Source organism: Pseudarthrobacter sp. NamE5 (assembly GCF_005796225.1).
GTDB lineage: Bacteria > Actinomycetota > Actinomycetes > Actinomycetales > Micrococcaceae > Arthrobacter.
Genome location: NZ_VAHO01000008.1, coordinates 56,618 through 114,288 on the forward strand (window position 1 = coordinate 56,618; position 57,671 = coordinate 114,288).

Genomic DNA, 57,671 nt, shown 5'->3' on the forward strand with positions numbered 1-57,671 from the left:
AGGGCTTCACGTACGCGGGCTGTTTTTCCATGTAGGCCGTCAGCCACTGATGCGATTGCTCACCGTCGGCCAACTCGACCCCGAAGTGGCCCAGGGCAGCCCGGCCGCGCAGCAGGCGCTGTTCGTTGAACGTCAGCTCACCCGCCAAATAACGGTCGTAGTAGTGTGTGGTTTCGTGCGTGAAAATGCGCCCGAACCGCTCCCACCCGGCCTGGTCAAGGCCGGGCAGGAGGTGCTCGCTGACTTCCCGCAGGGCGGTGGTCATCGAAAATTCGAGATCCACCAGCGTGTCATCGATGTCGAACAGGATCCCCCGCACCATCCCGAAGCGGGTGGAAAGAGCAGCGGAGGTGGCGGTGCCGGGCGCAGTCATCAGCCGCGGAAGGTCCGGAGCCTGCGGAGGGAGGAGTCCCTGCCCAGGATCACCATGGACTCGAACAGCGGCGGGGAAATGCGCCGGCCGGAAACAGCCGTCCGCACCGGACCGAAGGCGAGGCGGGGCTTCAGGCCCAGGTCCTCCACGAGCGCCTGCTTGAGGGCAGCCTGGATGTCTTCGGCCGTCCAGTCCTGGACACCGTCCAGGACGGTGATCGCCGCGTCCAGCACCTCCTCGAGGTTGGCCGGCAGGCCCTTCCGGGCGTCGTCCGCGATGTCGATTGCGTCGTCGTCCTTGAACAAAAAGCCGAGCATCTCCGGCGCCTCGCCCAGCAGAGTGATGCGTTCCTGGATCAGCGGAGCTGCCTCGGTGAGAATCTTCTCCTGCCGTGCCGTGAGCTGCTCCCCCACGTAGCCGGCAGTGCGCAGGTAGGGCACAAGCCGGTCCCGGAAGTCTTCTGAAGCGAGCATCCGGATGTGGGTGCCGTTGATGGCCTCGGCCTTCTTGATGTCGAAGCGCGCCGGGTTGGCCAGCACGTCGTGGACGTCGAAGTTTTCGATGAGCTGGTCCACGGTGAAGATGTCCTCGTCAGCGGAGAGGCTCCAGCCCAGCAGCGACAGATAGTTGAGGAGGCCCTCGGGGATGAAGCCCCGGTCCCGCAGGAGGAACAGGTTGGACTGCGGATCCCGCTTGGACAGCTTCTTGTTGCCCTCCCCCATCACGTAGGGAAGGTGGCCGAATTCAGGCATGTACTGTGCCACGCCCAGTTCCATGAGCGCCCGGATGAGGACAACCTGGCGCGGCGTGGAGGAAAGCAGGTCCTCCCCGCGCAGCACATGGGTGATGCCCATGAGGGCGTCGTCAACGGGGTTCACCAGCGTGTAGAGCGGGGAACCATCGGCGCGCACAATGACATAGTCCGGGATGCTGCCGGCCTTGAAGGTGATCTCGCCGCGGACGAGGTCGGTGAAGGTGACGTCCTCATCGGGCATCCGGACGCGGAGCACCGGTTCCCGGCCCTCGGACTTGAAGGCCGCCACCTGCTCTTCGCTGAGGTCGCGATCAAAGTTGTCGTAGCCGAGCTTCGGGTCGCGGCCGGCGGCCCGGTGGCGCGCCTCCACTTCCTCCGGCGACGAGTAGCACTCGTAGGCGTAGCCGCCTTCGATCAGCTTGGCCACCACGTCCTTGTAGAGGTCCAGGCGCTGCGACTGCCGGTACGGCTCGTGGGGACCGCCAACCTCCACGCCCTCATCCCAGGTGATGCCCAGCCACTTCAAGGCTTCCAGCAGCTGCTCGTAGCTCTCCTCCGAGTCGCGTGCCGCGTCCGTGTCCTCGATCCGGAAGACGAACGTGCCCTTGGTGTGCCTGGCATGGGCCCAGTTGAACAGCGCCGTGCGGACCAGCCCGACGTGCGGGGTCCCGGTAGGCGAAGGGCAGAACCGGACCCGCACGGGTGTGTCGGCGGAAATGGAGGGCAGGGAGGCAGCATTCGACGCAGAAGCAGTAGTCATAGTGGCTTCAACTTTACCGTCTGCCGCCAGTGGTTCAGGTGGCGCGGGGTCAGCGGCGCACGATGGGGTTGGACAGGCGGCCGATGCCTTCGATGTCCACCTCGATGCGGTCCCCCGGGCTCACCAGGCCAACTCCAGCCGGTGTCCCGGTCATGATGACATCACCCGGCAGGAGTGTGAACGCCTGCGAGACGATGGACACCAGTTCGCGGACTCCCCTGATCATCTGGCTGGTATTTCCATCCTGCCGCAGCTCCCCGTTGAGCCGGGCCTGGATCCGCACGTCCTCGGTGTCCAGCTCGGTCTCAATCCACGGCCCCAGCGGCGCAGACGTATCGAAGCCCTTGGCGCGGGTCCACTGCAGGTCGGTTTTCTGGACGTCCCGGGCGGTGAGGTCGTTGCCGCAGGTGTAGCCGAAGATGACGTCGTCCACGCGGTCCTCGGGCACGTCCTTGCAGATCCGGCCGATCACTACGCACAGCTCCGCCTCGAAAGAGACTTCCTCGGAGAAGTCCGGCAGCACAACAGGATCGTTGGGGCCGACGACGGCGGTGTTGGGCTTCAGGAACAGGAGCGGCTGGGCGGGGACTTCGTTGCCGAGTTCACGCGCGTGCTCCACGAAGTTGCGCCCCACGCCGATCACCTTGCTCCGGGGAATGATGGGGGCCAGCAGCCGGATGTCCTCCAGCTTGTGCCGTACGGAGGTGCGCTCCACGCCGCTGAAGAAGGGATCTCCGTGGATGACAGTGATCTCCTCACTGCCCGTCTCACCTTCGACAACACCGTAGAGGGGATCAGAATCGACGACAAACCTGGCAATACGCATGGCTCCTACCCTACCGTCTTGCCCCCAGCCTCCCGGCCGCGGCTAGTGCCGTGCTGACCCGCCGCGCAGGTAGTGGAGCTGCGCGGCAACGGAAGTTTCAGCGGCGCGCCGGACGGAGGGGTCGACGTCGGAATAGACGGCGTCGGTGACGTCACGGACGGCTGCGTCCTGGCCCAGCCGGTCCAAGGCGTCGCGGATCTGCCCCAGCCGGTCGAGACGGTGGCTGCGGTAACTGCCGACGATGTCCGTCAGCGAAGTGAGTGCGGGACCGTGCGCGGGCAGGACGGTCGCCTCGCCCAGGGCTTCAAGCGTGTCCAGCGAGGCCAGGTAGTCGCCCAGGCTGCCGTCCGGATAGTCGAGCATCGTGGTGCCGCGGCCCAGGATGGTGTCCCCGGTCAGGACCGAACCGTGCGGGCCGTCGCCGGGTAGCTGGAAGCAGACTGAGTCGGAGGTGTGGCCGGGAGTTGCCATCACCCGGATCTCCAGTCCTGCCGCGAGGATGGTTTCCCCTTCCACAAGAGGGTGCCCTCCGCCATGGCAGTGGTTGGGATCGGCGGCGCGGACAGGAGCTCCCGTCAGTTCACGCAGCCGGCTGGAGCCCGCGGTGTGGTCTGCGTGCCGGTGCGTAACAAGGATCAGCTTTACCGGGCCGGCGGCCGCCAGCGCCTTGAGATGGGCCTCGTCGAGTGGACCTGGGTCAACCACCACGGCGCCTTGATGACCCGGGGCCCGCAGCACGTACGAGTTGGTTCCGTCCAGGCTCATCGGCCCGGGATTGGGAGCCAGGATCGATTGCGTCAGGGCGGAGCTGCGGTGAAGGGCGGGACCGGAAGCTGAAGTCACCACCCCATCTTTGCATCGACGGCTGGATCGCGGGTGTCCCGGCAACCGGAACGTCCGCCGCAACCGGGCGATTGCCGAAGAAGCGGCACGGAGGCACTGAAGCCAGTGTCCCGCAAGGCCCTCAAGATCGCCGCCCGGACGGCCGCCCGCCGCTGACGGACGGCGGCCGCCGGGACCTGGCCCGGCAGCCGCCGTCGTACGTCAGGATTGCGCTGGACTACGCCAGGCGCGTCAGCCAGCCGTGCGTGTCGGGGAGCCTTCCGGTCTGGATGCCGAGCAGCTGCTCGCGGATGGCCATGGTGGTCTCCCCCGCCTTGGCGTCCTCGGAACCAATGAACTCCGTCGCGTCCTTAAGGACACCGATCGGAGTGATGACGGCGGCCGTACCGCAGGCGAAGACCTCGGTGATGTCGCCGGAGGCAACGCCGTCGCGCCATTCGTCCAGGGTGATCTTCCGCTCGGTGACCTCCCGGCCCATGTCCTTGGCCACCTGGATGACGGACATCCTGGTGATGCCTTCCAGGATGGTGCCGGTGAGCGCCGGAGTAACCAGCGAGCCGTCCTTCAGCACGAAGAAGACGTTCATGCCGCCCAGCTCCTCAACGGCGTTGTCGTTGAACTGATCAAGGAAGAGGACCTGCTTGCAGCCGTTGGCTTCAGCTTCCTGCTGGGCGATCAGCGAGGCAGCGTAGTTGCCGCCGCACTTCGCATCGCCGGTGCCGCCTCGGCCTGCCCGTGCGTACTGGCGTGAGATCCAAATGGAGACAGGCTTCAGTTCGCCGCCGAAGTAGTTGCCGGCCGGCGAGGCGATCACCCGGAAGGACACCTCACGTGCAGCCCGCACACCCAGGAAGGCTTCGGTGGCGATCATGAACGGCCGCAGGTAGAGGGCTTCGCCGTCACCGCTGGGGACCCATTCCTTGTCAGCAGTGACAAGCTCACGGATTGCGCCGAGGAAGTATTCGGCCGGCAGTTCAGGAAGGGCGAGCCTGCGCGCGGACTTGTTCAGCCGTGCCGCGTTTGCTTCGGGGCGGAAGGACCAGATGGAACCGTCCGCGTGCCGATAAGCCTTGAGTCCCTCGAAAATCTCCTGCCCGTAGTGCAGCACCGCGGCGGACGGGTCCAGGACAATCGGTCCGTACGCTTCAATCCGGGCATTGTGCCAGCCGCCGTTGCCGTGCTCGTCCACGCTGTAGTCAACAACCGCTGTGTGGTCGGTGAAGTGGTTGCCGAATCCCGGGTTGGCCAGGATGGCTGCACGTTCTTCAGCAGACTTCGGGTTGGCCGATAGCTGCTGGCTGAATTCGACGCCGGGGGCGGTCTGAGTCATGGTTCCTCCACGATCGGCCGCCCCGGGTTCAGCGCTGAACTACCAGGGCGGCATTTGGTGATTCGAGACAAGCTTACGCCCCTAGCCTGAGGCCCTGGCGCGGGGTCAGAGCCCGGCGGCGATGGCGTCGCCGATGGCACTGGTGCTGCGTGCACCGCCGTCGCGCCTTTCGACGTCGGCAACCACTGCCGCTTCAATCCTGCGGGCCGCTGCAGCGTAACCGAGGTGGTCCAGCAGGAGGGCGGCGGAGAGGATGGCGGCCGTGGGGTCCGCTTTGCCCTGCCCGGCAATGTCCGGGGCTGAACCGTGGACCGGCTCAAACATGGACGGCGCCGTACGGTCCATGTTGATATTGCCGGATGCCGCAAGGCCGATGCCGCCGGTGATGGCCGCGGCAAGGTCGGTGAGGATGTCACCAAAGAGGTTATCGGTGACGATCACATCGAAACGGGACGGGTCCGTGACCATGAAGATGGTGGCGGCGTCCACGTGCAGGTAGTCGTGGGTAACCTCGGGGAATTCCTGTGCCACTGCCTCGACGGTGCGCTTCCACAGATGGCCGGCATACACCAGGACGTTGTGCTTGTGTACCAGGGTGACGTGCTTGCGTTCCCTGGCGCTGGCTCGGCGGAAGGCGTCCCGGACCACGCGCTCCACGCCGTGGGCCGTGTTGAGTGAGACTTCGGTCGCCACCTCCTGCGGGGTGCCGACGCGCAGGGTGCCGCCGTTGCCCACGTAGGGCCCCTCAGTGCCTTCTCGGACCACTATGAAGTCGATGGTGCCGGGGTTGGCCAGCGGGGAGCCGACGGTTCCGTAGAGCCGGGAGGGCCGCAGGTTGACGTAGTGGTCAAGGCTGAAGCGGAGCTTGAGCAGCATCTCGCGCTCAATGATGCCGGAGGGAATGCGGGTATCGCCGGGGGCAGCGCCCACCGCGCCAAACAGGATCGCGTCCCGCCTCCGGAGATCCGCCAGGACCTCGTCCGGCAGGGTCTCCCCCGTGGCCAGCCAGTGCTCGGCGCCGAGCTTGTAGTGGGTCTGCTTGAGTTCTGCACCCTCAGCCGCCACCGCCTTTTCAAGGACTTTGAGTGCCTCAGCAATCACCTCGGGGCCAATGCCGTCGCCGGGGATAACTGCAAGATCAATGGAGGATGCGCTCATGGATTCAGGGTAGCCAAGCGATCCATATGCTGGTCAAGCCGTCTCAGGTTGTGGACGCGCGGTAACCCTCCTGCAGTTGATGCGCGAAAACGGCGAACGCTCTCTCACTTCCCGTTCAGGGGTGAAAGAGCGTTCGCGGAAAAGCCGCGTTAAGTAAGAGAGCGTCCGGACTAAGCCTCCGCAGGCTCCTCGTACTTGGGAAAGACAGGCGCAGGAGCCGGCAGTTCGATACCGGAAGCGATGCGCGTGGCGATGGCGCTGAACTGGCGGGCGTCGCCTTCGGGCTGGCCCAGTGCGTCCAGGAGCTTGGCCGTGGCGTTCGGCATGACCGGCTGCGACAGGATGGCTACGGTCCGCAGAACTTCCAGCGTCACGTACAGGACGGTATTCATGCGCTCGACGTCGGTCTTCCGCAGCACCCAGGGCGCCTGCTCAGCGAAGTAGGCGTTGGTGTCACCCAGCACATGCCAGATGGCTTCCAGGGCGCGGCTGAACTCCTGCTTGTCGAAGGCGGCACGGGCAGTGTCAAGGAGGGCATCGGCCTGGGCAAGGATGGCAGTGTCAGCGGCCGTGAATTGTCCTGGAACGGGAACGCGTCCGTCGCAGTTCTTGGCCACCATGGACAGGGAACGCTGGGCCAGGTTGCCAAAGTTGTTGGCAAGGTCCGCGTTCATCCGGCCCACGATCGCCTCGTGGTTGTAGCTGCCGTCCGCGCCGAAGGGAACTTCCCGGAGGAAGAAAAAACGCACCTGGTCCAGGCCGTACTGGGCCACGAAGTCGGCCGGAGCCACCACGTTGCCCAGCGACTTGGACATCTTTACGCCGTTGTTGTGCAGGAAGCCGTGGATCATGACCCGCTTGGGCAGTTCCAGGCCCGCGCTCATGAGGAAGGCGGGCCAGTAGATGGCGTGGAAGCGTGAGATGTCCTTGCCGATGATGTGGACATCCGCGGGCCAGTACTTGCGGAACTTCCCGGACTCCACGTCCGGGTACCCCACGCCTGTCAGGTAGTTGGTCAGGGCGTCCACCCAGACATACATCACGTGCTTGTCATTGCCGGGAACCGGTACTCCCCAGTCGAACGTGGTGCGGCTGATGGAAAGGTCTTCCAGGCCACGTTTGACGAAGCTGATGACTTCGTTGAAGCGGTACTGCGGCGCACCGAATTCAGGTTGGGCCTCGTAGAGGGCAAGGAGTTTTTCCTGGTACGCGGAGAGCCGGAAGAAGTAGCTTTCCTCAGCGGTCCAGGTCACCTCGGTATCGGTTTCCCTGGAGTACCGCACGCCGTCGTCCTTCACCACAGTGTCATCTTCGCCGTAGAAGGCCTCGTCACGGACGGAATACCAGCCTTCGTACTTGGAGAGGTAGATATCGCCGTTGGCCTCCATCTTCTTCCAGATCGCCTGCGAGGCGGCATAGTGGTCGGCATCGGTGGTGCGGATAAAGCGGTCGTACGTAATGCCAAGGGCTGCGTGGGCAGCTTTGTAGATCTCGGCGTTACGGTCCACGAGCTCCTTGGGCGTTACACCTTCCTTCTCGGCCGTCTGGGCAATCTTCATTCCGTGCTCGTCGGTGCCGGTCAGGAACATCACGTCATAGCCGTCAAGGCGCTTGAAGCGCGCCATGGCGTCCGTGGCTATGTACTCGTAGGCGTGGCCGATGTGCGGCACACCGTTGGGGTAGGTGATGGCCGTGGTGATGTAAAACGGCGTTTTCTCTGAAGCAGTCACGTGGAGGACGTTACCTTCGGTGCGGAGGGACGGGCTAGATGAGTTCAGTCAGGCTGTCGCTGAGCCGGACCAGTTCGTGGTCGTGCGAGGCCACCAACACGGCGATACCGTCCGACGTGGTGTCCTTCAGGATGCTGATGATGCGGTTGGCGGAGGCACGGTCCAGGCTCGCCGTCGGCTCGTCCACCACCAGCACCCGGGTGCCCAGGATCAGGGCGCGGGCAATGGCAACGCGCTGGCGTTCGCCGCCGGAGAGCTGGGCCGGGCGGTGCCGCATCCTGCGGCCCAGGCCAACCAGGTCCAGGAGGTCCTTGGCCATGTCCCGCCGCTGGTCCACTTCGCCGTCCGGGACGGCGGGGAGGAGAACATTCTCCAGCGCGCTCATCCCGTCGATCAGGGCGCCGCCCTGGTCAACGTAGCCGATAAGCGCACGACGGCGGTCGGCAATTTCGTCATCGCCCATGCTTTCAAGGGAATCACCTTCCCAAAAGACGCGGCCCGACGTCGGCAGCGTGAGTCCCGCTCCGACGGTGAGGATGCTGGTCTTGCCGGAGCCGCTTCGGCCGGCGACGCAGTGCATCTCGCCGGCGTGCAGGGTCAGGTCGAAGCCCTCCACCACGCTGACGGCCTCCGCCCCGCCCTTGCCGCCGCCGTAGCGGATGGTGATGTCGCTCAGCTCCAGCGGGGTGGCGTGGTCAGCCGCCTTGACGATGGTGTTGGCGCGGGTCTGCAGGGGAACCTCGCCGGAGCCGCCCCTGCGGCTCCGCTGGACGTTCGTCGGGTTTGTCATTGGACTACTTTCGTTGCAATCGGTATCCAGCAAAGTACAGCCACAAGGCCGGCGACGCCTGCCCACAGCGCGGCATAGGGGGCCAGCAGCAGACCGATGCCCAGGGCGCCCAGCACGCCCAGCGGCAGGGCCACGGTTCCCACCAGGGCATTCTCGAACAGCCGGACCTGGCGGAGCATGTCCGGGTTCCAGCCCATCGCCTGGAGGATGCCAAGGTACTGGCGCTTGGCATTAAGTTCGAAGCGTCCGGTCACCAGGGTCAGCACCAGGCCCACCACCACTCCGGCAAGGGCCAACAGGATGCTCGGCATTGCCACGGCGGCGGCTGCCAATCCACTCAGTGCACTGGCTCCGGCAGCGCGCGGGATGTCGATGAGCAGGGCAATGAGACCGCCGACTGCTGCTCCGAACACACCAACCGCTACGGCGAGCGACAGGGTGTTGAACTTGTTGGTGCTCAGCTGGCGGTTGGCGAAGGTCAGCGGTGAATCCACCTGGATCAGCCGTTCGTCATGCTGCGGTTCCTGGTCGATGACGTCCCTGTGGCGCAGCTGCTGCGCCGCGAAGAGGGCGGCTGCCGCGTAGAGCACCAGGACGGCGACGCATACCAGCGCTGTGGCAAGGCTCCAGCTGACCAGGCTCAGCACGACCCCCGCTACGGCAAGCAGGACGGCGCCGACGCCGAACTCTTCCAGCACCCAGCTGCGGATCCGCCGCTGGGTCCAGCCCATGGCCCTCAGGGTTCCCGCCTCGCTCCGCCGCTTGCGGATGTAGCTCACGGTGGATGCACCGGTGAGGAGGGCAGCGCCGCAGAGCGTCAGGAAGAGCAGCGTGACGTTGGTGCCGGACAGTGAGCCGGTGACGGCGTCAGCGGCGTTCTGCCGGACCCACGACTGCTGGACGGTGCCCAGGGCGGACTCCTTGCCGGCGTCGTCCTTGGTATAGCCGGGGACGAAGATGCTGGCGTCCTCGCGGGCCGAGCCGGCAACGATGGTGGCCTCGAGGCCCATCCCGCGGATGTCGGTGGCCAGCTGCTCGACGTCGGGCTGCGCCTCCTTCCAGCTGCCTGGCGCCTTCGCACGGACGCGGACGGCGTCGATGACGGCCGCGTTTTCGGTGTAGCCGCGGGCGGCGGCGAGGCCGTAGTAGTCCGTGATGGCGCCTGCCGACTGGCTGGCGAGTCCGGTGGCACTCAGGGACGGTTCCAGCTCGGTGGCGGGAACGTCATTCCCGGCGGCATCCTTGACCAGCGTCATGGGGGTGGGATCATAGCCGCCCAAGGGCAGCTTATTGACGTCCCCGGCGGCAGCAGCAACTGCAGAGGGGTCGAACGTGCCGTACACCATGGCCAGCGGAGCTGCCGTTTTTTTGCCTGTTTCCAGGTCCTCCCGGTAGGCACGCTCGTCTACGGGCTCGCGCTGTGTCTGGTCAACGGGGGCGCCGTTGGCGCTCTTCTCGGGCAGCCGGTTGACGGTCACCCATTCACCGGGCACCGCTGCCTTGTCCACTGCGCCGTTCGCGGCAGTGTCCCCGTCGGTGTAGCGGGGTGCGGCAGCGAAGTCAGTGCTCCATTCGGCCGGGGTGTACAGGCCCTGGTTGAAGTTGCCTGTTGCGCCGAGCAGGGAGGAATGGTCTGTGGAACCGGGCCAGGACAGGACGAACGGATCCTTCGAAACGAACGGAAGGTAGTCCTTGTCCAGTGAGCGGGACACGGTGCCCACCTCCTGGACCAACTTGCCGGCGTCGTCAATCTCCTCGATCTTGACGTTGTACTTCAGGTCCAGGGAGGTGCCTGAGCGCACGATCAGCGGAATGGCCTGCGAGTCGGCGGTCAGCTGCCCGGTCCGCTTGGCCTGCTGGTACTGGGTCATCAGGGGCGCCCAGTACTTGAGCTTGACGCCCAGGAAGTCCGGCCCCTCCTCCAGCTCATCGAGGCGGATGCCGTTGGTGAAGAGACCCTCAAAGTAGCGACCGATGGCTCCGGCGTCACGGGCGTCGGCCGGCGGCGCCTTTTCCAGTGGGGCAAGGAAATCGCCGGCTGAACCCAGCAGTGCACGTTCCGCGGCCGGATCGACGGCCACCACGGATTCCGTGACTTCCGGGGCGAGGGGCAGCGACACGGAGACATTGAACAGGTTGTGTTCGGAGCCACCGGCAGGAGACGGAAACTTGATGCCGGTTTCGTCCCCGGGGGCGGCTATACGGATGCTCGTTCCGCCCGCCGCCTTCTCCTCCACGAGGCGGGCTTTGCCAAGGGTGCCTTCAGCCGTGGACTTGAAAAGGGTCTGCTCGGACACACCGTCCGAACTGACTGCACTGGCGGTCAGCCGGTACTTTTTGGTGTCATCGCCCAGCACCGATTCTGCGGCGGGCCACTGGTCCGGCGCCGTGGCGCCGGCAGCCTGGTCCGCGGTCGCAGTACCGGCGAGCCCGGCGTTGTAGCCCAGGTAGTCCATGGCGTCGAGGCGGGGCGCCTCGAGGTTCTGGGTCACCCGCGAGACCAGGCTGATGGGTGCTGCCACGGAGGTTCCCGACAACTTCCTGATGGCCTCCAGCTGTTCGAAGCTGATCCCCCCGGTCCCGTTGGCGATCTCCGGCTGCAAAAGCGCCCCGGTGGGGGCTTTCGCCTGCACCAGGACGTCGTACAGGCCCCGTGAATTTTCGTCCACGGTCCGGCTGAGTGCAGCCTGCGACTGGCTTTCGACAAGGACCGACAAGCACATGGCTGCGATCAGAATGGCCGCGGTCAACAGCAGCACCCTGCTTCTGATGAACCTCTGGACGGCGTTCATGGAGCTCCCTGGAACCTGGATTGCGTGCGCACATTCGGGTCCGCCCCAGGCGGACATGGGCTATGACGGACGGATGTGCAAAAGGTAGTGGCCGGCCTGCGGGCCGGGTCCTGGAACAGGACCAAGCCAATTTAAGCAGACCGGCCAATCATACGTGGCCTCCCCGGGACTCGCCGAAGGGAGGCCGGTGGTTCGGTGTTTCCCTCGGTGTGGGCTAGTCCTCCAGGTCCACTTCACGAACCATCTCGGCACCAATGCCGGCCTTGATGGCATCCAGGACCTGCTGGGGCACGGAGCTGTCGATGGTGAGCAGCGCAAGCACCTGTCCGCCCTCGTCCGAGCGTGCAACCTGCATGCCGGCGATGTTGATGTTGTTCATGCCCAGGATGTGCCCGATGGTTCCCACCACGCCGGGACGGTCGGTATAGGCCACAACCACCAGGTGTTCACTGATGGGGATTTCCACTTCGAACCCGTTGATGCCCACCAGCTTCTGGATCTGCTTGGGTCCGGTCAGGGTGCCGGCCACGGAGATCTGGCTGCCGTCGCTCAGGGCGCCGCGCAGGGTCAGGACGTTCCGGTATGACTCGGTTTCCGGCGTGGTGATCAGGCGGACATTGATGCCGCGCTGCTCAGCGATGACCGGGGCGTTGACATAGGACACCTGCTCGGTAACGACGTCGGCGAAGATCCCCTTCAGTGCGGCCAGTTCCAGGACCTTGACGTCAAGGGAGGAGATCTCGCCGGCCACTTCGATGTCGAACTGCGTCAGCGAGGCGTGCGTCAGGGCGGTGAAGATGCGGCCGAGCTTCTCGATCAGCGGGAGGCCCGGGCGGACGTCGGGGGCGATGACACCGCCGGCGACGTTCACGGCGTCGGGAACCAGCTCGCCGGCAAGTGCCAGGCGGACGGACTTCGCAACCGAAACGCCGGCCTTTTCCTGTGCCTCGTCGGTGGAGGCACCCAGGTGCGGCGTGACCACCACGTTGTCCAGCTTGAAGAAGGGCAGGTCGGTGCTGGGCTCCTTGGCGAAGACGTCGACGCCGGCGCCGGCAATTTCCCCGTCCTGCAGGGCCGTGAAGAGGGCTTCTTCGTCCACGAGGCCGCCGCGGGCCACGTTCACCACGTACGCGGTGTTCTTCATCTTCTTGAAGGCATCCGCGCCCAGCATGCCCACAGTCTCAGGCGTCTTGGGCATGTGGATGGTGATGAAGTCGGCCTGGGCCAGGAGTTCGTCAAGCGTTACCAGCTGCACGCCGAGCTGAGCTGCGCGGGCGGAGGTGATGTAGGGGTCGTAGGCGAGGATCTTGGTGTCGAAGCCCTTGAGGCGGGCAGCCACGAGGGCACCGATCCGGCCGAGGCCGATGATGCCAATCTTCTTCTCGAAGAGCTCGATGCCCGTGTACTTGGAGCGCTTCCACTCGCCGTCCTTGAGGGCTGCGCTTGCCTGCGGAATGTGGCGGGCCAGGCTGAGGATGTGGCCAACGGTGAGTTCGGCGGCGGAGACGATGTTGGAGGTGGGGGCATTGACCACCATCACGCCGGCCTGGGTGGCGGCCTTGATGTCCACGTTGTCCAGGCCAACACCGGCGCGGGCGATGACCTTGAGGTTCTTAGCGGCGGCAATCGCCTCGGCATCGACCTGGGTGGCGGAACGGACCAGGATCGCGTCAACGTCGCCGATGGCAGAGAGCAGCTGGGAACGGTCGGCGCCGTCTGTCTGGCGGATCTCGAAGTCCGGGCCCAGTGCCTCGATCGTGGCGGGGGAAAGTTCTTCGGCGAGCAGTACTACGGGTTTTGACACGGCTGATCCTCTGCGTTGCAGTCCTGGGGATGAAACAAGTCTAGGCCGACGGAAAGGCCGGGCTCACATTATTAAGTGTGAACCCGGCCTCACGGTGCCCAAGGGGTGGTTGGCGGCAGACAGCCTTAGCGGGCTGCTGAGCCTTCCACGTAGTCCACGTCCTGCTGCTGCCAGGAGAACAGAGAGCGGAGCTCGCGGCCCACGGCCTCGATGGGGTGCTGCTCAGCCTTGGCACGCAGCTCCTTGAACTCGATGCCGCCGTTGTCCTGGTCCTCGATGAAGCGCTTGGCGAAGGCACCGGACTGAATGTCGGCCAGGACGGCCTTCATGTTTTCCTTCACCTCGGGGGTGATGACGCGCGGGCCGGAGACGTAGTCGCCGTACTCTGCGGTGTCGGAGACGCTCCAGCGCTGCTTGGCGATGCCGCCTTCCCACATGAGGTCAACGATCAGCTTGAGCTCGTGGAGCACCTCGAAGTAGGCGATCTGCGGCTGGTAGCCGGCCTCGGTCAGGGTTTCGAAGCCGTACTGGACCAGCTGGGATACGCCGCCGCAGAGGACAGCCTGCTCGCCGAAGAGGTCGGTTTCGGTCTCTTCGGTGAAGGTGGTCTTGATGACGCCGGCGCGGGTGCCGCCGATGGCCTTGGCGTAGGACTTCGCCAGGTCCCAGGCGGAGCCGGAGGCGTCCTGCTCAACGGCGATAATGTCCGGGATGCCACGGCCGGCCTCGAATTCACGGCGCACGGTGTGGCCGGGTGCCTTCGGGGCGACGAGGATGACGTCAACGCCCTCCGGCGCCTGGATGTACCCGAAGCGGATGTTGAAGCCGTGGGCGAAGGCCAGTGCCTTGCCCGGCGCCAGCTTGTCCTTGATGGACTCGTTGTAGATGGACCGCTGGTGCTGGTCCGGAGCCAGGATCATGATGACGTCGGCCCATTCGGCGGCGTCGGCGACGACCTTGACGGTGAAGCCTGCGTCTTCGGCCTTAGCCTTGGACCGTGAGCCCTCCTGAAGGGCAATAACAACTTCGACGCCGGAATCGCGCAGGTTGAGCGCGTGGGCGTGGCCCTGGGATCCGTAGCCAACAATGGCAACCTTGCGACCCTGGATGATCGACAGGTCGGCGTCGTCGTCGTAGAACATTTCAGTCACTTGCGTAACTCCTCTTGAGTGGTTTTCTCGATGTGTGTTGTGTGGTGCTGCGGTTACGGGCGGAGGTCCGGCCCAGGCCATATTGCCTAGGCGGAACGCAGCGCCCGGTCACTCATGGAGCGGGATCCCCGTCCAACGGCCAGGGTGCCGGACTGCACGATTTCGCGGATGCCGAAGGGCTCCAGCACTGAAAGCAGGGCTGCGAGCTTCTCCGGGGTACCGGTTGCCTCGATCACCAACGAGTCTGTGGACACGTCGACGACGGCGGCGCGGAACAGGTCTGCAGCCTGGGTTACCTGCAGGCGTGTTGCGGCATCTGCACGTACTTTGACCAGGATGTGGTCTCGCTGTACGGAAGATTCAGAGGTGAGCTCAACAATTTTGATGACGTTGATCAGTTTGTTGAGCTGCTTGGTGACCTGCTCGATGAGGTCGCCGTCGGCGTCGACGACCACCGTCATCCGGGAGATCCCCGGAACCTCGGTGGGGCCCACTGCCAGTGAGTTGATGTTGAAGGCACGGCGCGCGAAGAGGCTGGCGACCCTGGTCAGGACGCCGGGCTTGTCTTCGACCAGAACGGAAAGTGTGTGGCGGCTCATGGTCAGTCCTCTTCTTCCCATTCCGGGGTCATGTTGCGGGCAACCTGGATCTGGTCGTTGCTCACGCCGGCGGGCACCATCGGCCACACCATGGAGTTGGGGCTCACAACGAAGTCGATGACTACAGGGCGGTCGTTAATTTCGAGGGCCTTCTGGATGGTGGCGTCGATGTCCTCGTCGCGTTCGCAGCGGAACGAGGCGCAGCCGTAGGCCTCCCCCAGCTTGACGAAGTCCGGGATACGGACGGTGTCGTGGCCGGTGTTCAGGTCCGTGTTCGAGTAGCGGCCCTCGTAGAAGAGTGTCTGCCACTGCCGCACCATGCCCAGCGAGGAGTTGTTGATGACAGCCACCTTGATGGGGATGTTGTTGATCGCGCAGGTGGCCAGTTCCTGGTTGGTCATCTGGAAGCAGCCGTCGCCGTCGATCGCCCAAACCACACGGTCAGGCTCGCCTACCTTGGCGCCCATCGCTGCCGGAACGGCGTAGCCCATGGTGCCGGCCCCGCCGGAGTTCAGCCATGCGTGGGGGCGCTCGTACTTGATGAACTGCGCGGCCCACATCTGGTGCTGGCCCACACCGGCTACGTAAACCCCTTCGGGACCGGTCAGCGCGCCGATGCGTTCGATGACTTTCTGCGGGGCCGTGAGGCCGTCCTCCGGTTCAGTCCAGCCCAAAGGATAGGTTTCCTTGAGGTTGTTAAGGAAGGCCCACCAGGTGGTGAGGTCCGGAACGCCGGAGGCCTCGAACTGGGTCCGGACTGCGTCGGTGAGCTCAGGGATGATCTCCTTGACGGATCCAACGATGGGGACATCAGCGGGCCGGTTTTTGGAGATTTCGGCCGGGTCGATGTCCGCGTGGATCACCTTGGCCATGGGCGCGAACGTCTTGAGCACGCCGGTGACACGGTCGTCGAAGCGCGCGCCCAGAGTGATCAGGAGGTCTGCCTGCTGCAGGGCAGTCACGGCGGAAACGCTGCCGTGCATGCCGGGCATTCCAACGTGCTGCGGGTGCGAGTCCGGGAAGGCACCTTTGGCCATCAGGGTGGTGACCACCGGCGCTCCGGTAGCTTCCGCCAGGGCACGCAGTTCGGCAGAGGCGTGCGCCTTCACCACACCGCCCCCCACGTAAAGCACGGGCTTGGAGGAGGCGGCGATCAGCTTTGCTGCCTCGCGGACCTGCTTGTTGTGGCCACGGGTCACGGGCCGGTAGCCGGGCAGGTCCACCTTGGGCGGCCAGGAGAAAGTCATCTCCCCCACCTGGGCGTCCTTGGCCACATCCACCAGGACGGGCCCGGGGCGTCCGGTGGAAGCGAGGTGGAACGCTTCGGCCATGACGTGCGGGATGTCGTTGGGGTCGGTCACCAGGAAGGAGTGCTTGGTAATGGGCATCGTGATGCCCACGATGTCGGCTTCCTGGAAAGCATCGGTGCCAATGACACCACTGGAGACCTGCCCGGTGATGGCAACCAGCGGCACGGAGTCCATGTGGGCATCCATGATGGCGGTAACGAGGTTGGTGGCGCCGGGGCCCGAGGTGGCGATGCAGACGCCTACCCGCCCGGTCACCATGGCATAGCCTTGCGCGGCGTGGCCGGCTCCCTGTTCGTGACGGACCAGCACGTGGTTCATGCTGGAGGCCATCAAGGGGTCATAGGTGGGCAGGATCGCGCCACCGGGCAAACCGAAAATATCGTCGACGCCGAGTTCTTCGAGCGAGCGGACAATAGCTTGCGAGCCGGTCATCACCGTTGGGGGTACAACTTTGTTCGGCCCAAGGACAGGAGAGACGGCAGCAAGGTCGGCGACGACGGCGGCATGGTCAGCCGTCCGGTCGGCGCGTTCCGGAGCCTTGGTGGCTCCAGTGGACTTGGTGGCCATCAGCGAGGGGCTGATGGGCGATCCTTTGCTCATCGGACTCTTCCTTGTGGATCATCTGTGGTTCATGGAAACAACGGGAAATAAAAAAACCCCTCAGCCTGAGCGGCTCTTCGAGGGGTTGCGCGTGACGGTTCGTTACCGGAGGAGGCTAATGTGCCACGCGCTTGGTAAGGACGACGACGGTGCCGGCGGTAACGAAAGTCATGCGTTCAGTTTTCCCTCTGGTGAGATACGTGTCAACGAGGCGCTACCCGATCTCACCATGTGGACATCATTGTCCACCAAACGATCCGATCAGCGAAAGGACCAAAACTTTCAGCAGCCTACCCAAGCCGGGAACGGCTTAATAAGGGTGGCACCGAGGGGCCCCGTGCGTGCGGCGCTCAGCGCCGCACGCACGGGGAAGGCGTCACCCGCAATACGCCCCTGTGCTGGCGCTGTGCACCAGCTTGGCGTACTTGGCCAGGACGCCTTTGGTGTAGCGCGCCGGCAGCGGCTCCCAGCCCACCTTGCGGGCCTCGAGCTCGGCCTCGTCCACCAGCAGGTCGAAGCTGCGTGCCGCGATGTCGACGCGGACACGGTCGCCGTCTTTGACGAAGGCGATGGGGCCGCCGTCGACCGCTTCCGGGGCAACGTGGCCGATGCAGAGGCCTGTGGTGCCGCCGGAGAAACGCCCGTCTGTTAGGAGGAGCACATCCTTGCCAAGGCCTGCACCCTTGATGGCGCCGGTGATGGCGAGCATTTCGCGCATGCCCGGGCCACCTTTGGGGCCTTCGTAGCGGATCACGACGACGTCGCCGGCATGGATCCGGCCGTTGTCCAGGGCATCCAGGGCACCCTGTTCGCGTTCAAAGACGCGGGCGGTGCCTTCGAAGACGTCGGCGTCGAAGCCGGCACTCTTCACCACGGCACCTTCGGGCGCCATGGAGCCGTGCAGGATGGTGATGCCGCCGGTCTTGTGGATCGGGTTGTCCAGCGCGCGCAGGATCTTGCCGTCAACGTCCGGCGGGTTGATGGCTTCGAGGTTCTCGGCGACCGTCTTGCCCGTCACGGTGAGGCAGTCACCGTGCAGCAGGCCGGCATCGAGCAGCGCCTTCATGATCACCGGCACGCCGCCGATCTTGTCGACGTCTGTCATGACATAGCGGCCGAAGGGCTTGAGGTCGCCCAGGTGGGGGATCTTGTCGCCGATGCGGTTAAAGTCGTCCAGGGTCAGTTCAACCTCGGCTTCGCGGGCGATCGCCAGCAGGTGCAGCACGGCGTTGGTGGAACCGCCAAACGCCATGGTGACCGCGATGGCGTTCTCGAAGGCCTTCTTGGTCATGATGTCCCGGGCTGTGATGCCCTGGCGGAGCAGGTTGACCACTGCCTCGCCGGACTTGCGGGCAAATTCATCACGACGGCGGTCTGCCGAGGGCGGTGCGGCTGAGCCGGGCAGCGACATGCCCAGCGCCTCGCCGATGCAGGCCATCGTGTTGGCGGTGTACATACCGCCGCAGGCGCCTTCGCCCGGGCAGATGGCCTTTTCGATGCGGGTGAGGTCCTCCATGCTCATTTTGCCCGCGGCGCAGGCACCAACCGCCTCGAAGGCGTCAATGAGGGTGACTTCCTTTTCGGAGCCGTCCTCAAGCTTGACCCAGCCGGGCATGATGGAGCCGGCGTAGAGGAAGACGCTGGAGAGGTCAAGGCGGGCCGCAGCCATGAGCATCCCCGGGAGGGACTTGTCGCAGCCCGCCAGCAGCACGGAGCCATCGATCCGCTCAGCCTGCATGACCGTCTCCACGGAGTCGGCAATGACTTCACGGGACACCAGGGAGAAGTGCATGCCTTCATGCCCCATGGAAATGCCGTCTGAAACGGAAATGGTCCCAAACTGCATCGGGAAACCGCCGCCTGCGTGAACGCCTTCCTTGGCGCCCTGGGCAAGCCTGTTCAGGGAGAGGTTGCATGGAGTGATTTCATTCCACGAGCTTGCAACGCCTACCTGCGGTTTTGCGAAGTCGTCGTCCCCCATGCCTACTGCCCGGAACATTCCGCGTGCCGGTGCAGCGTGGATACCGTCGGTCACCACCCGGCTCCGGGGTTTGATGTCAGGCTTGTTCTCGGTTGCGGTCTGGGTGTCACTCATAAGGGAAAGTCTATGGCTCCGGGACCCGCTGGATGACAGAACTGGCGCCTCCGGGACGAAAAACGGGAAATTTCCCATCGAAGGCTGGGCTTCCATCTCAGATGGTGAGACGAGGCCCCTCGCACTCCCCAATGCCTGTGGCACACCTCACGTTCCGGCTGTCCGGCCCGCCATGCGGCGTGCGTTTGCCTTATATGAACCTAGACAGCCGTGGCGACCAGACGTAGCGTCGGGGCAGGACAGCTTGGAAATCCCGACTGAAGGGCTAGATGTGGATCTCGTTTTCTGGATCATTCTTATTGTTCTCCTCGCCGGCGTCGTTTGGTGGCTGTTGAACCGCAGCCGTGCGTCGAAGGATGGTACTTCTTCCAGGGCGCCAGGTGCGCCAGGCACTCAGGGCAGCCGTGCGGACGGGGCCCTGTCCGCTGGCGGCGGGACTGGGGTCTCCGCCGAAGCCGCCGGGACCACCGGCATTGCCAGCGCAGCAGGGTTTGGGCGGGCTGCCGAACCAGCCGCACCGGCCACTGCGGAGGAGCCCGCTGAAACTGCTGCGGCGCCCGCAGCTGCAGGCGGCCCGGGAAGCACGGGGGCAGACTCCTTCACGTCGTCCACAGCAAGCCGGGAAGAACACCGCCGGCGGGACGAAGCCGAGTGGGAAACCCAGTGGTCGGAAGCATCCGGCTCCGGCTCGTCCGCAGTTCCCCAGGGCAGCGGCGGGAACGACGCGATCAAGGACACGGCCGGGAAGGCCTCTGGCGGCACGGAGGGACGCGGCCAGGAAAGTGCGGCCGCGATGGCCGGTGCATCCGCGCACCGGGCAGAAGCCGCACCGGTGGCGGGCCCCGCGGAACCTGCGCCGGACGCAGCAGCTGCCGGAGGCCGGCCCGTCCACCATCCTGAGTACACGGATCCGCACGCCCCCACCCTCCCCGGTGCGGAAACGGCCGCTGTAGAGGACCTGGATGACGCCGGTACAGAGGTCAGTGCCCCGACGCCGGCGCGACCGGCCACCACCGGGCAGGGCATGGCAGCAAACCAGGCGCCGGATTCAGGACAGGCAGGGGCTGTTCCCGCGGCCGCCGCCGCTGCCGAGACTGCAGACCGCACCCAGTCCTCGGCACTGGTGGAGGCCGGAGCGGACCACACCGGGGAGCCGCAGTCCGCCCCGGCGCACGAAGCGGCGGGGCACCTCGCGGCAGAAGAGCCCTACGGTGCCGGCTCAGCCGCCCCCGCAGCTGACGGAAGCGGACCGGCAGACTACCGGGTGAAGGGTGATGCCGGAGCCATGGTCTACTACGGCGAGGAGCACCCTGACTACGACCAGGCCAGGGCGGACGTGTGGTTCGAGTCCGAGGCCCATGCGGAAGCGGCCGGGTTCCGGGCTCCGCGGCGGAAACGCCTGTAAGGCGACGGCGGACAGTTCCACAAATGGGCGGGCAGGCGAACGGGTTCTGTGTGCCAATTCACAGCCCTTATCGCGTGCCCAAGCCCCCGCGGACGGGCAACCAGGAGGCCGTTAGAGCCTCCCGGTGAGTCCGGAAACCGCGGATTTCTGCTGGTTTTGCCATCGACAGAAAAGCCGGGCCCTCAACTCCGCACCGATTTCACATGAACCAAAAGTTCGTGTAGAGTTTCATGTCGTTGCGGAGGTCAACGGGGAAAGAAAAGCCCGGCGATCAAAGCAAAAGGAATGCACCTCTAGCTCAATTGGCAGAGCAATTGACTCTTAATCAATGGGTTCCGGGTTCAAGTCCCGGGGGGTGCACCAGGGAGAAAAGCCTCCGGCTCACAGCAATGTGGGTCGGAGGCTTTTTTGTTGCCTCCCCACTGTTAGCACCGACGCGCTCCTGATGTCGGGCCCCGTCCATTTCTCGGCGGCCATGGCCGGAGCACAAAAAAGGCGTGGCCCCGACCTGAACAAGTTGGGGACACGCCGGGGCAGCATCGGGGCCGCCTGAAATGTCTAGGGAGTGTTGTCAACCAGGGCTTCGGCGCTGGGCGAGGTGGCGAACTGGCTGGCCAGCTCCCGCACCACCGCCTGGAGCTCCTGCCGGAGCACATCAGGATCGATTGACGCGGACGCCAGCACTGAACGTTCCATCTCCACTGCCGCTGCCACTGCCTCCTTGCCGCGCTCAGTGAGTGACACAACATGGCTCCTGCGGTCCGACGTGCTGCGGACGCGGACAATGTGCCCGTGCGACTCCAGCCGGCTCAGCGTCTTCCCCATGGTCTGGGCCTGGACACGGACGTATTGGGCAAGCTGCGCCTGGGTCATGGGGCCTTGCGCGTCGAGAACCTCAATGGCGATAACACCGGCATGGGTGAGGCCAATAGCACCGAGTTTTTCATTCCAGGAGTGTTCGACGAGGCGCGCAGCAGTGGACAATAGGCGCCCCGTGGGCCAGTGATCCATATCAGGCATAGCAGCAAGTATAGCCAAGTGGTGATTAGCACTGGTTCCCCCTGCTTACTAGGCTGTTGTGTCCCGCCTGCAACAAGGAGAAAAACATTGGCTGAAAGACTCGTAGCCGGAGACGACGCGCCCGGCTTTACCTTGAAGGATTCCTCAGGTGCAGAGGTGGCCCTCTCACCCGGCACGGGCCGCCACACCATCGTGTACTTCTACCCGGCGGCCGCAACACCGGGATGCACCAAGGAAGCATGCGACTTCCGGGACAACCTGGCTTCCCTCCAGTCTGCGGGCTACGACGTCCTGGGCATCTCCCCTGACCCCGTGGAAAAGCTGGCCAAGTTCGCCGCCAAGGAAGACTTGAGCTTTCCTTTGCTCTCGGACGAGGACCATTCCGTGGCGGAGGCCTACGGCGCCTGGGGCGAAAAAAAGAACTACGGCAAGACCTACCAGGGACTCATCCGTTCCACTGTCGTGGTGGACCCGGATGGCAAGGTTGCGCTGGCCCAGTACAACGTCAGGGCAACGGGCCATGTGGCCAAACTGCGGCGGGACCTGAAGCTGGACTCCTGACCCGTCACTGGCTCCTGCTGCGGCTGACCCCGGATCCCGCCTTGGCAAGGCTACAATGGACTCTGGCATCCGCCGTCGACCCTTTTGGAAAGCGGCGGGCAGCCCTGCGCGAGTGGTGAAATTGGCAGACACGCAGGATTTAGGTTCCTGTGCCTTCGGGCGTGGGGGTTCAAGTCCCCCCTTGCGCACCATGTGATCCCCCGGCTTTGGCCGGGGGATCACCGCGTTAACGTCTGCTGCAGAAAAATCTCCCTGGACTTACCCATCCGCATCCTGCACCCGGCCGAATACCCAGTGAGACACCAGCCACGGGCAGGTGCCCACCGGAAAAGCCCCGAGTGCCGCGGACATCCTGTCTGCGGCGGGCAGAAGCCACAACCCAAGGAGAACTGAAATGCCGACCATCAAGCGCACAACCTTCACCGTCGCAGGCGTTGCAGCCGCAGCTCTGTTCAGCCTGACCGCATGCGGCGGTTCCGCCTCCACGCCAGGCTCCTCCGCCCCCGCAGACTCACCCTCGGCCTCCAGCATGGCTCCCTCCCCGTCGGCCACCTCCTCCCCCGGCGCCTCGGCCGGCGCCATGGATCCCGCCGCCAACCTGGTGGGTCCGGGCTGCGCTGCGTATGCAGAGCAGGTGCCCACCGGCGCAGGTTCGGTTGAGGGCATGGCCCTTGACCCGGTGGCCGTTGCCGCATCCAACAACCCGATCCTTAAGACCCTTACGTCCGCGGTTTCGGGACAGCTGAACCCCAAGGTTGACCTGGTGGACACTCTCAACGGGGACGAGTTCACCGTCTTCGCACCGGTGGATGATGCCTTCGCCAAAATCGATGCAGCCACCATTGAAACCCTGAAGACCGATGACGCCCTGCTCAGCAAGATTCTGACCTACCACGTGGTGCCCGGCCAGATCACCCCCGACATGATCGCGGGCACGCACGCAACCGTCCAGGGCGGATCCGTGACGGTTACCGGCAGCGGCGACGAACTCAAGGTGGATGAGGCCAACGTTATCTGCGGCGGCGTCCAGACGAAGAACGCCACCGTTTACCTGATCGACTCGGTGCTGATGCCGAAGTAGCAGCAACTGCAGGCAATCTGTTCCAGCAGGTAAGCCGGGGGTGGCTCCGCGAAGACGCCCCCGGCTTCGCTGTCGGCGTCCCGGGGAACGCCCAGGAACGGCAGGGGACGTCCATTAGACTGGGGTCCGGTCCGCAGGCGGCGGTGCCGCAAGATCCAGAGGTGATGTTTGAGTGCCCAGCAGTATGTCCCGGCGGACAGTCATCAAGACTGGCGCTGTCCTCCTGGCGTTGGGCATCACCTCCTGCACAGCCACCCCGGCCCCCTCGCCAACGTCCGGCTCCCCCAGCCCCGCTCCTGCCGCCGAACCGGCCGCCACCTTTAACTTCGGAACTGCTGCCCAGCCGCTGGGCCTGGATCCCGCCCTCTCAAGCGACGTCGAGTCGCAGCGCATCACCCGACAGATCCTCGAGGGTCTGGTGGGCGTTGACCAGACCACGGGCAAACCCACTCCCCTGCTGGCAACGGAATGGACCGAATCCAATGAAGGCCGCTCGTACACCTTTAAGCTCCGGTCCGGCGTCGTTTTCCAGGACGGCACCCCGTTCAATGCCGACGCCGTATGCGTCAACTTCAACCGGTGGTTCGCTTTCCCGGAGGCGCTGAGGCGGCAGGCCCCGGGCAGTTCGTTCAAAGGGGTCTTCAAGGCGCACTCGGACGAGCCGGAGCTCTCCATCTTCAAGAGCTGCACGGCAGTGTCAGCGGACACCGTGCGGATCGACCTTTCCCAGCGGTTCACCGCGTTCCTGCAGGCGCTCACCCTTCCTGCCTTTGCCATCGCTTCACCGGCCGCCCTCACCGCCGGCACGGCTGATGTGCTGGACCAGAACCGGGGCGGCCAGACCCTCTCCGTCTTCGGCACCAATCCTGTGGGTACGGGTCCGTTCCGTCTTGCGTCGTGGGACGAAGGGAGTGTCACCCTGGCCACCAACACGTCCTACTGGGGTGAACGGGGCCAGATTGCCACCATCAACTTCCTGGCCTACGACCATCCGCAGGCCCGGCTGCAGGCGCTGCTGGACGGCACCATAGACGGCTATGACGCCGTCACAGTGGGCAACTTTGACCAGCTCGTCAAGCGCGGGAAGCAGATTGTCCAGCGCGACCCGTTCTCGGTAATGTACGTGGGCATCAATCAGGACATCCCCGTGCTCCAGAACCTCAAGGTCCGGCAGGCGATCGAAATGGCGATCGACAAGGAAACCCTGATCCGCAGGTTCTTTATCGACAACACAGCAAGGGCCACACAGTTCGTCCCGCCAAAAATCAGCGGATTCAACAACGATGCGCCGGAACTGGGCCACGACCCGGCCAGAGCCAAGGAGTACCTCAAAGAGGGCGGGTACGCGGGCGAGGAACTGAAGTTCTACTATCCGTTGAACGTCACCCGGCCCTACCTGCCCACCCCGGAGAAGGTTTACGCGGAAATCAGCCGGCAGCTCACGGCGGTTGGGTTCAACATCCAGCCGGTTCCCGTTGAGTGGTCCGACGGCTACCTGCAGAAGGTGCAGTCCCCCGGCGACCATGCCCTCCACCTCCTGGGATGGAACGGCTCCTACTCGGACGCGGACAACTTCGTTGGCCCTCTTTTCGGAGAGAAGAACGGCGAGTTCGGGTACCAGGATCCCCAGGTCTTCTCCAAGATCAACCGGGCGCGCGGGATGCCGGAGGGCGAAGAACGGGATGAGCAATATCACACCATCAACGCCCAGATCGCGGCCACAGTCCCCGCCGTCCCTGTGGCGTTTCCCATCTCCGCGCTGGCCCTTTCCGACCGGGTGCTGAGCTATCCCGCCTCACCGGTCTTAAATGAAGTTTTCACGAAGGTGCAGCTAAAACCTTGACGGACCGCCTCAATTTCAGTATGCCCGCGCCCGGGGATATTCTGTGACAGCCAGAGCCGCTGCAATCGGAGACTGATCGTGACCTTTATTTCCAAGACCCCACATGCCGACGTCGTCCTGATTGGCGGCGGCATCATGAGCGCCACGCTGGGGGCATTCATCAAGCAGCTGGAGCCGGACTGGACCATCTCCCTCTTTGAGCGGCTGGACCAGCCCGGCCTGGAAAGCTCCGGCCCCTGGAACAACGCCGGGACCGGCCACGCTGCCCTTTGCGAACTCAACTACTCCCCTGTAGCCAGGGACGGCTCGGTGGACCCCTCCAAGGCGCTGCTCATCAACGAACAGTTCCAGCTTTCCCGGCAGTTCTGGTCCCATTTGGTGGACCAGAACCTGATCGGCTCACCCAAGCGCTTCATCAACACAGTGCCGCACATGAGCTTCGTGATCGGCGAGGACCATACCCGGTTCCTGCGGACCCGCTACGAGGCCCTGAAGCCCCACACCCTGTTCCGCACCATGGAGTACTCCGAGGACCACGGCCAGATCGCCAAGTGGGCTCCGTTGATCGTGAAGGGACGTGACCCGAAGCAGCGCATCGCAGCCACCCGCGCCGCCGAGGGCACCGACGTCGACTTCGGGGCACTGACCCGTGAGCTGACCACCTACCTGGGGAACAACGGCGTCGAAATCAACTACGGCCACGACGTCACGGACGTTTCAAGGGCTTCCGACGGCGGCTGGAACATTTCGCTGAAGCATCCCAAGTCAGGGGAACACGGCAAGATCCACGCCAAGTTCGTCTTCGTGGGCGCCGGCGGGGGTGCCCTGCACCTGCTCCAGGCCTCCGGCATCCCGGAAAGCAAGGGCTACGGCGGCTTCCCCGTCTCCGGGCAGTTCTTCCGCTGCACTGATGAGACCATCGCCGCACAGCACAGCGCCAAAGTCTACGGGCAGGCGTCGGTGGGAGCTCCCCCCATGTCCGTGCCGCACCTGGATACGCGGTACGTGGACGGCAAGCGCTCACTGCTGTTCGGACCCTATGCAGGGTTTTCCACGAACTTCCTGAAAAACGGCTCCTACCTCGACCTTCCGCTGTCCATCCGGCCCGGAAACATCATTCCCATGCTTGCCGTGGCTAAGGACAACATGGACCTCACCGCATACCTGGTGAAGGAAGTGATGAAGAAGCACACGGACAAGGTGGAGGCACTGCGGGAGTACTACCCGGAAGCCAAGGACGGCGACTGGGAACTGATCACCGCCGGCCAGCGTGTACAGATCATTAAGAAAGATCCGCAGAAGGGCGGCATCCTGCAGTTCGGCACTGAAGTGATCGCGGCCCGCGACGGTTCCATCGGAGCGCTCCTTGGCGCCTCTCCCGGTGCCTCGACTGCGGTACCGATCATGATCGAACTGCTGAAGAAGGCTTTCCCCCGGAACTTCAAGGGGTGGCAGTCCAAGCTTAGGGACATGATGCCCGGCTACGGGGTCAAGCTTGACGAGAACCCGGACCTGGCCATCGAGCTGGAGAAGGCGACGGCGGCATCACTTCAGCTGGAGAGCGTTTCGGCCAGCCGCTGACCCTGCCGGGGTCGGCGGACCGCAGCTTGCGGGTCCGTATCAGCCACTTAACCCCACAGGAGATCATGCGATGTTCCGCCTGGCTCAACTTTCCCTCGCGAACCGGGCCCTGATCGCACTGGTCACCGTCTTCGCCTCCGTGTTCGGCGTGATCACCATGTCGTCGCTGAAGCAGGAACTCATCCCATCCATTGAGTTCCCCCAGATCACGGTGCTGACTGCCATGCCCGGGGCCTCCCCCGAGGTGGTGGACAAGCAGGTGAGCGCGCCGCTCGAAACTGCGTTGAACGGCGTGGAGGGGCTGGAATCCACCTCCTCCACGTCGCGCAACGGCGTCTCCCAGATCACCATGGTCTTTACGTATGGTTCCAATCTGGACCGCGCGCGGAACCAAATTGACCGGGCCATCTCCAACGCCAAGCGAAATCTCCCGGAGGACGTCCAGCCGCAGGCCTTTGCGGGCAGTATCAACGACTTCCCCATCGTTTTCCTGGCGGTCTCCTCCGACAGGAGCCTCAGCGAACTAAACGCCGACCTCCAGCGGCTGAGCGTACCCAGGCTGCTGAAGATCGACGGCGTCCGGGGCGCCGACGTGACTGGCGGCGCCACCCAGCACATCGAAATCCTTCCCCGCCCCGAGGCCATGGCGGCCTCCGGGGCCACCATCACCTCCATCCGGGATGCCCTCGGCAACAACGGCGACCTGATCCCCGCGGGCACTCTTGAAGAACAGGGCAAGACGCTGTCCCTGCAGATCGGCAGCCCCGTGGACTCGCTGGACGCGATCAAGGCGCTGCCTCTTGCCGGGGCCGGGAACGATGCCACTATCGGCGCCGTGGCGGACGTGTCACTCAAGGACGACGAGCGGACCTCCATCACCCGCACTAACGGAGCAGAAACGCTCGCGGTGTCGGTGACCAAAAAGCCTGAGGGCGACACTGTGGGCATCTCGCATGACGTGCGGGACACCCTGGACGAGCTGGAGGCCGAACTTGGCTCGAAAGCCAAGTTCACACCGGTCTTCGACCAGGCACCCTTCATTGAAAAATCCATCAAGGACCTCACCACCGAGGGCCTGCTGGGCCTGGGCTTCGCTGTGGCGGTTATCCTGGTCTTCCTGATGTCCGCCCGGTCCACGCTGGTGACCGCGGTATCCATTCCGCTCTCGCTCCTGATCACTTTCATCGGGCTGTCAGCCACGGGCTATTCGCTCAACATCCTCACCCTCGGCGCACTCACTATCGCCATCGGCCGGGTTGTGGACGACTCGATCGTGGTGATCGAGAACATCAAGCGGCACCTCAGCTACGGCGAGGACAAAGCCACCGCCATCCTGACCGCCATCCGGGAAGTCGCCGGGGCGATCACGGCCTCCACACTCACCACGGTGGCGGTGTTCCTCCCCATCGCGTTCGTGGGTGAGCTGGCGGGCGAACTGTTCAGGCCCTTTGCCCTCACCGTGACCATGGCGCTCCTGGCCTCGCTGCTGGTCTCGCTGACCATCGTCCCGGTGCTGGCGTATTGGTTCCTCAAAAACACCGGCGCTGCGCCCGGGGCCGCTGCTCCAAACGCCGCAGCCGCCCGCCGCACAGCTGCCGAAGCCCGTGCGAGGGCGCTGGAGGCAGAACAGCGCAGCAGGCTCCAGCGGGGGTACCTCCCCATCCTCACCAAGACGCAGAAACATCCCGTGGTCACACTGGTTGCCGCCGTCCTGGTACTCGGTGCCACGGCAGCCATGACTCCGCTGCTGGCCACCAACCTGCTGGGCAATTCAGGCCAGAACAGCCTCACGGTGCGCCAGGTACTGCCGGCCGGCACCAGCCTGGCAGACACCAGCGCGGCAGCCATCCGGCTGGAGGAAGTGCTGCGCGGCGTCGACGGCATCAAGGATGTCCAGGTGACCTCCGGCAACGCCCAGGCAGGCTTCGCAGCACTTACTTCCACCGGTTCCTCCAACTCAACCTTCACCGTGGTCACGGACGAAAAGGCCGACCAGGAACAGCTGCAGGAGACCGTCAGGAGCGAACTGTCCAAGGTGCCCGATTCGGGCAAAGTCTCGGTAGGAACCCAGCAGGGCGGCTTCGGCACGTCGTCCACTGTGGACATCACGCTCAAGGCCGCCAGCAGCACCGACCTTCGGAAAGCCAGCGACACCATGGTTGCCGCGATGACCGGCGTGCCGGGAACCAGCGAGGTGCAAACCAACCTCGCCGCCAGCCAGCCGGTGGTCCAGGTCAAGGTGGACCGGGCAAAGGCTGTGGCAGCCGGGCTCAACGAAGAACAGGTGGCTGGGGTCCTGGCCTCCACCATCAGCCCCATTCCGGCCGGCGAAGTCCGGATCGACACCAATGACTTCCCGGTGCAGATCGGCCAAGGCACCAAATTCACCAGCATCGACGCGGTCCGTCGCATCCCGCTTCCCGCGGCAGGAGGCCCGGTGCCGCTGGCCAGCATCGCCTCGGTGGAACAGGTTGACGTGCCCGTGTCCATCACCGCCAGCAACGGCCAGCGCACGGCACGTGTCTCCGTCACGCCGTCGGGTTCCAACCTGGGCGCTGTAAATGCCGAAGTACAGAAGCGGCTGGAGGACGTCCAACTCCCGCCGGGTGCCACCGCTGAAATCGGCGGGGCCACCACGCAGCAGCAGGAGTCGTTCCAGCAACTCGGACTGGCCCTGCTGGCGGCAATCGCCATCGTGTACGTGATCATGGTGGCCACCTTCAAGTCCCTCATCCAGCCGCTGATCCTGCTGGTCTCGGTTCCGTTCGCGGCCACGGGTGCGGTGGCGCTGCTTCTTGTGACGGGCGTGCCGCTGGGGCTTCCGTCGCTGATCGGCATGCTGATGCTGGTAGGCATCGTAGTGACCAATGCCATCGTGCTCATCGACCTCATCAACCAGTACCGCCAACCTCGGGACGGACGCCCCGGCATGAGCGTGGCGGATGCGATCATCCATGGGTCCCGGCAGCGCCTCCGTCCCATCCTGATGACTGCACTCGCCACCGTGTTCGCCCTGACGCCCATGGCGATGGGACTCACCGGCGGCGGCGGGTTCATCTCCCAGCCGCTGGCTGTAGTGGTGATCGGCGGACTCATCTCCTCCACGGCACTGACCCTGGTCCTGGTGCCAGTCCTGTACAGGCTGGTGGAGGGCAGGCGCGAGAAAAAGGCACTGCTCCGGGAACTGCAGGAACGCCCGGAGTACAGCCCCGGCGCCAACGTCGATGAGGAGTTCCGGGACTGGACCACCGGCATGGTTCCGAAGACCAGTGGCCGCCGGGCCAGGCCAGGCAGCCCCGAATAGCAGTTGAGGAATATTTTCCCGAGGGATGCGTTATACCCGGCGGTAGATGCAAATGCATCTAAATTGGACTACACTGGAACCGAGCCAGGACAGTCCAGGAACGGAAAGGCACACCATGCAGATCGGCGTCTTCAGCGTCAGCGACATCACCACTGACCCCACCACTGGCCGGACCCCCACGGAGAACGAACGCATCAAGGCCTCCGTAACCATCGCGAAAAAGGTCGAAGAGATCGGGATGGATGTCTACGCCCTGGGCGAGCACCACAACCGGCCCTTCTTCTCCTCCTCCCCCACCACAACGCTGGCCTACATCGCAGCGCAGACCGAGCGCATCATCCTCTCCACGGCCACCACGCTGATCACCACGAACGATCCGGTCAAGATCGCTGAAGACTACGCAATGCTGCAGCATCTGGCTGACGGCCGCGTTGACCTGGTCCTCGGCCGCGGCAACACCGCCCCCGTTTATCCGTGGTTCGGCAAGAACATCCAGGACGGCGTGGAGCTCGCGATTGAGAACTACAGCCTGCTGCGCAAGCTGTGGGACGAGGACACGGTGAACTGGTCCGGCAAGTTCCGCACGCCGCTGCAGAACTTCACCTCCACCCCGCGCCCGCTCGACGGCGTTCCCCCCTTCGTCTGGCACGGCTCCATCCGCACTCCCCAGATCGCGGAGGTGGCCGCCTATTTCGGCGACGGATTCTTTGCCAACAACATCTTCTGGCCCAAGGAGCACTACCAGCAGCTGATTGGCCTCTACCGTGAACGCTACGAGCACTACGGCCACGGCAAGGCGGACCAGGCGACTGTCGGCCTGGGCGGCCAGTTCTTCATGCGGAAGAACTCCCAGGACGCCGTCAAGGAATTCCGGCCCTACTTCGACAACGCGCCGGTGTACGGGCACGGGCCGTCCCTCGAGGACTTCACCTCGCAGACCCCACTGACCGTGGGCAGTCCACAGGAAGTCATCGAGAAGACCCTCACGTTCCGTGAGTACTTCGGCGACTACCAGCGCCAGCTGTTCCTGATCGACCACGCCGGCCTGCCACTGAAGACCGTGCTGGAGCAGCTGGACCTGTTCGGCGAGGAAGTTCTCCCCGTCCTGCGCAAGGAATACGCTGCCCTCAAGCCTGCCCACGTTCCGGAGCCGCCCACCCACGCCAACCGCGTTGCTGCCGCACTGGCCGCCCAGGAGGCTGAGAAGTCCGCGGCGGAGGCGTAATGGCAGGCAGAGGTTCCGAATCTCCGGTACGGCTGGCGGCGGAGACCTGGGAGTCGCTGTTCCGGACGCAGGTGGCCGTGATGCGCAGGCTGCAGTCCGGACCAGCCTTCCGGAAGCTTCCCGTGAACGAGTACGACGTCCTGTTCACGCTGTCCCGCTGTCCGTCCGGCTGGCTGCGGCTCAATGAGCTTAACGACCATGTGCTGTTGAGCCAGTCCAGCCTGAGCCGCCTGGTGGAGCGGCTGGAAAAGCGCGGGCTGGTGGCCAGGATGCCTGCGCCCGAGGACGGCCGGGGTGTGCTGCTGAAGCTGACCGACGAGGGGCGTGAACTCCAAAAGGAGATCGGCCGGGAACACATCCGGGACATTTCGGCGCTGGTAACACCGGCGCTGACACCGGAGGAGCAGAAGGAACTTACGCGGCTGACGGACAAGCTGCGGAGCTCCCTGGGGAAACGACAGCAAAGCCGGTAAGCCCAGGACGGGCAACCCCGCGCAACCCAGGCGCTGACAGCCCCCAGCCCGGACGGCTAGCCCAGCGCCACCAGCCTGGCTGGGTCCTCGACCGGCAGGTCGCCGTTAACCACGGCGGTCACCTTCATCTGGTTCAGGATCAGGCTTCCGCCCACCGTCGACAGGAACGCAGTATCGGCCGAGTCACGCCCCGCGGTAATGCGCAGCATGGACTCCCGGGGGGCAAGCCCCGTGGGGTCGATAACGTGCCAAGCGCCCTCGACGTACGCCTCTGTTACGGCGTGGAAGTCCATGGGGCTCAGGCCCGGCGCGTACACGGCGGCCAGGCGGGCAGGGATGTCCTTCGACCTCAGCAGGGCAATGGCGAGGTGGGCGAAGTCCCGGCACACTCCGCGCCGGCTGAGGAGGGTCTCCACCGCCCCGTCCGTCCCCCGTGAGGAGCCGCTGAGGTAGCGCAATTCCCCATTGACCCAGTCGCGCACGGCATGCAGCAGCCTGCCGCCCTGCACACCCTCGAACTCGGCATAGGCTGTGGGCAGGAGACGGTCCGATTCCGCGTACCGGCTGGGCCGGACGTAACGGATCCGGTCGGCCAGACCGGATTCCTCAGGCCGGCCCTTCCCGACGACGGTAGCTGAGTATTCCACCGTCACCTCGGCGGGCTCCGCGAACTCCACATAGTGGAGCCGGCCGCCGTGATGGTCGGGTACCTCGCTGACGGGAACCTGCCCGCCCCCTGCAGTGACGGACAGGTTTTCCTCGAAGGAGGAATAGCCGGCGTTCTTCGCTGCGGCTATGGCCATCGCCACTTTTGTGTTGGCTGTGGTTGTGAAAACCAGGCGTGCGGAAACAGTGCGTTCCATGACTCTCCGGGGGTGTCGGCAGGGGAAGGAAGCCGCCGCTTGGTCAGCCAGTGATGTGGGCCGGCAACGGGACTAGTCCTTGATCTCCAGAGACATTAGCATCCGCTGGACGTTGGCGAAGTCCGGGCTCCCGCCAACGAACCTGGCGGCCTCCTCCAGGGTGTTGAAAGCCTTGGCGGGCGCCACTTTCTCATCCGGCGCGAACGCTCTGAGCGTGACCACGTCCCCGAACGAGTAGTCCCCCTGGCCCGCAGGCCCCCGCAGGATGTTGTGCAGCTGGCAGGCCTGTCCGTCCGCGCCGCCCACAACGTTGGTGATGCCGTACGACCCGGAATACCGGTACCCCTGGATGACCCGGAAGACCACCCGGGGCGCAATGGTTCCCTCCCCGCCTTCGGCGGACAGCTCTGCCGGGACGCTGCTGAGCACGGTGTACGCCCGGCGTGCGCCGTCAGGACATTCAACGGACGACGGCGGCAGGCCCGTCCGCAGCGCAGCCATGAAGGTGCCATCCGGCTTCTTCACCTCGATCTTGAGGGCACCCGGGAGGCTGCCCTCCTCAGGGGACACTGACTGGGCTATCCACTGCTCCGGCAGCTCAAAGCTCACGGTTTTGCCGGGGTCGGAAAAGGTCTTCCAGGACGACGCCGTGGCGCCGGGCTGGGGTGTTGCGGAGGCACTGGCGCCGGGCGTGGCTGCTGCGGAAGCCCCGTCCGGGGCGGAGGCTTCGTCCGGTGCAGATCCGGACGCGGAGGCAGGTGCAGATGCGGTGGCCGAAGCGGAGGTGCCGGCTGCGTTCGGCTCCACAGTCCAGCCCGGGCCACCGTCCGACGCCGCTGAGCAGCCCGCCGTGAGCGCGCCGGCCAGAATCACGGCTGCGTACCGGACAGCTGTCGTTGCGATGCCTCTCATGCAGCCAGCCTAACCGGAGGGGACAGCGGCGGAAGGTGAGCTGGTACGGCGTTTCCCGGCTCCCCCTGTCCCACCCCGTCCCCACCAAGCCACGCCGGACACCACGTGCCGGACACCAGAGGTGCGTGTCGCCGTCGTACGGGCAACTGCGGTACCGGGGACTAGGCTGTTGCCTATGGAAGCGCACCACGGCACGGCTGAAGAAGATTTGGCGGACATTTCCGCCGTCGACATCGCCGACTGGCGGCTCCGGACCTTCGCCCTCTACGCCAACGTCCGGAAGATCGCGGCGGATAGTCCATCGGAAGCGCATTTGTACTGGCGCCACCAGCGCGACCTGATGTTCGCCACCCACCCTGCCTCCCCGCTGACTGCCGCGGGCAAGGCACGGTTCTCAGGCCTGAAGACGGCCGACTATGATCCGATCTACCGTTTCCACATCCCGCTGACCAAAGAAGGCGCCGGCCGGGAAATGAGCGTGGAAACCGGGACTGACGGAGTGGTTAATTTCGTCAGGCTGGGCACGTTTGATCTTCCGGAGATGGGGCAGCTCGCCGTGTGGAAGCTGCGGGGGTACGGCGGGGGCATCTTCGTACCCTTCCGCGACGCCACGGCCGGACAGTCCGGCGGAAGCTACGGCGCAGGCCGCTACCTGCTGGACACCATCAAGGGAGCCTTCCACGGTGTCAGCGGGACAGGACCGGATGCCACCTTTGTTGTGGACTTCAATTTTGCCTACAACCCGTCCTGCGCCTACAACGAGGCCTGGGCGTGCCCGCTGGCAGGGCCCTCCAACCGGCTGGCCGTGGACATCCCCGTAGGAGAGCTTTACTAGCGGGCCTTACTGAACCTGAAGCTGCTTCCGCAGGCGCCGCTGACTTCCAGCCCTGGCCCGGCCTCCAGCCCGCCGTACTTCCAGTCCTGGGCTTCTAGCCGCCGAGGGCGCGTACCGTGGCTACTGCCTGGCTTACGGCGCGGGCAGCGGTGCCGAGGTCTTCCGCCGTGACTGCCGAGTCGAAACTGAAGCGCACCGCTGTCTGTGCCACCTCGGCTTTGAAGCCCATGGCAGTGAGGACGGGAGACGGGGCGTCGGATCCGGCTGCGCAGGCTGAACCGCTTGAGCACAACACCTCCTGGCGCTCCAGCTCCAGGAGTACCGACTCTCCGCTCGTCCCGGGGAAACAGAACGAGGCCACCGAGGGCAGTCGGTGAACCGGGTGCCCGGTGAGGACGGCTCCTGGGACACCGGTGAGGACCTCGTTGATGAAGGTGTCGCGCAATGCCGCCACCCGCCGTCGTTCCTCCACCTGGCGGGCCTGGGCGAGCGTGAGGGCAGTGACAAGGCCCACTGCCGCGGCCACGTTCTCGGTCCCCGACCTGCGGCCGCGTTCCTGTCCACCCCCATGCAGGAGCGGCTCGATCCTGGTGCGGCCACGGACAAACAGCAGGCCGCTGCCCTTCGGCGCCCCGAGCTTATGCCCGGAAATGCTCATCGCATCGACACCCAGCGCCTTCGTATCCAGGGGCAGCCAGCCCGCGGCCTGGACGGCATCGGTGTGGAAGGGAATTCCCAGATGGCGTGCAGCGGCGGCCAGCTCCGCAACCGGCTGAACTGTCCCCACTTCGTTGTTGGCATACATAATGCTCACCAGCGCTGTTTCCGGTTGCAGGACTGCCAGCAGCGCCTCCGGGGTAACCTGCCCCCTGCCGTCCACGGGCACCACGTCGACGCTGAATCCGTGGAAGCGTTCAAGGTAGCGTGCGGACTCCTCCACAGCGGGATGTTCGACGGCGCTGATCACCACCCGGTTCAAGGCGGGGTCTGCGGCCTGCCGCGCCAGGGCAATTCCTTTGACGGCCAGGTTGTCCGCTTCGGTGCCTCCGGAGGTGAACGTCACCTCACCGGGGCGGCAGGCCAGGAGGGCGGCCGCCGTGGCACGTGCCCCCGCCAGCGCATGCGCAGCCGATTCGCCCAGGGTGTGATGGCTTGAGGGGTTCCCGAAGTCACCGGTCAGGTACGGCCACATGGCGTCCAGCACTTCACGGCGGAGGGGGGTGGTGGCGGCGGCATCCAGGAAGATCACAGTGTTATCACCCAGCCGTCAGTTCCACGTCCAGGCCAAGGTCCAGGGCTGCCACGGTGTGCGTGAGGGCACCGACGGAGATGACATCCACCCCGGTGCCGGCGATTCCGGAAACAGTCTTGAGGTTGACGTTGCCGCTGGCTTCCACCCGCGCACGCCCTGCCACCAAAGCCACCCCGGCCCTGAGCTCCTCCGATGTGAAGTTGTCCAGCATGATGGTGTCCACGCCTGCTGCCAGGACAGGTTCGATCTGGTCCAGGCGGTCCACCTCCACCTCGAAGTGCGTGGTGTGCCCCAGCTGGGCTTTGGCCGCCATCAGCAGTTCAGTGAGCCTGGTTGCATCCCCTCCGGTCATCACGGCCAGGTGGTTGTCCTTGGCCAGCACCGCATCGGAGAGGCTGTACCGATGGTTGGAGCCTCCCCCGCACCGCACCGCAAACCGGTCGAGAATGCGGAGGCCCGGGGTTGTTTTCCGGGTGTCGGTGATCCGTGCCTGCGTCCCTTCGGTGAGCCGGACGAATTCAGCAGTCCGGGTGGCGATGGCGGACATCCGCTGGACCAAATTCAGTGCCACCCGTTCTGCGAGCAGCACAGACCTCGCGCGGCCGCTGACCCGGGCAAGGTGGGTGCCGGCGTCGAACCTGTCCCCGTCCGCCAGCAGCAGTTCCACCTCCGTCTCCGGATCCACCAGGAGCATTGCGTCCCGGAAGACGGTGGCTCCGCTAAAGACGCCCGGCACGCGTGCGTTCAGGACGGCAGCGGCCCGGGCGGCGGCCGGGATCAGCAGCTGGGAAGTGATATCGCCAGCTGGGGCGTCCTCCGCAAAGGCACGCTCCAGGATCTCGCGGACGGGTGCCGACGGCAGGGCAAGATCGAAGCGCTGCCCGTTGGCTGCCTGCGGATCAATCACGAAGTTTTCAGTCACGGACAAGGCTCGCTTTCGGGCGGAGTGCATAGGCTTCTTCAGGTTCATCGCTGCGGTAATGGGCACCGAGGGATTCAGTGCGGTCAAGGGCTGCTGCCACCAGCAGGCGGGCCGCCAGCAGCAGGTTGCGGTCCTCGTGCCCCACGGGGTCGGCATTGCCGGCGGGAACGGCGTCGGGATGGACGACGGCGGTCCACCGGTCAAGGGTTTCCGCCGCCTCGGTCAGGAGCTTCCCGCTCCGAAGCACCCCGGCTTTGGCAGTCATCAACCGACGCAGAGCCTCCCGCGAGAACACTTCTTTTCCCCCATCGGAGCTGGCGGCCGTGCTCCCTGCCGAAACACCCGGTTCGGCCGCCGTGTTGGAGGGGAAAAGCTCTGAAGGTGCCAGTCCCTCGTCGGCCGAGCTTGCGAGGTTGGGGGGATCGTGGGGAGTACGCGGAGGAGCACCGCCAGGCGCTCCCCAGTCAGAGCCACCAAAGAGGAAAGATTCAACAGCGCGGCGGCCGAAGACGAGTCCCTCAAGGAGGGAGTTGCTGGCGAGCCGGTTTGCACCTTGGACACCGGTGCACGCAACCTCTCCGGCAGCGTACAGCCCGGGAACGGTGGTGCGGCCGAGGAGGTCGGTGACCACTCCGCCCATCCAGTAATGTGCTGCCGGCGCCACGGGTACCAGGTCGCGGGTCCAGTCGAAGCCTGCGTCGAGGATCCGCCGGGTGAGGGTGGGGAACCGGCGGGCCAGGAAACCCGGCCCTTTGGCCTGCTCGATGACGCGGGCATCAAGGTACACATGTCCGTTGGGGTCACCCAGCTTGGCCAGGTGCAGGGCAATGCTGCGGGAGACTACGTCGCGCGGGGCGAGTTCCGCGTCCCGGTGGTAGGCGGTCATGAAACGGCGGCCGCCGGCATCAACCAGGACTGCGCCCTCGCCGCGCACGGCCTCGGAGATCAGCAGGGGCTCCCCGTTCAGGCCGTTATTGGTGTCTCTGGTGGCGCCCGCTTCCTCCGCCCAGCCTTCCTGCACGCCGCCCTCCTGTACCCGGCCCTCCTGGGCGAGGCAGGTGGGATGGAACTGGAAGAACTCGAGGTCGGCCACTGCCGCTCCTGCCCGGACGGCGAGCGCCAGGCCGTCGGCCGTCGCAACGGCGGGGTTGGTGGTCTGCGCAAACACCTGGCCCGCTCCCCCGGTGGCCAGCAGCAGCGCGTCGCCCATGAGGGTGTGCTGCCGCCCGTCCCGGAGGTATTCCACGCCGTCCACCCTTCCGGATGACAGCCGGAGCGCTGTGGCCTGTGCGCCGGACAGCAGCGTGATCTTTCCGTCCGCCTGCCGCGCCAGCACCGACCGGATCAGTGCTGCGGCGATTCTGGCGCCGGTGGCGTCTCCCCCGGCGTGCAGGATGCGGGGGGCTGAATGGGCTGCTTCCAGCCCCAGCGCCGGGCCGCCGTCGCCGGCAATATCGAAGTGCGCTCCGAACCGCTGCAGCCCGGCGATGTCATGGCGTGCTTCGGTGCACAACACCTGCACGGCGGCGGCATCGCAATGGCCTGCCCCTGCCTGCAGCGTGTCCTGGACGTGGGCAGCTATGGTGTCGCCGGGAGCCGGACGATCCAGGACGGCCGAGATGCCGCCCTGCGCATACCACGTATTGCTTTCGTTCAGCTCACCCTTGGTCAGCAGGACAACGGAGGCGCCGGAGTCGACAGCCAGCAGCGACGCATACAGTCCGGCAATGCCGCTTCCGACGACGATCAGCCTCGGCACCCGGGGACGAAAGGCAGGTTCCCGGCTCACGATGGCCTGGCAGCGAGCATGCGTTCGAGCGCGGTCCTGGCGTTGTCCTGGACCGCATCCCCTACGGTGATCCGGTTGACTACCCGTCCCGCCACCAGCTCCTCAAGCACCCAGGCGAGGTAGCCGGGGTGGATCCGGTACATGGTGGAGCAGGGGCAGATTACGGGGTCCAGGCAGAAGATGGTGTGCTGCGGATACTCAGCGGCGAGCCGGTTGACCATGTTGATCTCCGTGCCGATCGCGAAAGTGGTGGGTTTGGTAGCCGCCGCGATCGCCTTCTTGATGAAGTCCGTTGAGCCTGCAGCATCGGCGGCGTCCACTACTTCCATGGGGCACTCGGGGTGGACGATCACCTGGATTCCGGGGTAGTCAACCCGTGCCTTCTCGATCTGCGCCACATTGAAGCGCTTGTGCACTGAGCAGAACCCGTGCCAAAGGATGACCCGGGAATCAAGCAGCGACTGTTCGTCATTGCCGCCCAAGTCCTTGCGCGGATTCCACATTGGCATTTGTTCCAGCGGCACACCCATGGCTTTGGCGGTGTTTCGGCCCAGGTGCTGGTCGGGAAAGAACAGCACCCGCTGCGCCCGCTGGAAGGCCCACTCCAGGACAGTTTTCGCGTTCGAGGAGGTGCAGACGATGCCGCCGTTCTCCCCGCAGAAGGCCTTGAGGGCAGCGGAGGAATTCATGTAGGTGACAGGGATGACCGGAACCCGGCCCTCGGCGTCGGGCTCGGTACCGTACAGCTCCTCGAGCTGCTCCCAGCACTCGGCCACGGAGTCGGCGTCAGCCATGTCCGCCATGGAACAGCCCGCGGCCAGGTTGGGCAGGATAACGGCCTGTTCGGGTGCGGAGAGGATGTCCGCTGTCTCCGCCATGAAGTGCACGCCGCAGAAGACGATTGCTTCCGCGTCCGGCCTGGTCAGTGCTGCGTTGGCCAGCTGGAAGGAGTCGCCCACGAAGTCCGCGTACTGGATCACTTCATCGCGCTGGTAGAAGTGGCCCAGGATGACGGCACGGTCCCCGAGCACGGCCTTGGCGGCGCGGATGCGTTCGCCCAGCTCGGCATCGCTGGCGAGCTTGTACTCCTCCGGCAGCTGGCCCTGCCGGGGCGTGGACGCCGGCGCCACGTCTGAGCTGGAGGCGCCCGGTCCGTAGGCGGGGACGCCGGCGAGCGCCTCAGCGAGGTCGTAGTCCCACGGGCCCTTGGCCAGGGCGGGGCTGCAGGTGCCGCCCTTCGCCGTCGTGCCGTTTTCAGCCTGTTCGCGCGTGATCAGCTGGATTGCTGTGTTGACGCTGCTCATGGTGTGCTCCTGTTGTCTGGGTCAAGGCCGGGCCGGCCGGTGTAGCGGTAGAGGCGCGGGGGGCGGTGCTTGCCGCCTTGGAGGTATTCGCCGGTTTCTTCGATTTCAGGGGTGGCCTTGAGCTGCCGGCGGAAGTTGGCGGGGTCCAGTTGCCGGTCAAGCACGGCTTCATAAACCTCGCGGACTTGGGCGAGGGTGAAGTACTCGCCCAGCAGGTGGTACGCCACAGACCCGTAGGTCAGCTTGTTGCGCAGGCGCCACAGGGCGTAGTCCACGATGGCGTTGTGGTCGAAGGCGAGCTCCGCCAGCCGGTCCGCCCGGAACCACCGGACGTTTTCCGATTCATCCGCCAAGGCAGCCTCGGTGGGCTGGACCAGCGCCCAGTAGACAATCGACACCACGCGCTGGGTAGGTGACCGGTGGAGTCCGCCGAACGCGTACAGCTGTTCCAGGTAGCTGGGCGCAAGGCCGGTGGTCTCCCGCAGGTTCCGGGACGCCGCGTCCTGAAGCGATTCCGCGTGGCTAAGGGGGCCGCCGGGAAGGGCCCACAAGCCTTTGAAGGGCTCGCGGATGCGGCGGACAAGGGGCAGCCAGAGCGTTGGCCGGCCGGAGCTTTCGCTGGGCCGGAGCGCGAAGATGACCGTGGAGATGGCCAGTGACGGCGGCGCAGCCTGGCGCTCTGAGACATTCGCTGAGCTGTAGTACATGGTGCCACCGCCTTTCAATCAGTAGGGGTTCGGCCATTGGGAGGAACCCGGCTAGTTATGGTCATTCTGACCAAAACTGATTCTAGGTGCATGAAGGGCCAAATAGCCAATGTTTCCTGCTCGTGTGGAAGCGCCGCCGCGCGCGGGTCCACTGGCCCTGCCGCGACCAGGGGTCGCCCCGGCCCGCGGCGGCAAGCGGCGGCAGTAGTCCCGGGCGTGGCAACGGGCCATGGCTGGAGGCGGTAAATTCGAGTGGTCACACAAGGAGCCCCCAAACCCCAAGAAGGTTCACTGCATGATGACGACGAAGTCCACAACGCCCCGCCCGCAGGGACGCGTGGTCCACAACATGAAGCCCCGCCAACTGACCATGATGGGCCTGGGCAGCGCCATCGGGGCGGGACTGTTCCTGGGCTCAGGCGCTGGGGTGCAGGCCGCCGGCCCGGCAGTGCTCATTTCCTACCTGGTGGCCGGAACACTCATCATCCTGGTCATGTGGGCACTGGGGGAAATGGCGGCCGCAAACCCGAACAGCGGGGCCTTCTCCGTCTATGCGGAACGCGCCCTCGGAAACACGGCCGGAGCGACCATCGGCTGGCTCTGGTGGCTCCAACTGGTGGTGGTGATCGCGGCCGAAGCCCTCGGAGCCGCCGCACTGCTCTTCTCCGTCTCGCCCGCCATTCCGGTGTGGGCACTGGCACTGGCGTTCATGGTGGCCTTCACCGGCATCAACCTTGCGGGCGTCCGGAACTTCGGTGAATTCGAGTTCTGGTTCGCCCTCCTGAAGGTAGTGGCCATTGTGCTGTTCCTTGCAGTGGGCGCCGCGCTGCTCCTGGGCCTGCTGCCCGACACCCCGTCCCGCGGCCTGGCCAACCTCACCGGTGACTTCGCCCCGCAGGGCCTCGGCGGAATTGCGTCCGCGCTGTTCATCGTGATCTTCGCGTTTGGCGGAACGGAGATAGTGTCCGTCGCCGCAGCGGAGACGGAGGACCCGGAGCGAAGCGTTGCCTCGGCAATCCGCACCGTGGTGTGGCGGATCCTTGTGTTCTACATCGGTTCTGTTTTTGTCATCGCTGCCGTCCTCCCGGCAACCTCGGAAAGCCTGGCGTCTCCCTTCGCCGGCGTCCTGGACGCAGCCCGGATCCCGGGCGCCGGAACAGCAATCACCCTCGTGGCCGTCGTCGCACTCCTGTCCGCCCTGAACGCCAACCTTTACGGAGCCTCGCGGATGGCTTATTCCCTGGCGCAACGCTCCGCGGCACCCCGTTTCCTGTCCCGCCTGGGCCGCGCGGCAGTGCCCGTGCCGGCGGTATGGGTATCGGTGGCGTTCGGGTTCATTGCCACGGTGCTGGAACTGCTGTTCCCGGAACGGATCCTTCCCGCCCTGTTCCAGCTGGTGGGTTCCACCTGCCTGGTGGTGTGGGGAAGTGCGCTGGTGTCGCAGCTGGTATTGCGGCGGCGGGCAGACCGCGCAGGCCTGCCCATGCCCCTGCGCATGAAGGGCTTTCCCGCCCTGACCATCCTGGGACTTGTTCTCCTCGGCCTTATTTTCGCTGTGGGTTTCAGCGCCGAGAGCAGCCGCCTGCAGCTCTTCAGTACCTTTGGCCTGATCGCCGGCATAGCCCTGGCCTGCGCAGCGGGTGCCCGGTTCGGCAAGGGAACGCGTGCGCCAGGGTAGGCAGCACCAACTGCCGCCTTCGGGCCGCAAAGCTGCGCCCGGCGCCGCCCGGGGTGAAGTCCGCACTGCCGCCTGGTGGGGGCCGGGAGTGCCTGGTCCCCCGGCAGGTAGAGTAATTTCAAAGCGCGAGGCACCGATGCGCCGGGTTTGCCCGGGCGCCGTACTTGATGAGGGATGAGAGCATGAGCGGCAGGCACACCGGCCAAGAGCAGACGCACACCGTGGAAGGCACAGACCCGCAGCTCTACGTGGGGGTGCATGATCCGGCCGCCGACGCCGGACTGCGGCCGGTCCTCCTGGTGCACGGGTTCTCCTCGTCCAGCAAACTCAACTGGGAGGACACCGGCTGGGTGGCTGCCTTGCTGGAAGCGGGCCGCCGCGTGATCACCATGGACCTGCCCGGCCATGGCTGCAGCGGCGCGCCGGAGGACCGGGATTCCTACTCCCCCAGCAGGATCAGGGCGGACCTGCTGCAGACCGCCTTCGACGCCGGCGTGCGGCCTGTGCAGGACGGCGACCCTTCCAGCGGTTTGGACGTAGTGGGCTATTCGCTGGGCTCCCGACTGGCGTGGGAGTTTGGGGCCACCCAGCCGGAGATCGTCCACCGCCTTGTCCTGGGCGGCCCCAATATTTCCGATCCCCTTGCCGAGTTCGATCTTCGGGCGGCGCAGGACTACCTGGCTGACGGTACCCCTATTGCAGACGAGTCCACAGCACGCCTCCTCAAGATGGCCCTGCTGCTTCCCGGCAACAACATCTTTGCGCTGTTTTCCCTGGTGGAAGCCATCAAGGCCGAGCCCTACGACCCCTCGGGGGCAGTTCCCCATGTGCCCATGCTCCTGGTCGCCGGCGAGAAGGACGAGCGGATCGGCAGCCTCCCGCAGCTCGCGGAACTGGCACGGAAGGCGGGCTCCACGGCCGAGCAGCTGATCCTTCCCGGCCGGAACCATACGAATGCCGTCACCAGCAGGGCGTTCAAGCAGGCGGCCATCTCCTTCCTGGCTGTCTAGTTCCCCGCCCTGCAGACGTGAAGCCAGGAGCCTGATGGGCACTTATTTCGAGAACCGCACGGACGCCGGAGAACGGCTTGCTGCCCTCCTGACCCAGTTCCGCGAGCGGCCGGATTCCGTGGTCCTGGGCCTGGCCCGCGGCGGCATCCCCGTGGCAGCTGCGGTTGCCAAGGCGCTTTACCTGCCGCTGGGGACGGTCCTGGTGCGGAAACTGGGAATTCCCGGCCATGAAGAAACCGCCTACGGGGCGCTGGCCTGGGTGCATGGCCGCACCGTCCGGCTGGTCAACAAGCCCCTGCTGGACCGGGTCCTGGAACGCGGCATTCGGCAGGAGTGGCTCGACGCGGTGGAGCAGCGGGAACGCGCAGAGCTGGCCCGCCGAGTGGAGCTCTACCCGGGGGCAGACCTTGACCTGGCGGGGAAGACGGCCCTGCTCATAGATGACGGCCTGGCCACCGGGGCCACTATGAGGGCAGCCGTGGAAGCAGTGCGGGAGGCCGGCGCAGCCACGGTGGTGGCAGCGGCACCGGTCGGCTCGATCGAGGCTGAGGCCTCCGTGGAGAGGGTGTGCGACGCCGTGCTGTGCCTGCACCTGCCGGGCAAGTTTCGGGCGGTGGGCAGCTTCTACCGTCACTTCGAGCAGCTGGGCGACGACGACGCAATCAATCTGCTCAAGCAGTAGCCGTCCTCCGGTGGTGCCCCGGGCGGTCAGGCCGGCAGACGCCTCCGGACGCGGACAGCTTCGCGTCACGCAGGCAGGCGGGACCTGGAGGCGTGGTCGAACACGACTGCGGGCACGGACCGCCCCGGTCCGCGCCCGCCGTCGTTGCTGTTGTTCCGCTGGTTGTGCCGCGGCTGGCTGTGCCGGCCTGTCGCGTTGGCTCCCTGGCTCCTAGTGGTGGCTGACGCCCAGCGGCCTGCCCTTGGTCTCCTTGGCCAGCACCACACCGATGGCCGAGATAACGCACAGGATCATGATGTAGATGCCGATCGAACCAGTCCACTTAGTGGTCTGAAGCAGGGCTTCCGCGATGGTTGCGGCGAATGCCCCGCCCAGGATGGCGCCGAACGCGTACCCGATGGAGATGCCCGAGTACCGGACGTTGGCGGGGAACATCTCCGCATACATGGCTGACATGGGGCCGTAGGACAATCCGAGTCCGATGGTGAGGACAAACAGGGCAAGGCCATAAAGCCAGATGTTCTTTGTGTCGATGAGGGCGAACATCGGGATCATCCAGGCAAAGATGATGGCGTAGCCCGTCAGGAAGGTCTTGACCCGGCCGATCCGGTCCGAAAGCCAGCCGCCGGCCAGGGTGAAGATCAGCCAGCCGAAGGATGCGAGCGTGGTGGCCAGGAGCACCTGGGGCGTGGGCATCTGCAGCGTCCTGGTGGCGTAGGCGATGAAGAAGGCAATCAGCAGGTAGCCTGCGGCGTTGTTGGCAATGAAGATCATGGTGGAGTACAGGACCGGCTTCTTGTGCTTGCGGACCAGTTCACCCAGGGGTGCCTTGCTTTCCTGCTTCCGCGCAGCCATCTCCTGGAAGACCGGGCTCTCGGCAACGGCCCGCCGGATCAGGTAACCCACCACGATGAGGATGATGGAGAGCAGGAACGGCACCCGCCAGCCCCAGGACGCAAAGTCTTCCTTTGACATGCTGCTGTTGAGGAAGAACAGCAGCCCGGTGGCCAGGATCATGCCGATCGGCACACCGATCTGCGGATAGGCACCAAACAGGCCTCGCTTGTTCAGGGGTGCATGCTCAACGGCCATCAGCGCCGCTCCGCCCCACTCGCCTCCGGCCGAGAAACCCTGGATCACGCGCAGCGTGATCAGCAGGACGGGAGCCCAGGCGCCGATCTGCGCGTAGGTGGGCAGCATGCCGATCAGGGCGGTGGCTGCCCCCATCATTACGAGGGTGAAGACGAGCATGGCCTTGCGGCCGAGGCGGTCACCCAGGTGGCCGGCAACGACCGCGCCCAGGGGCCGGAAGAGGAAACTGATGCCAATCAGGGCAAACGAGAGGATCTGGGCCAGCCCGGGGTTTGATTGGTTCAGCGGCGCCAGGAACAGCGGTGACAGCAGCGTTGCGGTCAACTGCGCAAAGATGAAGAAGTCGTACCACTCGATGGTGGTGCCAACGAGGGTGCCGGCGAGGACCTTGCGCTCCTCCCGCCGGGAACTGGGACCGGCGAGGGTGTCCACCTTGGAAGGTGTGGTCATTGAAACTCCATTGTTCAAGGCAGCAGCGCTGCCGGGTCGCCTCAGAATTACCGACAGAACGGTCAGTTAGTAAGCAGGGTACTACGAAAATGTGAGACACAACACGGTCCGGTGGAACTTTTATCTTCACCAAACGCCTCTGCCGCCGCTGGCGTTGGTGGCCGCACGCTAAGAACGGATGGACCGTCGCGCGGAGCAGTTCTATATTGGAACCGTTGTTTCAATATAGAACATGTCCGGACTGAGAGACCATGACAAGAGGGGGCGGCACCTTCAGTAGCTGCACCTAGGATGGACACCATGAATTCCACCGCCGCAGCCCCGGCCGGAGCAGCGCCGGCGCAGGCTTCCCCCTCCCAGACCCTCTCCCGTGGAATCCGTGTCCTGGAGATCCTGGCAGCCGCGCCGGGGCCGCTGACCATAGCGGAACTGGCAGAAGCAATGGGCGTGCACAGGTCGGTGGCATACCGCATCCTCCGGACGCTTGAGGACCACTCGCTGCTGGTAAGGGACGATGCCGGTCGCTTCCAGCCCGGTCCCGGGCTCGCGGTGCTGGCACGCGGCGTTTCGCGCAGCCTGCAGGCGGCGGCCCTCCCGGAACTGACGCATCTCGCCAACAGTCTGGACATGACGGCCTTCGTGGCCGTGTGGGACCATCATGACTGCATCACCCTGCTCACCGTCGAGCCAAGGCATTCGGGAGCCACCGTTGCCCAGCATCCCGGCACCCGCCACCCCATCAACGCCGGCGCACCCGGCATTGCCATCCAGTCGTCGCTCACTGAAGCCGAATGGGAAAAGCTGGCCACCGGCATCCCCTACCGTCCCGAGGCTGCAGAGGCCCGCCGAACCGGATACTCCGCCAGCCACGACGAGGTCATCCCCGGCGTTTCCTCCCTGGCCGCCCCCATCCGGGTTCCCGGCGCCCGGCCGGCCGCCCTCGCCGTCGTCTACATACGCTCGTCCCATCAACCCGTTGCAGTGGGTGCCGCCCTCGTCGAGAGCGCCCGCAGGATCGAGAAGCAACTGGCGTAGGAACCCCCGTGCCAGGGGTGCTCCCGCGGAGCACCCCGGTTACCTCACGCCTTCAGGGCCCAGGCGCGGCTGCGGTGAAGCACGGCGGCGGCTCCCGCGCCCAGGAGCGCCAATGCCGCTGCCGCGCAGGCAGGGACGAGGAAGGCGGCAGTGTAGCCGGATGCCTCGGCAAAATGGCCGCCCAGGGATGAACCCAGTGCAGTGCCGGCCACGATGCCGCTGGCCAGTGCGGTCATCACCGTGCCGAGCCGTCCAGCCGGAGCCAACGTGCCCCCTACCGCAAACACCGTCACCATGACCGGCCCCACCGGGAGCCCCAGGACCAGCAGCGCCGCCACCATTGCAGGCATCGATGACGGCAGGAGCAGCAGCAGGGCCAGCGCCGCCATCAGCGCGGCACAGAGCATCCATCGCCACGAAAGGCTGAAGCGACGGGGCCAATAGGCAACCGAGAGTGCTGCCACCGCTGAACTGAGCCCCATCGCTGCATACAGCAGGCCCGCCGCCTCCGAGCCGGCAAAGCCCGCTGAAAACGAACTCAGCGCAGCCTGCGTCGAGCCGAAGAAGGTTCCCATGCAGACCATGGCCAGCACCGGCAGCGCCACGGCCGGCGGAAGTCCGCGGGCCCTCTTTGTGCTGATTGCGTTTGTACTGGTTGCCGGGGCGCCGGGTCCGGAGCGGTGCAGGTGATTTCCGCGCGTCGTTTCATCGCCACCGTGTTCCCGGGGGCGGTGGGTCTGGACTGCGCGGTGGGTCCGGTGCACAGCGAACGCGGGAACCAGCGTTATGGTGAGCGCCACCGCCACGGCAAGCGGCAGCCAGGGAGCCACCAAACTGGCGAGGATCCCCACCAGCGCAGGCCCCAGCACAAAGGTCACTTCGTCGGCGGTGCTTTCATAGGAAAGGGCGGTGTCCAGGTCCCGCGACCTCTCGGCAGCAGTCCCGCCGGAGGTGAGGGCCATCCAACGGACCCGGGCCAGTGGTCCGACCTGCGGGCAGCTGGCCCCGGACGCAAAGGCGGCGGCGAGCAGGGCCACTGTGGATCCTCCGGCCCCTCCCGTTACCAGGGCGGCCAGGATGAGAGCCACGACGGCGATGCTGTTGAGAAGGGCGGCAGCCAAGAGCACGGGGCGTTGCCCCCGGCGGTCGGCAACGGCTCCAAGGACAGGGGCACCAAGGGCTGAACCAATGCCCACCGCCCCCGCTGCCGTTCCGCCCAGCGCATATGAGCCGCTCACAGACGTGACCAGGGTGAGCGTCCCTACCGTCAGCATGGCCAGTGGAAGCCGGGCAATCAAACCCAGGGGGATGAAGCTGCGGCCCGCCAGATGAGGCAACCGGGCAAATCTGCCGCGGGAGGCCGGGTTCTTGCGGGAGAAGGGCCCGCCAGCGGCGGAATCCGCGGTCTTCCCCTGTGCAGAAGGAGTGCCGGCGGGGAGGGCTTCGGTGCCGGCAGGTGAAGTGTGTGAAGTCATTCCGGGCTCGCAAAGATCATGCGCATCGTCCCTCCTCCCGATGCGCGCAACCCGGTAACTGTCACAGTATATCCGGCCCGCCGGTGGTGCATTGCCGTGCTGCCGCCGGTGCTTTCCCTGCCGCCGGTGCATTTCCGGGCTGCCGGCGGGGGCCTTCCGTAATCCCGGCGTCGAACTACTCTGGCGCCTCCAGGGAGTCCGAAATCCGCAGGGTTGACCCGTTACGGCCTTTGAGGACCTGGAGCTGGGCTCCGATCCGCTGCTTCATCTCCGCAACATGGCTTACCAGCCCGACAACCCGGCCGCCATCCCTCAGTCCTTCGAGGGCGTCCATGACCTGTTCGAGGGACTGCTCATCCAGGCTCCCGAACCCCTCGTCGACGAACAGTGTCTCGATCTCCACTCCGCCGGCTTCCTGCTGAACCACATCGGCCAGGCCCAGCGCCAGGGACAGCGAGGCCATGAATGACTCTCCTCCGGAAAGGGTGGAGGTATCGCGGCGGTGCCCCGTCCACTGGTCCACCACCTCCAGGCCGAGCCCGGATTTTGCGCCGCGTGCTGCCTTGGCGTCAGTGTGCTGCAACAGGTACCTTCCATCGCTCATGGCAACCAGGCGCTCTGAGGCTGCGAGGGCAACCTGCTCCAGGCGGGCGGCAAGGACATAGCTGTTCAGGCTCATCCGGTAGGTGTTCTCGCCGCGGCCGGCGGCGGCGTCGGCCAGCCCGGCCAGCATCTGCGCCCGCTCCGCAGGCTGCCGTGCCGCCCCTGCCAGTTCTTCGTATTCTGCCCTGAGACCTTGCAGCGACGCCAGGCACCGGGCCGCCAGGCCCGCAGCCAGGTCCGCGTCCCGTGCCTCCTGCAGGGCAGCGGCGGCAGCGTCTCGGAGGGCGGCAAGCCGCTCGCCGTCCACGTCATAACCGGCGTCCTTTTCCTCCACCGCCAGCACGATGTCCTCGGACATGAACAGTTCCGCTACGCGGGCTGCCTCGTCCTGCGCCGCCCGCACTTCTGCCTCCAGTGCCGCTGCCTCGGGCGCGGCCAGCAACTGTTCGCGGGCCTCATCCGCTGTTGCAAAGCCGGCCGCCGGCAGCGCGAGCTCCAGCTGCTGCCTCGCCTCTCCGGCGTGTGCCTCAGCCGTTTCAAGCTGGGCCTGCGCTTCCACCGCCTTGTCCAGCACCGCCACGGCATTCTCCAGCGCCCGCAGCCGTTGGGAAAGCCCCCGGTGCCCTCCCCGCAGCCCCGCCAGCGACTGGTCAAGGGCGGAGTACTGTTCGGTCAGGTCGGTCAGCAGTGCAACTGTACGCGCCAGTTCCGACTCTGCGCCGGACCGGGTTTCCTCTGCCGCCGCTACAGCAGCCTCCAGTTCATCCAGTTGCAGGCGCACCGATTCCAGTTCTGCCACTGCCTCTTCTGCATCGGCGGCGGCCAGACGGGCATTTTCAGCTGCACGGAGGGCGTCGTCCGCGGCAGTGTCACCGCCCTGCCCGGCCAGCACTGCCACCCGCTGGTTGGCTTCCGCCAGCTGTTCGGCCACGCGGCTGAAGGCTGCCTCCGCCGCTTCATACTCAAGCCGGGCGTCTTCCTCTTCCTGGGCCAGCCCCGGACCGGCGGAACCTCCCGAGGCGGGACCGGGATGGTCCGGGCTGCCGCAAACCGGGCATTGTTCCCCTGCCACCAGCTTGGCCGCCAGCTCAGCTGCGGCGTTGGCCAGCCGCAGTTCCCTTAGGTCCAGCCAGCGGCGTTTCGCCTCCAGCTGCTTCTCCCGCAATTCGTCCCAATGGACCTTCACTGCCTCCTGGGCAGCCAGCGCCGACCCGTAGCGCTGGACAACATCCAGCAGCTCTTCCGCCGCAGCGGCTTCCTTTCGGCGCAGGGCCGCAGCCCCCGCGCGCTGCTCGAGTTTTTGCAGCCCGACCTGAAGGCGGGACCGCTCCTCCTGGAGCTTTTCCCGGCGCAGGCCGCTGTCAGCAACGGAAAGGGCCAGGTCTTCCTGCTTCTTTAGCAGCCCGCTGTGCCGCTTCCCCAGTGCCTGCAGCCGGTCCTCGTCCGGAAGTCTGGCCTCCACTACCGCGAGGAGGGAACGGAGCCGCCCCAGTTCAGCCGCGGCCCCGACTGCCGGCCCAGCCGCCTCCGGAGCACGTGCTCCTTGCGGCTCGAGGTCGAGTTGTGCCAGCTCCGTGCTTTCCCCCGCAGCCAGGGTAAGCAGGGTGAATGCAGATTCGGCAGCACTGGCTGCATTCCGGACCCTGGCCGCGCTGGCATCAAAGTTTTGCAGCTGCCCGTCCAGGACTGCAGCCTTTCGGTGCCGGGCAAGCCGGAGGAGCTGCTCGTCCAGGATCGGCGCCTGCTGCTCGGCGGCGGTTTGCCTCGCCGTCGCGGCATCAAGCCTGCGGCGCCTCTCCTCGCGCGCCGCTTCCTCATCCACGGACTCCCGGCACTGCCGGCTTGCGGTTTCGGCCAGTTCTGCAGCTCCAGCGAGCTCCCGCTGGCGGTCACGCACGGCATCCTCAAGCCAGCTCAGCCTTGCGGCGATATTTTCCGGCGGAGGGCCGCCGGTTCCGTTCAGGGTCAGGCGGGCGGCTTCTGCCTCCGCCCGCGCCGCCACCAGTTCAAGCCGGCCGGCAACAAGGGCAACTTCTTCCCTGGCTGCCTGCGACTGGCGGGACAGGTCCTGTTCCACTGCTTCGAACCGCTCAGTGCCGAAGAGTTTCTGCAACAGTTCCAGCCGTTCGGTGGCCTTGGAACGCAGGAAGGCAGCAAAGTCCCCCTGGGGCAGCAGGACCACACGGGTGAACTGCTCGCGGTCCATGCCCAGCAGCGCCAGTATTTCAGCGCCGGCTTCGTCGTTGCGGGCCGACTTTTCCGTCCAGATACCACCCACCCGTTCACGCAGCAGGGTCTTGGCCTGCTGCGTGGTGAAGCCGTTCTTTCCCCGGGCGCTGGGCTTGTCCCAGGCCGGCGACCGTGTCACTTCCAGCCGGCGGCCCTGCGCCGAGAATTCACAGGTGACGGCGGGTTCCTGTGTTGGCTCGGCATGGTCGCTGCGGAGCCGCTTTCCGTCCTGCCGGGCTCCCGGGACCGAACCGTAAAGGGCGAAGCAGATGGCGTCCAAAACGCTGGTTTTTCCCGCTCCGGTGGGACCGTTGAGGAGGAAGAGGCCGTGGGCTCCAAGCCTGTCGAAGTCGATCTCCTCGGTGCCGGCAAAGGGACCGAAACCGGAAATGCTGAGGCGGTGGATCCTCATCGTGATGCCTCCCGGACGCGCACATTCTCGAGCGCCGATGCCAGCGCTGCCTTCTCGTTATCATCGGGCACCCTGCCGCGCACGTGCTCCAGGAAGCCGCAGCACACCGAGAGGTCGTCCGGCGCGTCAGCAAGCCTGCTGCTGTAACTCCTGATTGCAGCAGGTGCTCTGCCCTCCGGGTCAAACCCAAGGACCAGTGTGTCCGGAAACCTGGAACGCAGGCGCTCCATGGCCCTGGCCGGCCGCTGCGCATCAGTCAAAGTGATCTGGCAGTAGGCGGTTTCGGCCCACTGGTGTTCAGGCGCTTCCAAAAGCTCCGCGAGCGTACCCCGCAGCACCGCCAGTGCCCGCGGCGCCTCCCACAGGATTTCCGCCACCGAACTGACGCCGTCCGTGCCGATGTCCACCAGCCAGCCGCCTTTCCTGTGGGTGGCCTCGGAAAAGGAATAGGCCAGGGGCGAGCCCGAGTACCTCACCTGCGGCGAGAGTGCCTGGCGTCCGTGCAGGTGTCCCAGCGCTGTGTAGCTGAAACCGTCAAAGAGATCCAGCGGGACTGCGCCCACGCCGCCGATGCTGAGGTCGCGTTCGCTGTCCGAGCTGATCCCTCCGCTCGCAAATGTATGCGCCAGGACAACCGGATGGACAGTGGAGGAAGCTGACCGGCGTTCGATATCCTCGCGGATCAAGGCAGTGGCTGCACGGGTGACCTCGAAGTGGCTGGCAGTTTCCACCCCCAGTTGTTCGGCGACCAGCCGCGGCTCAAGCCAGGGTATGCCGTAGATGGCCACCACAGCTGCGGCCTGATCCCCGGCCCCAGGGTCCTCCAGCGGCAGCAGCAGCGGCTCGGCGAGGTCCGCCGGCCTGGTCCGGAGATGGACTCCCCCGCGCTCCAGGAGCCGGGAGGCGAAACCAAGACGGATGGCCGAATCGTGGTTCCCGCTGGTGAGCACCACTTTGGCTCCTGCCGAAGTCAGCCGGACCAGGGCCTCGTCCAGCAGGTTCACCACGTCCACGCCGGGAAGGGCGCGATCGTAGACGTCGCCTGCTACCAGGACGACGTCAACGCTGTGCCGGCTGACGGCTCCGACCAGCTGGTCGACAAAGTGGCGCTGTGCATCCAGCATGCCAACGCCGTGGAAGGACCGCCCCAAGTGCCAGTCGGATGTGTGAAGTAACCGCATGTCCCTAAGCTATCGGCCGGCACGGACAACCGGCGCAACGTCAAACATCACCAAGGCTCAGCCCCGCTTGCCTTCAAAGAACTCCTGGGCTTCACTGCCGGGCCGCCCGGAGCCGTCCCCGCCCTGGTGCACGTGCCCGGGGGCGCCCGCAGCTTCCGGCGAGGCATCGGTCCCGCCCGATCGGTTTGGTTCCAGTGCTGCAGCAGGGCGCGTGTTCCCGGGAACGTCGTCAGTACCGGGTCCGAAGCTTCTGAACACCAGCCCCGCAAGAGCGGCGCCCACCAACGGAGCGGCGAGGAAAACCCACAGCTGTTCAAGGGCCCAGCCGGAACTGAAGACAGCGGAAGAAACAGCGCGGGCAGGATTGTACGGCAGATTGCCTACGGACTGTCCCAGCTGCAGCAGGACTGCAAAGGACAGGCCGACGGCGACGGGCGCCGCGGCCCCATGGCTGACGGAGGCGCCGCTACCCGGGACGCCCTCCCTGCTGCGGGCGCCGGCCCTGCCGGACGTGCCCAGGAAGACCGCGACGATAATGGCGGCACCGAGCATTTCAAGAAGCAGCGCCGCCGCCAGCGGAGCCTGGATGATGGAATGCTCGCCAAAACCGGCGGTGACCGTGTCGAAAGCCGTCCGGCTGTCAGCGATGCCCGGAAGGGTCCGCAGGACGCCGAACAGTGCCAGGGCACCGGCAAGTCCCCCGCCCAGCTGTGCTGCTGCGTAGGCCGCAGCAGCGCCTGCCTGGATGCGGCCGGCCAGCAGGTGTCCCACAGTGATGGCCGGATTGAAGTGCCCGCCCGAGACGTGGGAAAAAGCGAGCATGCCGGCGGTAACGGCCAGGCCGGCAGCAAGGGCAGCAGGCAGGGGGCTGGAGTCCGGGATGGTGAACAGCGGAACGCCGAGACCGGCCACCACAATGAACAGGCTGCCGAATGCCTCGGCCGCCAGCCTTGGCAGGAGCCCGGGACGTGAATCTGCTGGGGTTCCCGGTTGCAGTGCGTCGCTATGGTCGATGGCGGGGGTGCTCATGGTAGGACCCTTAAGTAGTCAAAAGGTGTTGGTGCTGCCGCCGGGCAACCCCACCATTATTCCAGCCGCAACTGAACGTTTGCTGAGGCAGCGCACTTGCGGGCAGGCGATGCCCGGCAGGCGTGCGGGCGGGGTTTTGCAGCCGCGGTAAATTTACAGGATGAGCATCGAACCTGGCCCTCTCGCACCCGCCCTGACATCCCGCATCCATGGCTGCCTGCTCGGCGGTGCCCTGGGCGATTCACTGGGCTACGCCGTCGCCGAGGATCCGATGGAAGAAATCCGCCGCCGCTTCGGGGCCCGCGGGCTTGCCGGCTTCGACGCTCTCCCGGACAGCAAATTCTCGGACGAAACCCAGCTGACCCTTTACACGGTGGACGGTCTGGTTGAGGCGCTGGAATGGGCAAATTCCGGTGTGGGGGCTGACGTGAACGCCTGCCTGTGGCTGGCCTACCTCCGTTGGCTGGAAAGCCAGGGTGAGGAGGCCGGTCCGTCGGCACCAGCGCCCCAGCCCCGGTGGATTGACCGCCAGGCTGTGCTTCACCAGCGCCGGAACCCGGATGAGGCCTGCATTTCAGGGCTTGCAACCGGTGAAATGGGCACGTCCGTCCGCCCTGTCAATCCCGCATCGGGAGGCTACGGAACCGTGGTCCGCTCGGCACCCTTCGGGCTGATCCCGCACATCGCACCCGAGGCCGTTTACAAGCTGAGTGCGGACGCCGCCTCCCTGACCCATGGGCATCCGGCGGCACGGCAAAGCTCGGGAATCTTCAGCCTCCTGATACATCGGCTGGTATCAGGTGAAGGGCTCTCGGATGCGGCGACTGCAATAACAGCCCACGCACGCACTTTGAATGAGGTGGCCCCGGAACTGCCTGAAAGCCTCGAGGCTGCCCTCCAGCTTGCCGGCAAGGGAGTGGTCACCCCGGAGGAGCTCACTGCCACGCTCGGTCAGGGCCGCCTCGCGGAACAGGCCCTCGCCGTCGGGCTTTATGCAGCGCTGGCAACGATGCCCGAACCCGGCACGTATGTTATGGCCGACATCGGCACGGACACCCTGCCAGTCCGCCACTTCCGGGAGGCGGTGGCACTGGCGGTGAACCACGGCGGCAGCAGTGATTCCACCGGATCCGTCACCGGAAACATCCTCGGCGCATTCTATGGCGAGGACTGCCTGCCCGCGGACTGGCTGGAATCGCTGGAGGCACCTGATGCGGTCCGGGGCATGGCCAACCTGCTGGCGGGGGTCACGTCCGCCGAAGGCTGATGTTGTTGCACGCCTCGCAGACGTCTTCAGGGATCATTCCACGGCGCTGCAGGAACCCGAAGACCACGCACCCTAGGCAAAAACCGGCAAAAGCTTCCAGGGACGCCGCCACAATCAGGATGCCGAGGACTGCCCAGGCAGCGGGCACCGCTCCGGCCACGAACAATACCAGTGCGGCAGTTGAAACCGCCGCCCCCATCCCCTGGGCGAAGCGTTTGGGCGGGCCGGGAACCAGTTTCACCCGCCCCAGCCATGGAGTGATGACCTTCACGGACAGCAGCGCCAGCGGCGAGATCCTTGGGCCGAAGAGCACCCGCAGCCAGAATCCGACGGTGATGGCCGCGAGGCCCCACACGGACCCGGTGGCCATCGTGGCGGCCGCCAGCAGCACCACCAGTCCCGCTGTGACTCGGGCGGCATACTCGTTGACGGGATTCGGGAAGGTGAACAGAGAACCCATGGGCCAAGGCTAGGAGCGGGCGCGGCTCCGGCAAAGCTTTGTTGCGCCGGATGAATCTTGGGCCCCTAGGCTATGGCTGCCGCCGGCACATCCCCCACCATCTGCAGGAACTCGCCTTCGGACAGCACCTCAATGGCCTGGCCGCGTTCATGGAGCTCCAGCACCCGCCTGGCCTTGCCGGTCAACCTGCCCGAGCGGAGGTCGGATGCCACAAAACCGTCCCCTACCACCAGGACGGTGGTGCGTCCCGTCACCCTGCTTTCCGGCCGGGCACCGTAATCTGCGGAAAGCCGCTTCGCTTCGGGCCGCCCCATGGAGAGCTGCCCGGTGAAAACCACCGTTTGCCCGTACAGGGCGTGGCCCGGCTCGGCTGCGGGATTGGGAACCGGGTTGGCGCCCTCCTCAGGCCAGCCCGACCGGAACGGCCGGAGCGGCGCAGCACTGTTCACGGCCGACGCGGACAGGGCGGCGAGGCTGGGCTTGGACAGCAGCCCGGTGGCGGGGTCGAAGGCCTGCTGGCGCGGCACCGCCAGCCCCAGGGAGAGATAGAGTTCCCCGATACTGTTGGCCTGGTTCCGCCGGGCAATGTCGATCAGGATCCCCGCACACGCCCTCGCGTCCTCGGCGGCGTCGTGGTGTTTCAGCAGGGGCACGCCGGCTTCCACCGCGGCGAACGGCAGCGAGTTGGACACCAGCGAATAGCACCGCCGGGAAAGCATCACTGTGCAGACGTAGTCGTAGGCGGGCCCCGGCAGTCCCGAGACCTCCAAGCCGGAGCGGATCACCCCCAAATCGAAGGCAGCGTTGTGGGCCGCGAGGATGTCGTCCCCAATGAAGGCGCCGATCTCCGGAAAGAGCTCCCCGAAACGGGGGTAGCCGGCCACATCCTCAGCCCTGATGCCGTGGATCCGCACGTTGTGGTAATCGAAGTGGTCGTGGTTCCGCGGCGGCCGCATGAGCCACGAGGCCTCCTCGACGATCCGTCCGCCCCGGACCTTCGTGAGGCCAACCGCGCAGGGAGAGCCCCGAAAGCCGTTTGCAGTCTCGAAGTCGATCGCCGTAAAGTCCAAACCCACGGCCCCCACCTTACCGCCGGTCAACGCCCAAACCGGTCAAGTACCCTTGAGGGGTGAACTTTCCTGTGATGAACGACCTCGCCGTGTCCCTGCTGGGCGGGGCAGGACCGGTCCAGCCGCAGCTGGCCTCCTTCCTGCCCGACTGGCTGAACCCCCAGGTTTTCCTGGCCGATCCTGCGCTGGCTCCCTGGGTGGTCCTGCTTGTGTGCGGCATCGTCTTCGCGGAAACGGGCCTGCTGGTGGGCTTCTTCCTCCCGGGCGACTCCATGCTGTTCACCGCCGGGCTGCTCGTCGCCACGGACACCATCAAATTCAACGTCTGGCTTTTCGCCCTGCTGATCATCATCTCGGCCATCGTGGGGAACCAGACCGGCTACCTCATCGGGTCAAAAGCCGGCCCCGCCATCTTCAACAAGCCGAATTCACGCCTCTTCAAGCGCGAAAACGTCGAGAACGCGCACGCCTTCTTCGAAAAGCACGGCGGCAAGGCGCTGATCCTGGCGCGTTTCGTCCCCATCATCCGGACCTTCGTGCCCGTCATCGTGGGCGTGGCGCAGATGAACAAGAAGAAGTTCTTCCTCTACAACGTCATCGGCGCAGTGCTCTGGGGCGGCGGGGTAACGCTCCTGGGTTACCTGCTGGGCGACCGGATCCCGTGGGTCCGGGACAACCTGGACATCATCTTCATCGCCATCGTCCTGGTTTCGGTCCTGCCCATCGGCGTGGAGGTCCTCCGCGGGTTCTCCGCCAAGCGCCAGGCGAAGGCCTATGGCACCGATCCGGTGGAGGAGTTCATCGAGGAACACGCCCCCGAAGACGAGCAGAAGACCCGCCGCCTCCCCTAGGAGCGACTACGAAAAAGGCGCGCTCCCCGATGAAACGGGAAGCGCGCCTTATGTTGTGCCGCTTCTTTTATGAGTCCTGGTGCCCACCGGCGTTGGGACTGAGGGCAGCCTCCTCCAGCGCGTCGATAATCGCCGGCAGGAGTGCCCGGAATGCCTTGCCGCGGTGGCTGATGGCGTTCTTTTCCTCGGCCGACAACTCAGCGCAGCTCCGGTCCTCCCCCATGGGCTGCAGCACCGGATCGTAGCCGAAGCCGCCATCCCCGCGGGGCTCGCGCAGCAGCACGCCTTCCAGCTGCCCGTACTCCACCACCTCGCGGCCGGAAAGGCCGTCCAAGGCAGGCACCGCCAGGGCTGCGGCGCACACGAAGGCAGCACCCCGGTGGATGTCCGGCACGTCGGAGAGCTGGCTGAGCAGCAGGCGGAGGTTGGCTGCATCATCGCCATGGCTGCCGGACCACCGCGCCGAAAAAATTCCCGGCGCTCCGCCCATGACATCAACGGCAAGGCCCGAATCGTCCGCGATGGCCACCAGGCCGGTGGCCTCCGCAACTGCACGCGCCTTCAGCAGGGAATTCTCGGCGAAAGTAACGCCTGTTTCCACGACGTCGGGGGCACCTGCCGCAGCGGCGTCGACTACCTGCGTATCGACGTCGAGCCCCGGCACCTGCCCGCGCAGCAACTCCCTCAGCTCACGGAGCTTGCCCTTGTTGTGGGTGGCCAGGACAAGGCGCGGCGCAGCGCTGCCGGCCGCGCTCACAGCGTGTCTGCCAGGGTCTCGCGCTGGATGGCGGCGAGCTGCGTGGTGCCCAGCAGGGCAAGGTCCAGGAGCGCGTCCAGTTCGGCCCGGTCGAAGGGCGCGCCTTCAGCGGTTCCCTGGACCTCCACAAACTTGCCCGATCCGGTGACCACGACGTTCATGTCCGTCTCCGCCCGGACGTCCTCGACGTACGGCAGGTCCAGCATGGGTACGCCGTCGATGATGCCCACGGACACGGCCGCAATGGTGTCCATGAGGGGCTGGGCGTTCTTGCCGATCAGGTTGTTGTCGCGGGCGAAACGGATGGAGTCGGCGAGCGCAACGTAGGCACCGGTGATCGCGGCGGTGCGGGTTCCGCCGTCTGCCTGCAGGACGTCGCAGTCCAGCACGATGGTGTT

General features: G+C 65.7%; 46 protein-coding genes and 2 tRNA genes (2 of these 48 running past the window's edge). 17 read left to right on the plus strand and 31 right to left on the minus strand.

Features of this window, described 5'->3' with window-relative positions; translation table 11 throughout:
* The 14 genes from FDW84_RS11345 to ilvD form a co-directional block, all read right to left on the minus strand.
* Nucleotides 1-373, minus strand: partial view of an HAD family hydrolase gene (locus FDW84_RS11345; protein ID WP_138609486.1) — the 5' portion only. 365 nt of this gene lie to the left of the window's left edge; 373 of the gene's 738 nt are visible here — the first part of the coding sequence; its start codon is at nucleotides 371-373; the stop codon falls past the left edge of the window.
* Nucleotides 373-1,887, minus strand: a complete 1,515-nt coding sequence (gene gltX / locus FDW84_RS11350) for a glutamate--tRNA ligase (RefSeq protein ID WP_138609488.1) — start codon at nucleotides 1,885-1,887, stop codon at nucleotides 373-375. The genes FDW84_RS11345 and gltX overlap by 1 nt, the downstream gene beginning before the upstream one ends.
* A gap of 49 nt (nucleotides 1,888-1,936) precedes the next feature.
* Nucleotides 1,937-2,713, minus strand: a complete 777-nt coding sequence (locus FDW84_RS11355; protein WP_138609490.1) for a fumarylacetoacetate hydrolase family protein — start codon at nucleotides 2,711-2,713, stop codon at nucleotides 1,937-1,939.
* Between the two features lie 42 nt (nucleotides 2,714-2,755).
* Nucleotides 2,756-3,556, minus strand: a complete 801-nt coding sequence (locus FDW84_RS11360; RefSeq protein ID WP_138609492.1) for an MBL fold metallo-hydrolase — start codon at nucleotides 3,554-3,556, stop codon at nucleotides 2,756-2,758.
* Between the two features lie 217 nt (nucleotides 3,557-3,773).
* Nucleotides 3,774-4,886 (minus strand): branched-chain amino acid aminotransferase, encoded by a 1,113-nt coding sequence (locus FDW84_RS11365; RefSeq protein WP_138609494.1) that lies wholly within the window; start codon nucleotides 4,884-4,886, stop codon nucleotides 3,774-3,776.
* 105 nt (nucleotides 4,887-4,991) lie between these two features.
* On the minus strand, nucleotides 4,992-6,044 hold the full coding sequence (locus FDW84_RS11370; RefSeq protein ID WP_138609496.1) for a 3-isopropylmalate dehydrogenase: 1,053 nt from the start codon (nucleotides 6,042-6,044) through the stop codon (nucleotides 4,992-4,994).
* A 170-nt stretch (nucleotides 6,045-6,214) separates the two neighbouring features.
* A complete protein-coding gene (gene metG, locus FDW84_RS11375; protein WP_138609498.1) occupies nucleotides 6,215-7,774 on the minus strand; it encodes a methionine--tRNA ligase in 1,560 nt (519 codons plus the stop codon).
* Between the two features lie 34 nt (nucleotides 7,775-7,808).
* Nucleotides 7,809-8,564, minus strand: coding sequence for an ABC transporter ATP-binding protein (locus FDW84_RS11380; protein ID WP_091721010.1), 756 nt, complete (start codon nucleotides 8,562-8,564; stop codon nucleotides 7,809-7,811).
* Complete coding sequence (locus FDW84_RS11385; RefSeq protein ID WP_138609500.1) at nucleotides 8,561-11,356, minus strand: ABC transporter permease; 2,796 nt, start codon at nucleotides 11,354-11,356, stop codon at nucleotides 8,561-8,563. The genes FDW84_RS11380 and FDW84_RS11385 overlap by 4 nt, the downstream gene beginning before the upstream one ends.
* A 214-nt stretch (nucleotides 11,357-11,570) precedes the next feature.
* Entirely contained in the window at nucleotides 11,571-13,160 is a 1,590-nt protein-coding gene (gene serA / locus FDW84_RS11390) for a phosphoglycerate dehydrogenase (RefSeq protein WP_138609502.1), read from the minus strand.
* Between the two features lie 125 nt (nucleotides 13,161-13,285).
* Nucleotides 13,286-14,311 (minus strand): ketol-acid reductoisomerase, encoded by a 1,026-nt coding sequence (gene ilvC, locus FDW84_RS11395; protein WP_138609504.1) that lies wholly within the window; start codon nucleotides 14,309-14,311, stop codon nucleotides 13,286-13,288.
* Nucleotides 14,312-14,397: 86 nt separating this feature from the next.
* Nucleotides 14,398-14,910: an acetolactate synthase small subunit gene (ilvN, locus tag FDW84_RS11400; protein WP_009356538.1), complete on the minus strand. Its 513-nt coding sequence runs from the start codon at nucleotides 14,908-14,910 to the stop codon at nucleotides 14,398-14,400.
* 2 nt (nucleotides 14,911-14,912) lie between these two features.
* Entirely contained in the window at nucleotides 14,913-16,820 is a 1,908-nt protein-coding gene (locus tag FDW84_RS11405; protein ID WP_138609506.1) for an acetolactate synthase large subunit, read from the minus strand.
* Between the two features lie 376 nt (nucleotides 16,821-17,196).
* Entirely contained in the window at nucleotides 17,197-18,915 is a 1,719-nt protein-coding gene (gene ilvD, locus FDW84_RS11410) for a dihydroxy-acid dehydratase (protein WP_138609508.1), read from the minus strand.
* A 244-nt stretch (nucleotides 18,916-19,159) separates the two neighbouring features.
* Here ilvD and FDW84_RS11415 point away from each other — a divergent pair, with 244 nt between their 5' ends.
* Both FDW84_RS11415 and FDW84_RS11420 read left to right on the plus strand, forming a co-directional pair.
* Nucleotides 19,160-20,320, plus strand: coding sequence for a sunset domain-containing protein (locus FDW84_RS11415; protein WP_240721482.1), 1,161 nt, complete (start codon nucleotides 19,160-19,162; stop codon nucleotides 20,318-20,320).
* Between the two features lie 287 nt (nucleotides 20,321-20,607).
* Nucleotides 20,608-20,683: transfer RNA gene (locus FDW84_RS11420), tRNA-Lys, on the plus strand.
* 195 nt (nucleotides 20,684-20,878) lie between these two features.
* On the opposite strand, the gene FDW84_RS11425 is transcribed toward FDW84_RS11420, so the two are convergent.
* Nucleotides 20,879-21,331: a MarR family winged helix-turn-helix transcriptional regulator gene (locus FDW84_RS11425; protein ID WP_138609671.1), complete on the minus strand. Its 453-nt coding sequence runs from the start codon at nucleotides 21,329-21,331 to the stop codon at nucleotides 20,879-20,881.
* A gap of 96 nt (nucleotides 21,332-21,427) precedes the next feature.
* Here FDW84_RS11425 and bcp point away from each other — a divergent pair, with 96 nt between their 5' ends.
* From bcp to FDW84_RS11465, 8 genes are all read left to right on the plus strand, one after another.
* Nucleotides 21,428-21,901 (plus strand): thioredoxin-dependent thiol peroxidase, encoded by a 474-nt coding sequence (gene bcp, locus FDW84_RS11430; RefSeq protein ID WP_138609512.1) that lies wholly within the window; start codon nucleotides 21,428-21,430, stop codon nucleotides 21,899-21,901.
* A 106-nt stretch (nucleotides 21,902-22,007) separates the two neighbouring features.
* A tRNA-Leu gene (locus FDW84_RS11435) sits at nucleotides 22,008-22,092 on the plus strand.
* Between the two features lie 203 nt (nucleotides 22,093-22,295).
* A complete protein-coding gene (locus FDW84_RS11440; protein WP_138609515.1) occupies nucleotides 22,296-22,982 on the plus strand; it encodes a fasciclin domain-containing protein in 687 nt (228 codons plus the stop codon).
* Between the two features lie 184 nt (nucleotides 22,983-23,166).
* Nucleotides 23,167-24,825 (plus strand): ABC transporter substrate-binding protein, encoded by a 1,659-nt coding sequence (locus FDW84_RS11445; protein ID WP_171046763.1) that lies wholly within the window; start codon nucleotides 23,167-23,169, stop codon nucleotides 24,823-24,825.
* Between the two features lie 78 nt (nucleotides 24,826-24,903).
* The gene (locus FDW84_RS11450) at nucleotides 24,904-26,406 is read left to right on the plus strand and encodes a malate:quinone oxidoreductase (protein WP_138609518.1); all 1,503 of its coding nucleotides are present in this window, start codon (nucleotides 24,904-24,906) and stop codon (nucleotides 26,404-26,406) included.
* 70 nt (nucleotides 26,407-26,476) lie between these two features.
* The gene (locus FDW84_RS11455; RefSeq protein ID WP_138609520.1) at nucleotides 26,477-29,710 is read left to right on the plus strand and encodes an efflux RND transporter permease subunit; all 3,234 of its coding nucleotides are present in this window, start codon (nucleotides 26,477-26,479) and stop codon (nucleotides 29,708-29,710) included.
* 115 nt (nucleotides 29,711-29,825) lie between these two features.
* Nucleotides 29,826-30,935, plus strand: a complete 1,110-nt coding sequence (locus FDW84_RS11460) for an LLM class flavin-dependent oxidoreductase (protein WP_138609522.1) — start codon at nucleotides 29,826-29,828, stop codon at nucleotides 30,933-30,935.
* Nucleotides 30,935-31,408 (plus strand): MarR family winged helix-turn-helix transcriptional regulator, encoded by a 474-nt coding sequence (locus FDW84_RS11465; RefSeq protein ID WP_138609524.1) that lies wholly within the window; start codon nucleotides 30,935-30,937, stop codon nucleotides 31,406-31,408. Before FDW84_RS11460 ends, FDW84_RS11465 begins: the two co-directional genes overlap by 1 nt.
* A 56-nt stretch (nucleotides 31,409-31,464) precedes the next feature.
* Here the strand turns inward: FDW84_RS11465 and FDW84_RS11470 are convergent, their stop codons facing one another.
* Both FDW84_RS11470 and FDW84_RS11475 read right to left on the minus strand, forming a co-directional pair.
* Complete coding sequence (locus FDW84_RS11470) at nucleotides 31,465-32,271, minus strand: transglutaminase-like domain-containing protein (RefSeq protein WP_138609526.1); 807 nt, start codon at nucleotides 32,269-32,271, stop codon at nucleotides 31,465-31,467.
* A 72-nt stretch (nucleotides 32,272-32,343) separates the two neighbouring features.
* Nucleotides 32,344-33,183, minus strand: a complete 840-nt coding sequence (locus tag FDW84_RS11475) for a hypothetical protein (RefSeq protein ID WP_138609529.1) — start codon at nucleotides 33,181-33,183, stop codon at nucleotides 32,344-32,346.
* 175 nt (nucleotides 33,184-33,358) lie between these two features.
* Between FDW84_RS11475 and FDW84_RS11480 the strand changes: the two genes are divergently transcribed.
* The gene (locus FDW84_RS11480; protein WP_138609531.1) at nucleotides 33,359-34,018 is read left to right on the plus strand and encodes a DUF1684 domain-containing protein; all 660 of its coding nucleotides are present in this window, start codon (nucleotides 33,359-33,361) and stop codon (nucleotides 34,016-34,018) included.
* 94 nt (nucleotides 34,019-34,112) lie between these two features.
* On the opposite strand, the gene FDW84_RS11485 is transcribed toward FDW84_RS11480, so the two are convergent.
* From FDW84_RS11485 to FDW84_RS11505, 5 genes are read right to left on the minus strand one after another with little or no spacing between them, the layout of a single operon-like run.
* On the minus strand, nucleotides 34,113-35,267 hold the full coding sequence (locus tag FDW84_RS11485; RefSeq protein WP_138609533.1) for a cysteine desulfurase family protein: 1,155 nt from the start codon (nucleotides 35,265-35,267) through the stop codon (nucleotides 34,113-34,115).
* A gap of 7 nt (nucleotides 35,268-35,274) precedes the next feature.
* A complete protein-coding gene (nadC, locus tag FDW84_RS11490; RefSeq protein WP_240721483.1) occupies nucleotides 35,275-36,192 on the minus strand; it encodes a carboxylating nicotinate-nucleotide diphosphorylase in 918 nt (305 codons plus the stop codon).
* Complete coding sequence (locus FDW84_RS11495) at nucleotides 36,185-37,984, minus strand: L-aspartate oxidase (protein WP_371419167.1); 1,800 nt, start codon at nucleotides 37,982-37,984, stop codon at nucleotides 36,185-36,187. Before FDW84_RS11495 ends, nadC begins: the two co-directional genes overlap by 8 nt.
* Nucleotides 37,978-39,285, minus strand: a complete 1,308-nt coding sequence (gene nadA, locus FDW84_RS11500) for a quinolinate synthase NadA (RefSeq protein WP_138609535.1) — start codon at nucleotides 39,283-39,285, stop codon at nucleotides 37,978-37,980. The genes FDW84_RS11495 and nadA overlap by 7 nt, the downstream gene beginning before the upstream one ends.
* The gene (locus FDW84_RS11505; protein WP_138609537.1) at nucleotides 39,282-39,992 is read right to left on the minus strand and encodes an NUDIX hydrolase; all 711 of its coding nucleotides are present in this window, start codon (nucleotides 39,990-39,992) and stop codon (nucleotides 39,282-39,284) included. The genes nadA and FDW84_RS11505 overlap by 4 nt, the downstream gene beginning before the upstream one ends.
* A 298-nt stretch (nucleotides 39,993-40,290) precedes the next feature.
* Here FDW84_RS11505 and FDW84_RS11510 point away from each other — a divergent pair, with 298 nt between their 5' ends.
* The 3 genes from FDW84_RS11510 to FDW84_RS11520 all read left to right on the plus strand — a co-directional run bounded on the left by FDW84_RS11510 (nucleotide 40,291) and on the right by FDW84_RS11520 (nucleotide 43,362).
* Nucleotides 40,291-41,670 (plus strand): amino acid permease, encoded by a 1,380-nt coding sequence (locus FDW84_RS11510; protein WP_138609679.1) that lies wholly within the window; start codon nucleotides 40,291-40,293, stop codon nucleotides 41,668-41,670.
* A 182-nt stretch (nucleotides 41,671-41,852) separates the two neighbouring features.
* The gene (locus tag FDW84_RS11515) at nucleotides 41,853-42,680 is read left to right on the plus strand and encodes an alpha/beta fold hydrolase (protein WP_138609539.1); all 828 of its coding nucleotides are present in this window, start codon (nucleotides 41,853-41,855) and stop codon (nucleotides 42,678-42,680) included.
* 34 nt (nucleotides 42,681-42,714) lie between these two features.
* Complete coding sequence (locus FDW84_RS11520; RefSeq protein ID WP_138609541.1) at nucleotides 42,715-43,362, plus strand: phosphoribosyltransferase; 648 nt, start codon at nucleotides 42,715-42,717, stop codon at nucleotides 43,360-43,362.
* 210 nt (nucleotides 43,363-43,572) lie between these two features.
* Here FDW84_RS11520 and FDW84_RS11525 read toward each other — a convergent pair whose 3' ends face one another.
* Nucleotides 43,573-44,904 carry an MFS transporter gene (locus tag FDW84_RS11525; RefSeq protein WP_138609543.1) on the minus strand — a complete coding sequence of 444 codons (1,332 nt, stop codon included), beginning with the start codon at nucleotides 44,902-44,904 and terminating at the stop codon, nucleotides 43,573-43,575.
* 300 nt (nucleotides 44,905-45,204) lie between these two features.
* On the opposite strand from FDW84_RS11525, the gene FDW84_RS11530 reads away from it, so the two are divergent.
* Complete coding sequence (locus FDW84_RS11530; RefSeq protein ID WP_138609545.1) at nucleotides 45,205-45,939, plus strand: IclR family transcriptional regulator; 735 nt, start codon at nucleotides 45,205-45,207, stop codon at nucleotides 45,937-45,939.
* A gap of 44 nt (nucleotides 45,940-45,983) precedes the next feature.
* Here the strand turns inward: FDW84_RS11530 and FDW84_RS11535 are convergent, their stop codons facing one another.
* The 4 genes from FDW84_RS11535 to FDW84_RS11550 form a co-directional block, all read right to left on the minus strand.
* Nucleotides 45,984-47,414: an MFS transporter gene (locus FDW84_RS11535; RefSeq protein WP_138609548.1), complete on the minus strand. Its 1,431-nt coding sequence runs from the start codon at nucleotides 47,412-47,414 to the stop codon at nucleotides 45,984-45,986.
* A 175-nt stretch (nucleotides 47,415-47,589) separates the two neighbouring features.
* The gene (locus tag FDW84_RS11540; RefSeq protein WP_138609550.1) at nucleotides 47,590-50,658 is read right to left on the minus strand and encodes an AAA family ATPase; all 3,069 of its coding nucleotides are present in this window, start codon (nucleotides 50,656-50,658) and stop codon (nucleotides 47,590-47,592) included.
* Nucleotides 50,655-51,839 (minus strand): exonuclease SbcCD subunit D, encoded by a 1,185-nt coding sequence (locus tag FDW84_RS11545; protein ID WP_138609552.1) that lies wholly within the window; start codon nucleotides 51,837-51,839, stop codon nucleotides 50,655-50,657. The genes FDW84_RS11540 and FDW84_RS11545 overlap by 4 nt, the downstream gene beginning before the upstream one ends.
* A gap of 57 nt (nucleotides 51,840-51,896) precedes the next feature.
* Nucleotides 51,897-52,868, minus strand: coding sequence for an aquaporin (locus tag FDW84_RS11550; RefSeq protein WP_138609554.1), 972 nt, complete (start codon nucleotides 52,866-52,868; stop codon nucleotides 51,897-51,899).
* Nucleotides 52,869-53,028: 160 nt separating this feature from the next.
* Here FDW84_RS11550 and FDW84_RS11555 point away from each other — a divergent pair, with 160 nt between their 5' ends.
* The gene (locus tag FDW84_RS11555) at nucleotides 53,029-54,135 is read left to right on the plus strand and encodes an ADP-ribosylglycohydrolase family protein (RefSeq protein ID WP_138609557.1); all 1,107 of its coding nucleotides are present in this window, start codon (nucleotides 53,029-53,031) and stop codon (nucleotides 54,133-54,135) included.
* On the opposite strand, the gene FDW84_RS11560 is transcribed toward FDW84_RS11555, so the two are convergent.
* Nucleotides 54,116-54,595, minus strand: coding sequence for a DUF4395 domain-containing protein (locus FDW84_RS11560; RefSeq protein WP_138609559.1), 480 nt, complete (start codon nucleotides 54,593-54,595; stop codon nucleotides 54,116-54,118). The genes FDW84_RS11555 and FDW84_RS11560 overlap by 20 nt on opposite strands.
* 65 nt (nucleotides 54,596-54,660) lie before the next feature.
* Nucleotides 54,661-55,671: a 3'-5' exonuclease gene (locus FDW84_RS11565; RefSeq protein ID WP_138609561.1), complete on the minus strand. Its 1,011-nt coding sequence runs from the start codon at nucleotides 55,669-55,671 to the stop codon at nucleotides 54,661-54,663.
* Nucleotides 55,672-55,739: 68 nt separating this feature from the next.
* Between FDW84_RS11565 and FDW84_RS11570 the strand changes: the two genes are divergently transcribed.
* On the plus strand, nucleotides 55,740-56,516 hold the full coding sequence (locus FDW84_RS11570; protein ID WP_138609563.1) for a VTT domain-containing protein: 777 nt from the start codon (nucleotides 55,740-55,742) through the stop codon (nucleotides 56,514-56,516).
* Nucleotides 56,517-56,583: 67 nt separating this feature from the next.
* Here the strand turns inward: FDW84_RS11570 and rdgB are convergent, their stop codons facing one another.
* Nucleotides 56,584-57,273, minus strand: a complete 690-nt coding sequence (gene rdgB, locus FDW84_RS11575; RefSeq protein WP_138609565.1) for an RdgB/HAM1 family non-canonical purine NTP pyrophosphatase — start codon at nucleotides 57,271-57,273, stop codon at nucleotides 56,584-56,586.
* A protein-coding gene (gene rph, locus FDW84_RS11580) for a ribonuclease PH (protein WP_138609567.1) crosses the window boundary here: on the minus strand, nucleotides 57,270-57,671 show its 3' portion. It continues 357 nt past the right edge of the window; only the last 402 of its 759 coding nucleotides appear in the window; its start codon lies beyond the right edge, outside the window; its stop codon occupies nucleotides 57,270-57,272. Before rph ends, rdgB begins: the two co-directional genes overlap by 4 nt.

What these genes read in the sequence shown, in the direction of transcription:
- gltX (WP_138609488.1), bottom strand. Translation starts at nt 1,887, where the DNA reads ATGACTACTGCTTCTGCGTCGAATGCTGCCTCCCTGCCCTCCATTTCC.
- FDW84_RS11355 (WP_138609490.1), bottom strand. Translation starts at nt 2,713, where the DNA reads ATGCGTATTGCCAGGTTTGTCGTCGATTCTGATCCCCTCTACGGTGTT.
- FDW84_RS11365 (WP_138609494.1), bottom strand. Translation starts at nt 4,886, where the DNA reads ATGACTCAGACCGCCCCCGGCGTCGAATTCAGCCAGCAGCTATCGGCC.
- FDW84_RS11370 (WP_138609496.1), bottom strand. Translation starts at nt 6,044, where the DNA reads ATGAGCGCATCCTCCATTGATCTTGCAGTTATCCCCGGCGACGGCATT.
- FDW84_RS11380 (WP_091721010.1), bottom strand. Translation starts at nt 8,564, where the DNA reads ATGACAAACCCGACGAACGTCCAGCGGAGCCGCAGGGGCGGCTCCGGC.
- FDW84_RS11385 (WP_138609500.1), bottom strand. Translation starts at nt 11,356, where the DNA reads ATGAACGCCGTCCAGAGGTTCATCAGAAGCAGGGTGCTGCTGTTGACC.
- ilvN (WP_009356538.1), bottom strand. Translation starts at nt 14,910, where the DNA reads ATGAGCCGCCACACACTTTCCGTTCTGGTCGAAGACAAGCCCGGCGTC.
- FDW84_RS11405 (WP_138609506.1), bottom strand. Translation starts at nt 16,820, where the DNA reads ATGAGCAAAGGATCGCCCATCAGCCCCTCGCTGATGGCCACCAAGTCC.
- ilvD (WP_138609508.1), bottom strand. Translation starts at nt 18,915, where the DNA reads ATGAGTGACACCCAGACCGCAACCGAGAACAAGCCTGACATCAAACCC.
- FDW84_RS11425 (WP_138609671.1), bottom strand. Translation starts at nt 21,331, where the DNA reads ATGGATCACTGGCCCACGGGGCGCCTATTGTCCACTGCTGCGCGCCTC.
- FDW84_RS11440 (WP_138609515.1), top strand. Translation starts at nt 22,296, where the DNA reads ATGCCGACCATCAAGCGCACAACCTTCACCGTCGCAGGCGTTGCAGCC.
- FDW84_RS11445 (WP_171046763.1), top strand. Translation starts at nt 23,167, where the DNA reads ATGTCCCGGCGGACAGTCATCAAGACTGGCGCTGTCCTCCTGGCGTTG.
- FDW84_RS11455 (WP_138609520.1), top strand. Translation starts at nt 26,477, where the DNA reads ATGTTCCGCCTGGCTCAACTTTCCCTCGCGAACCGGGCCCTGATCGCA.
- FDW84_RS11460 (WP_138609522.1), top strand. Translation starts at nt 29,826, where the DNA reads ATGCAGATCGGCGTCTTCAGCGTCAGCGACATCACCACTGACCCCACC.
- FDW84_RS11465 (WP_138609524.1), top strand. Translation starts at nt 30,935, where the DNA reads ATGGCAGGCAGAGGTTCCGAATCTCCGGTACGGCTGGCGGCGGAGACC.
- FDW84_RS11470 (WP_138609526.1), bottom strand. Translation starts at nt 32,271, where the DNA reads ATGGAACGCACTGTTTCCGCACGCCTGGTTTTCACAACCACAGCCAAC.
- FDW84_RS11475 (WP_138609529.1), bottom strand. Translation starts at nt 33,183, where the DNA reads ATGAGAGGCATCGCAACGACAGCTGTCCGGTACGCAGCCGTGATTCTG.
- FDW84_RS11480 (WP_138609531.1), top strand. Translation starts at nt 33,359, where the DNA reads ATGGAAGCGCACCACGGCACGGCTGAAGAAGATTTGGCGGACATTTCC.
- nadA (WP_138609535.1), bottom strand. Translation starts at nt 39,285, where the DNA reads ATGAGCAGCGTCAACACAGCAATCCAGCTGATCACGCGCGAACAGGCT.
- FDW84_RS11505 (WP_138609537.1), bottom strand. Translation starts at nt 39,992, where the DNA reads ATGTACTACAGCTCAGCGAATGTCTCAGAGCGCCAGGCTGCGCCGCCG.
- FDW84_RS11510 (WP_138609679.1), top strand. Translation starts at nt 40,291, where the DNA reads ATGACGACGAAGTCCACAACGCCCCGCCCGCAGGGACGCGTGGTCCAC.
- FDW84_RS11515 (WP_138609539.1), top strand. Translation starts at nt 41,853, where the DNA reads ATGAGCGGCAGGCACACCGGCCAAGAGCAGACGCACACCGTGGAAGGC.
- FDW84_RS11520 (WP_138609541.1), top strand. Translation starts at nt 42,715, where the DNA reads ATGGGCACTTATTTCGAGAACCGCACGGACGCCGGAGAACGGCTTGCT.
- FDW84_RS11525 (WP_138609543.1), bottom strand. Translation starts at nt 44,904, where the DNA reads ATGACCACACCTTCCAAGGTGGACACCCTCGCCGGTCCCAGTTCCCGG.
- FDW84_RS11530 (WP_138609545.1), top strand. Translation starts at nt 45,205, where the DNA reads ATGAATTCCACCGCCGCAGCCCCGGCCGGAGCAGCGCCGGCGCAGGCT.
- FDW84_RS11535 (WP_138609548.1), bottom strand. Translation starts at nt 47,414, where the DNA reads ATGACTTCACACACTTCACCTGCCGGCACCGAAGCCCTCCCCGCCGGC.
- FDW84_RS11540 (WP_138609550.1), bottom strand. Translation starts at nt 50,658, where the DNA reads ATGAGGATCCACCGCCTCAGCATTTCCGGTTTCGGTCCCTTTGCCGGC.
- FDW84_RS11545 (WP_138609552.1), bottom strand. Translation starts at nt 51,839, where the DNA reads ATGCGGTTACTTCACACATCCGACTGGCACTTGGGGCGGTCCTTCCAC.
- FDW84_RS11550 (WP_138609554.1), bottom strand. Translation starts at nt 52,868, where the DNA reads ATGAGCACCCCCGCCATCGACCATAGCGACGCACTGCAACCGGGAACC.
- FDW84_RS11555 (WP_138609557.1), top strand. Translation starts at nt 53,029, where the DNA reads ATGAGCATCGAACCTGGCCCTCTCGCACCCGCCCTGACATCCCGCATC.
- FDW84_RS11560 (WP_138609559.1), bottom strand. Translation starts at nt 54,595, where the DNA reads ATGGGTTCTCTGTTCACCTTCCCGAATCCCGTCAACGAGTATGCCGCC.
- FDW84_RS11570 (WP_138609563.1), top strand. Translation starts at nt 55,740, where the DNA reads ATGAACGACCTCGCCGTGTCCCTGCTGGGCGGGGCAGGACCGGTCCAG.